We start from the raw sequence: 56,239 nt of genomic DNA, 5'->3' as shown, positions 1-56,239 counted from the left end.
CCAGAGGCCGAGCCGCAGGTTGCCGAGTCGGCCGAGGCCGAAGCGCCTGCGGTGGCGGAGCCGGTCGAGCCGGAACCGGCCGCCGTCGCCGAGCCGGAGGTCCGGGTCGGGGAGATCGCATCGCTCTCGCGCGCGGAGGCGGCGGGCGGACGCTATATTCAGGTGGGCGCCTTCGTCGGAATGCCGCGGGTCGATCGCGCGGCCGCCCGGCTTTTCGAGCTCGGCTTTGGTGCGGCCGTGGTCGAGGAGCGCGCGAGGGGACGGAAGATAAATACCGTACTCGCCGGGCCGTTCGATGACCCCGACGCGCTTGCCGCCGCGCTGCAGATGGTGCGCAGGGCGGGCTTCAGCGACGCCTTCCCGCGCCCCTAGTTGGCACAGATCCCCTGAAGCGCGACCCAGTCGCTGTCCGACAGTATCGGACCGGGCGGGACAATCTTGCGGAACGGGTCGGCCTCGATCAGGCCGAGCACGCTCTCGCCGCTCGGGTCGAGCATGTAGGCGTAGGGCGTGGCGGGCAGGCCCGCGGCCGCGAACCGCTTCAGGAGCCCTTGGTCCGCGACCGGCGCGGGAGCGCGGGCCAGGAGGCGCTCGCCGTAGCCGTCGAGCGCGCTTGCGGGCAGGTCGCCCGTGGTGAGAAGCGCCAGCGTCGCCCGCAGCCCGGCATGGTCAAGGACTTCGATCATCGGGTCGTCGGCAAGCAGCCGCTGACTTTCCGCGAGAATCGCGCCGGCGGCGGGTTCGGGCGTGTCCTGTGCCTCGATCAGCGGCCGGGCGACGAGAATCAGGCCGCCGGGCAGGTGCGCCGTGCGCCCGAGCGCCTCGGGCAGGACGATCACGTCACCCGAGGCGCCGACGAGCTGGTTGCGCAGGCGCTGCAGCGCGGCGCGGCCCTCGGGCGAGGCGCAGGCTGGTCCGGTGAGCCGCGTGAGGTCGGCGAGCGCGGCGCGGCCGATCTCCTGGCGCTTGGAGAAGGGGAGCGCCTCGGCGGTGTGGCGAATCAGTGCCTGCGGCATCCAGACGAGGCCGAGCGCGAGGACCGCGACGAGGAGTGCACCGAGGAGGATGCCGCGCAGCCGTCCGGGATGCGGGCGGCGCGCCTCGATCAGGCGGTGGACCTTGGAGATCGCGGCGATCATCGCCTCGTCGTCGATCTCGAGCTCCTCGCCGGCGTCGGGGCCGGGGCTGTAGATCGCCGGGCGGCGGCCGGGATTGCGGCGATGGGTCGCCGGCAACGACCAATGGGTGATCGCGCGGTCGCTGCGGGTCTCGGAAATCACCAGCGTCGCGTCGCCGAAGGATACGATGACCTCGCGCCGTTGCCCGTCGGCGGCGTCGCGCCACAGGCCGGTGCATTCCAGCCGCTGATATTCCTTGAGCGCCGTCATGGGCGGGGCGGGCCTGCTCGCTGCCTCGTTCGCGGTGAGGATAACCGATCGGCGGGGGGCGAACAATCGGGGAGGGCGCGCGTGTGAGTGGCGGCGGGGGGCTGTCTGCCCCCCGCGCCCCCCGAGGATAGTTCGGGCAAGATGAAGGCGCGGGGCGCGCTCAGAGGTCTTTCGCGCGGGCGCGGAGTTCGAATTTCTGGACCTTGCCGGTCGAGGTCTTGGGCAGGTCGCAGAAGACGATCTTCTTCGGGGTCTTGAAGCCGGCGAGCCGGGTGCGGACGAAGGCTATGAGGTCGGCCTCGGTCGCCTCGCGCCCCTCCTTCAGCTCGACGAAGGCGCAAGGCACCTCGCCCCATTTGTCGTCCGGTTTCGCCACCACCGCGCAGAGCGACACCGCGGGGTGGTGCATCAGCGCGCCCTCGACCTCGACCGAGGAGACGTTCTCGCCGCCCGAGATGATGATGTCCTTGGCGCGGTCGGTGATCTTGATGTAGCCGTCCTCGTGCTGGAAGGCGATGTCGCCGGAGCGGAAGAAGCCGCCCTTGAACGCCTCGGCCGTGGCCTTGGGGTTGCGGTAGTAGCCCTTCATCACCGCGTTGCCGCGGATCGCGATCTCGCCCACGGTCTGGCCGTCGCGCGGCACCGGATGGCCCTTCTCGTCGTGGACGGTGATGTCCTCCATCATCGGCATCAGGACCCCGGTGCGGGCCTTGATCGCCGCGCGCTCCTCCTGCGGCAGCGCGTCCCAGTCGCCGCGCCAGATGCATTCGGTGACATGGCCGTAGGTCTCGGTCAGGCCATAGACCTGGGTGACGCGGAAGCCCAAGGGCTCGATCGCGGCGAGGGTCGCGGCGGGAGGCGGCGCGCCGGCGGTGTAGACCTCGACCACGTGGTCGAAGCTGCGGCGGTCGCCGTCCTTCGCGTTGATGATCGAGTTGAGCACGATCGGCGCGCCGCCGAAATGGGTGACGCCCTCGTCGGCGATCGCGTCGTAGATGTTCTTCGCCGTGACGTCCCGGCAGCAGACGATGGTGCCGCCGACCGCGGGCATGGCCCAGGTGTGACACCAGCCGTTGCAGTGAAAGAGCGGCACGATGGTGAGGTAGACCGGATGGATGCCGACCTTCCAGCTCACCGCCGTGCCCATCGCGAGCAGGTAGGCGCCGCGGTGGTGGTAGACGACGCCCTTCGGCCGCCCGGTCGTGCCGGAGGTGTAGTTGAGCGCGAGGCTTTCCCATTCGTCCTCGGGCATCTTCCACGGCGCCGAGGCGTCGCCCGTGGCGAGAAGCGCCTCGTAGTCGGTGTAGCGGCCGCTTGCCGGATGGCCGGCGTGCGGGTCGGGAACCTCGATGATCTCGGGCGCCGGCCCCTCCATCAGCGCGACCGCCTCTTCGGCGAGCGGCAGGAACGCGGTATCGACGAGCGCGAGCTTCGCCTGGCCGTGGCCGAAGATGTAGCCGACCGTGTCGGCATCGAGCCGGGTGTTGATCGTGTTGAGGACCGCACCCGCGGCGGGCACGCCGAAATGCGCCTCGGCCTGGGCGGGCACGTTCGGCAGGAGCGTGGCGACGACGTCGCCCGGCGCGATGCCGCGCGCCGCGAGCGCCGAGGCGAGCCGGCTCACCCGGTCATGGTACTCGGCGTAGCTGCGCCGGGTCGCGCCATAGACCAGCGCGGTATGGCCCGCGAACACATCCGCCGCCCGCGCGAGGAAGGAGAGCGGCGTCAGCGGCACGAAATTCGCCGCATTGCGTTCCAGCCCGGTTTCGTCCGCCATCCAGCCCATTTGGTCCTCCCCGACCGGTTCCGTGTCGCTAACGGGCGCGATTATTGCCGATGGCTGCGATTGTTGGGAAGCGCGAACCGACATCCGGAGACATCATGGCGACCGCGACGATCATGCCCGAGACCAACCGCACAATGCTCGCCGCCGTCGCGATCCTCGGCTATGCGCTGGCGATCGGGTATACCGACAACTACGTGCAGGTGATCGCGCGCGAGGCCGGGCTCTGGCAGTTCCACGCGACCCGCACCGTGATGGCCTTCGCGATCGTGGCGCTGGTGGCGGTGCCGCTCGGTCTCAGGCTCCTGCCGAGGAAGCCCGGAGCTGTCGCCTTGCGCAGCGCGATCCACGGGGTCGCGATGTTCATCTATTTCGGCTGCCTCGCCTTCCTGCCGGTGGCGACCGTGGCGGCGGGGCTCTTCACCGCGCCGATCTTCACGCTGCTGATCTCGCGCTTCGCCTTCGGCATCCCGATCGGCCCGTTCCGGATCGCCGGCGTCGTGCTCGGCTTCGCCGGGGCGATTCTCGTGCTCGGGCCGGGGCAGGGCGGCGCGATCGGCCTGGCGACGGTGCTGCCGATCGCGGCGGGCGCGCTCTATGCGCTTGGCAATATCGCGACGCGGCAATGGTGCGAGGGCGAGAGTGCCGAGACGCTGCTTCTGGGCTTCTTCGCGATGCTCGGGTTCCTCGGCCTGATCGGCTGCGCGGTGCTGGCGCTCTGGCAACCCGCGGTGCCGGAGGGCGCGGACGGGTTCATCCTGCGCGGGCTGGTCTGGCCCTCGCCGGATTTCCTCTTCTGGACCTTCGTGCAGGCGGCCGGATCGCTGATCGGCGTCGGGCTGATGATCAAGGCCTACCAGATCGCCGAGGCGAGCCGGGTGGCGATCTTCGAATATGTGATCCTGCCGGCCTCGGCCTTCTGGGCCTTCGTGCTCTGGGGCGATGTCCTCGACCTGCGGGCGGTGGCCGGGATCGGCCTGATCTTCGCGGCGGGCCTTATCATCGCGCTCCGGGGGCGCTAACCTCCGGCGCCATGATCCTGTCGCGCGGCCGCCGCTACATCTTCATCCATATCCCGAAGACCGGCGGCACGGCGCTGGCGCTCGCGCTCGAGAGCCGGGCGATGAAGGACGACGTGCTCGTGGGCGATACGCCGAAGGCGAAGCAGCGCCGGCGCCGGCTGAAGGGCGTCGAGACCGCCGGGCGGCTCTGGAAGCACGCGACGCTCGCCGATATCGAGGGGCTGGCGAGCCCCGACGAGATCGCGGCGTTCTTCGTCGTCACGCTCGTGCGCAACCCCTGGGATCGGGTGGTGAGCTATTACCACTGGCTGAAGGCCCAGAGCTTCGACCATCCCGCCGTGACGCTCGCGCGGCGGCGCGATTTCAGCGGCTTTCTGAACGCCCCCGAAACGCGCGCGGCGCTCGCCGGCCACCCCTATGCGCGCTATGTCACGACCGGGGCGGGCCGCGAACGCTGCGACCTTTTCCTCCGTCTCGAGCATCTGGGCGAGGACATCCGCCCGTTCGAGACGCATCTCGGCTTCCGCCTCGCGCCGCTGGCCGTCGCCAATGCGTCCGACCGCGCCCGCGACTGGCGCCGCTACTACAGCGACGCGGATGCCGGCACGGTCGCGGATGTCTGCGCCGCCGACATCAAACGCTTCGGCTACACCTTCGAGCCGTCCTGATCTTCTTCATTTCGAAAATACCCCACGGGGGTCCGGGGGTGTGAAACCCCCGGCTTCGCCCTCTCAGGCGGCGCTGGCCTCCGAAGCGAAGCGCCCGTAGAAGCCCTCGCCCTTCGCCGCCATGTCCCGCAGCAGCTTCGGTGCTCCGAACCGCGCGCCATGCGCCGCCTCGAGCCCTTCGCAGATCGCGACCGCCCGCTCCGCCCCGATCATGTCCAGCCAGGAGAACGGCCCGCCCGACCAGGGCGCGAAGCCCCAGCCGAGGATCGCGCCGACATCGCCCTCGCGGATATCCTCGAGCACGCCCTCTTCCAGCGCCCGCACCGCCTCCAGCACCTGCGCCATCATCAGCCGGTGCTGGACCTGGGTCAGGTCCGGCTGCGCCCCGGCGACGGGCCAGCTCGCCGCGAGCCCCTCCCAGAGCCCGGTGCGGCCGCCCTTGTCGTCATAGGCATAGAACCCGGCACCCGCCTTGCGGCCCAAGCGCCCCTTGTCGGCCATCGCGAAGAGCACCTCGTCGACTGCGCTGTCGGGGTAGGCCGCGCCCATCGCCGCCTTCGTCGCCTTCGCGATCTTCACGCCGAGGTCGATCGAGGTCTCGTCGACAAGCTGCAAGGGCCCGAGCGGGAAGCCGAGGAGCTTGGCCGCGTTCTCGACCAGCGCCGGCTCCACCCCCTCGGCCACCATGCGGATGCCCTCGTTGATGTAGGGGATGATGCAGCGGTTGGCGTAGAAGAAGCGCGCGTCGTTGACGACGATCGGGGTCTTGCGGATCTGGCGCACGAAATCGAGCGCCTTGGCCACCGCGACGTCGCCGGTCTCCTTGCCCTTGATGATCTCCACCAGCATCATCTTGTCGACCGGCGAGAAGAAGTGGATGCCGATGAACTGCCCGGGCCGCGTCGAGGCCTTCGCGAGGTCCGTGATCGGCAGCGTCGAGGTGTTGGTGGCGAAGACCGCGCCTTCGGGGATCACCGCCTCGGCCTTGGCCGTCACCTCTGCCTTCACGCCCATGTCCTCGAACACCGCCTCGACGATGAGGTCGCAGCCGGCAAGCGCGGCGTAGTCGTTGGTGGCGGTGATCCGGCCGAGCACCTCGGCCTTCTTCTCCGCCGTGACCTTGCCCCGCTTCATGCCCTTGTCGAGAAGCCCGTCGGAATAGGCCTTGCCCCTGTCGGCGGATTCCTGGCTCGCGTCGATCAGCACCACCTCGATGCCGGCATTGGCCGAGACATAGGCGATGCCCGCGCCCATCATGCCGGCGCCGAGCACGCCGACCTTCGCCACCTTCTGGTCCGCGACGGCGGGCCGGTTCGCGCCCTTCTCCAAGGCCTCCTTGTTGAGGAACAGCGACCGGATCATGGCCGACGACGAGGGGTTCATCAGGATTTGCGTGAACCAGCGCGCCTCGATCTTCAGCGCGGTGTCGAAGGGCACCATCGCGCCCTCGTAGACCGCCGAAAGAAGCGCCTTGGCCGCCGGGTAGACGCCTTGCGTCTTGCCGAGCACCATCGCGCTCGCACCGACGAAGGTCATGAAGCCCGCCGGGTGGTAGGGGGCACCCCCCGGCATCTTCCAGCCCTTCTGGTCCCAGGGCTTGACGATCTCGGCGTCGGTCGCCACGAGCACCCATTCCTTGGCGCGCTTCAGGAGGTCTTCCGGCGCCACGACCTCGTCGATCAGCCCGGAGGCCTTGGCCTTCTTCGGATCGAGCATCTTGCCTTCCAGGAGCACCGGTGCCGCCGCCATCGCGCCGACCATGCGGGAAAATCGGGTGGTGCCGCCGCCGCCGGGGAAGAGGCCGACGAGGATCTCGGGCAGGCCGATCTTCGCCTTCGGATTGTCCGCCATGATCCGGCGGTGACAGGCGAGCGCCACCTCGGTGCCGATCCCCGCGCAGGTGCCGGGGATGGCGCAGACCACGGGCTTGCCGCCCTTGAGGGTCTTGGGATCCATCCCGGCGTGTTCGAGCTTTCGCAGGATATGGTGGCCCGACATGGTGAAATCGAAGAGCGCCTGCGCCGGATCGTCACCCGCCTCCTCGCGGATCGAGGCGAGTACGTTGAGGTCCATGCCTCCGGCGAAGTCCTTCTTTCCGGAGGTGATGATGATGCCCTTGACCTTGTCGTCGGACAGGGCCTTGTCGACCATCTCGTCGACCAGCCCGAAGGCCTCGCGGGTCATCACGTTCATCGACTTGCCGGGCACGTCCCAGGTGAGGGTGGCGACGCCGTCGGCGTCCACGGAATAGGTGAAGTCGCTCATGTTCTGTCTCCCTGGTAGGGCGTGCCGTCCTTGTGGGTGAAGGTCGCCTTGCCGTCCTTCAGCTCCACTTCCAGATCGACATCGGAATAGGTGGCTTTTTCGGGGTTCATGCGGGAGCCGATCACGAGGAACCGTGCCTCCCGGTCGGTCCGGTTGATGAAGTGATGGCCGTTCGGGTCGCCGGCCGGGAAGGCCGCGCAGTCGCCCACCCGCATCACCGTCTCGCCCGCGTCCTGCACGAGCGTGCATTCGCCTTCTGTAACCATCACGAACTCATCCTCGCGGTGGTGCCAGTGGCGCAAAGACGAGAGGGCGCCGGGCGCGAGGATCACCTCGTTCGCGCCGAACTGGGTCAGCCCGCCCGCGTCGCCGAGGCGGAGCGAGGAGCGCCCCGCCATCTGACAGGCATAGGGCTCGGGGTAGATGGAGCCGGTCTTGACCGGAACCTTCGACTTGTCGATCACGGGCATGGCTCAACTCCTGTCGGAAAGGCGGCCCCCCGCCCCCATCCCCTCCCCACGAGGGGGAGGGGAGGCGAGAGCGTCGGGGTGTGCGCTTCCCTCCCCCTCGTGGGGAGGGAGAGGGTGGGGGGTGGTCCGGGCGGTGACGGGCATCGGTCAGACCCGCTCGATGATGGTGGCCGCGCCCATGCCGGAGGCGATGCAGAGCGTGGCGAGACCGGTGCCTTTGCCGGAGCGTTCGAGCTCGTCCAGAAGCGTTCCGATGATGATCGCGCCGGTAGCGCCGAGGGGATGCCCCATCGCGATCGAGCCGCCGTTGACGTTGACCTTCGAGCTGTCCACGTCGAAGGCCTGCATGAAGCGCAGGACGACCGAGGCGAAGGCCTCGTTCACCTCGAAAAGGTCGATGTCGGAGACCTTCATGCCCGAGTCCTTCAGGATCTTTTCCGTCACCGGAACGGGGCCCGTCAGCATGATCGTCGGATCGGTGCCGATCTTCGCGGTCGCTCGGATCCGGGCGCGGGGTTTCAGCCCGTGCGCCGCGCCGAACTCCCCGTTGCCGATGAGGAGCGCGGCCGCGCCGTCGACGATGCCGGAGGAGTTGCCGGCATGGTGGATGTGGTTGATCCGCTCCAGATGGGGATATTTCATCAGCGCGATCTTGTCGAAGCCGGGCATGACCTCGCCCATGTCCCGGAAGCTCGCCTTGAGGGCGCCGAGGGTCTGCATGTCGGTGCCGGGGCGCATGTATTCGTCATGGTCGAGAATCGGCAGCCCGTTCTGGTCGCGGATCGTCACGATGGACTTCGCAAAACGCTTGTTTTCCCAAGCCTTTGCGGCGCGATTTTGAGATTCCACGGCAAGTGCGTCGGCCTCGTCGCGGGTGAAGCCGTATTCCGTCGCGATGATGTCGGCCGAGATGCCCTGCGGTACGAAATAGGTCTTCATCGCGAGGCTCGGATCGACGGCGATCGCCGCCCCGTCCGAGCCCATCGCGACGCGGCCCATCATCTCGACCCCGCCGGCGATGTAAGCTTGGCCGGCGCCGCCCTTCACCTGGTTGGCGGCGAGGTTCACCGCCTCCATGCCGGAGGCGCAGAAGCGGTTGATGGCGAGGCCGGGAATGCGCTCGTCGAGATCGGAGAGCAGGACGGCGGAGCGCGCGAGGCAGCCGCCCTGTTCGCCCACCTGCGTGACATTGCCCCAGATCACGTCCTCGACCGCGTGGCCGTCGAGCCCGTTGCGCTCCTTCACCGCGTTCAGGATCTTCGCCGAGAGCGCGACGGAAGTCACCTCGTGCAGGCTGCCATCGGCGCGGCCCTTGCCGCGGGGCGAGCGGACGGCGTCGTAGATAAAGGCTTCGGTCATAAAGTCCTCCGGTCAGTTCGGCGCCCGGTCGGCGGGATTGCCGGGCATCAGGTCATAGGGGTGCTTCCAGCCGGGCAGGGCGGAGATGTTGCCCAGCCAGCGGTCGATTTCGGGCCAATCCTTCCGCGCGAAGCCGAAGGGCTCGGGATAGTAGAGGTAGCCGCAGGCCGAGATGTCGGCGATGGTCGGGCCCGCGCCGACGATCCAGTCGCGCGACTTCAGATGGGTGTCGAGCGTTGCGCAGGCGGTTTTCAGGCGCGCCTGCAGGAAGGCGATGACCTCCTTCGGGCGCTTCGCCTCGGGCAGGAAATTCATCAGGAAGCGGGTGGTGCCGGCCTGGGAGGACATCTTGTGATTGTCCCAGAGCACCCAGCGCAGCACCTCTTCTGCCTCGCCCGCGGCGCCGCCGAGCCGGCCGGTCCGGGTCACGGCGTGGTACATGATCGCGCCGGACTGGCTGATCACCGTGGCCTCCTCCTCGAAGACCGGCACCTCGCCCATCACGTTGAGCTTTCGGAACTCCGGGCTGCGGGTCGCGCCGTTGAAGAAATCGACGAAGACCGGTTCCCAGTCATAGCCCGACAGTTCGAGCGTCAGCGCGGCCTTGTAGGCATTGCCGCTCTCGCCGAAGCAGTGGAGTTTCGCCGTCATGCCGCGCTCCCTTGGCTGGCGGCGGGAGTGGGGGCTTCGCGCCCCCACACCCCCGCGGGGTATTTCCGCAATGAAGAAGAACGGGTTGTTAACCAGAATCGGGCGACCCTTTCCGTGCGGTACAGGCTGGGGAGCCGATGACCGCCAATGGAGAAGTCGCCCCGGTTTTCCCGAGAAGCACCCGCATCGGTCGGGGCGGCGGGGAAGCCGGGGCGCGCCTTCTGCTTCTTCATTGTCCAAATACCCATTCCACCCTCTCCATCCCGCGCCTCACGCCTGCCGGTCCTCGAGCCCGGCCTTGAAGAGCCGCAGACGGTGGCCGAGCGTCTCGGGGTCCGTCACGCTGCCGAAATGCTCGAAGACGAAGGTCAGCGCCTCGTCGGTCGTCAGCCCGGTTTCCGCCGCGAAACGGGTGAGCCTGCGGTAGGCGTCGTTGGTCATCGCGGCGGGGAAGCGGCGGGTCAGGCGCAGGCGTTTCGGCATTCTCGTCTCCGGCGTGGGAGGCGCCCGCCCCCGGCGGGCGCCCGGTCGTGTACGAGGTCTTCGGCGAAAGCTTAGAACGCCTCCGCGGGCAGGGTCATCACAGGTTCGGCACCCGAGCGGATCCGCGCGAGATGGGTCGCGGTCAGCGGCAGCTGGCGTGCCATGTAGTAGCGCCCGGTCGCGAGCTTGGCCTCGTAGAAGGCGCCGTCGGAGGCGCCGTTCGCGAGCGCGGCCTGCGCTGCCTTGGCGGAGCGGGCCCACATCAGGCCGAGGCAGACATGGCCGAAGAGATGCATGAAGTCGTAGGAGCCGGACAGCGCCGCGTTGGGGTTCTTCATGCCCTCGGCCATGAAATACATGCCCGCGGCCTGAAGATCCTTGGAGGCGGCCTTCAGGGGTTCGAGGAAGTCGGCGGCCAGCGCCTCGTCGCCCTCGTTCTCCTTGATGAAGCCCTTCACCATCTCGAAGAAGGCCATCACCGGCTTGCCGCCATCGGCCGCGAGCTTGCGGCCGACGAGGTCGAGCGCCTGAACGCCGTTCGCGCCCTCGTAGATCATGGTGATCCGGGCGTCGCGGGCGAACTGCGACATGCCCTGTTCCTCGATATAGCCGTGGCCGCCGAAGACCTGCTGGGCGTTCACCGCCGCCTCGAAACCCTTGTCGGTCAGGAACCCCTTGATCACTGGCGTGAGGAGCGAGATCAACCCCTCGGCCGCCGCGTCGCCGGTCCGGTGGGCGCGGTCGAGAAGCGCCGCCCCCCAGAGGACGAAGGCCCGCGCGCCCTCGAGGAAGCTCCGCTGGTCCATCAGGTTGCGGCGGATGTCGGGATGGACGATCAGCGGGTCGGCCGGGCCTGAGGGGTTCTCGGCCCCGGTCACGGCGCGGCCCTGGAGCCGCTCCCTGGCATAGGCGACGGCCGCCTGGTAGGCGGGCTCGGCCACCGCGTAGCCCTGGATGCCGACCGCGAGCCGCGCCTCGTTCATCATCGTGAACATCGCCGACATGCCCCGGTGCAGATCGCCGAGAAGATAGCCCACGGCACCGTCGTAGTTCATCACGCAGGTGGCGTTGCCGTGGATGCCCATCTTCTCCTCGATCTTGCCGACCGAGACGCCGTTGCGCGCCCCGAGCGAGCCGTCCTCGTTCACGAGGAACTTCGGCACGATGAAGAGCGAGATGCCCCTGGTGCCCTCGCCGCCGCCCGGCGCCTTGGCGAGGACGAGATGCACGACGTTCTCGGCCATGTCGTGGTCGCCCGCCGAGATGAAGATCTTCTGACCGGTGATCAGGTAGCTGCCGTCGCCCTGCGGCTCGGCCTTCGTGCGGATCTGGCCGAGATCGGTGCCGCAATGCGGCTCGGTCAGGTTCATCGTGCCGGTCCAGTCGAGGCTGATCATCTTCGGCGCATAGGTCGCCTTCTGCGCCTCGGTGCCGTGGGCGAGGATCGTGCCGACCGCGCCGTGGGTCAGGCCCTGGTACATGTTGAAGGCCATGTTGGCGGAGACGAAGATCTCGCCCACCGCCGTATACATGATCGTCGGCAGGTTCTGCCCGCCGTATTCCTCGGGCAGGTCGAGCCCGTTCCAGCCGCCCGCCTTCATCGCCTCGAACGCCGCCTTGAAGCCCTCGGGCGTGTAGACGACGCCATTCTCAAGCCGGCAGCCCTCGCGGTCGCCGCTCGCGTTGAGAGGGGCCAGCACGTCGCGGGCGAGCCTGCCCGCCTCTTCGAGGATCGCCGAGGTGAAATCCGGCTCGAGCTCGCCGTAGCCCGGCACGTCGCTCGACGAGACCTCCAGAACCTCGTTCAGGACGAATTGCATGTCGCGGGTCGGTGCCGTGTAGCTCATGTCGGGTCTCTCTCAGGGTTGTTATTCGGTAATAGCGGCCTTCTCGGCCATTAGCCGGTCGCCCATCTCGATCATCTCGGCGAGTTCCGAGATGAGGACATCGAGGTCGTCGCGCTGGCGCCGCATCTCGGCGAGCCGCTCGCGCGATTTGGCCACGACCTCGCGGATCTGGAGCTGGTGCTGGGCGTCCATGTCGTACAGATCGAGAAGCTGGCGGATATCCTCGAGGCTGAAGCCGAAGCGCTTGCCGCGCAGGATCAGCTTGAGCCGGCCGCGGTCGCGCCGGGTAAAGAGCCGTTTCTGGCCGTCGCGGATCGGGTACAGAAGCTCCTTCGCCTCGTAGAAGCGAAGCGTCCGCGGGGTCACATCGAAGGTCTCGCACATTTCTCGAATGGTCATCAGTGCATCTGTCATCGGTCGCCGTCCCATGGTTGTCGTAACGTCATGGTACGGGAAATTGGTCAGTTGCCCACACCATACAAGTGAAGCTTACGCGCACGTCACTGTAACGTGGCGTCAGAAAAATCGTGACGTAATGTCGTTAATGATTGCCCCAGCGTCAGGGACATTTTCTTAGGCCGCCGAAGGCCCCGGAATCAGCGTTTCAGCGAGTTGGCGGTCTCGTCGCGCAGCGCCTTGAGATCGGCGATGGCCGCGTCCAGCTCGTCACGTTGGCGGGCAAGTTCGGCAAGCTGTCGGTCGGCGAGGTCGATCCAGACCTGGTACTGCTTGTCGGTGCCCTTCGCGTCGTAGAGCAGGAGCCACTGGCGGATTTCCTCGAGACTGAAGCCGAAGCGGCGGCCGCGCAGGATCAGCGTCATCCGCGCCACCTCGCGCGGGGTGTAGAAGCGCGACCGGCCGTCCTTTTGCGGCGCCAGAAGCTCGATGTATTCGTAGTAACGCAATGTGCGCGGCGTGACGTCGAAACGCGCGCACATCTCCTTGAAGCTCAGGCGCTCTTCCGGCATGGCGGTCCTCCTGGCGCGACCCTAGCCGCAGGAGAACCGCCATACAACTCGGATGAGATGTCCGGTCAGGTGACGGGCAAGCGTGCCAAGCCGCCCGGCGCGATGGCCAAAGCGACTAGGGCCGGCACCAGGAAAAGCCGGCGCGGGCGGAGCTGGCCGAGGCGCCAGAGGCCAGGGTGGAAGGGCTCACGTCCGGTCTGGAAATGGCATTGTGCAGTTCAGAATTACTCTGAAAAGGGGAAGATAGCACTTGCGGCGAAATTGGCGAGCGCCAATAAATCGGCCGGCGGGATGATGCGGGGAGCGAGGGCATGAATGAGCAAAAGCAGGCGCTTGCGCGGCAGTTCATCGAGGCGATCCCCTATTCGCGCGCGCTCGGCATGGTGCTCGACGAGATCGGCGACGGGGTGGCGGTGATCTCGATGCCCTATGACGCGCGCATCGTCGGCGACCCGGAGACAGGGGTGATCCACGGTGGCGCGGTCTCGGCCCTGATGGATACCTGCGGCGGGGCGGCGGTGATGAGCCATCCCTCCAATCCCGGCGGCACCGCGACGATCGACCTCAGGATCGACTACATGCGGCCCGCGAAGCCCGGCCAGCGCATCACCGCGCGGGCGGAATGCTACAACATCACCCGCACTGTCGCCTTCGTCCGCGCCACCGCCCATGACGAGGACCTGAGCCGCCCGGTCGCCACCGCGACCGGCGCCTTCACCGTCGAACGCGCGGAGGGAAGGGGATGACGAAGCGGCCGAAACCCGAACCCGTTCAGGTCGTGAAGGAACGCCGCGACGCGGCCCTGCGGGCGATCGTGCAAGGGGTGCCCTTCATCCAGTTCCTCGGCATCGAGTTCGAGCGCCGCGGCGACGAGCTGACCGCCGTTTTGCCCTTCGGCGACCGGCTGATCGGCAATCCGCTCTTGCCGGCACTTCACGGCGGGGCGACGGCGGCCTTTCTCGAGGTCGCCTCGATCATCGAACTGTCGTGGTCGCTGATCTGGGAGGAGATGGAGAGCGGCCGGCTCGACCCCAGGACGCTCGATCCCGGGCATCTGCCGCGGCTGCCGAAGACCATCGACTTCACCGTCGACTACCTGCGCACCGGCCTGCCGCGCGACGCCTATGCGCGGGCGCGGGTGAACCGCTCGGGGCGGCGCTACGCGAGCGTCCATGTCGAGGCCTGGCAGGACAACCGCTCGCGGCTCTTCGCGCAGGCGACCGGGCATTTCCTGATGCCGGGCCGCGGGGATGGATGAGATCACCCACCGGCGCGTCCTGAGGATCGCGCTGCCGATCGTGCTGTCGAACGCCACCGTTCCCTTGCTCGGCGCCGTCGATACCGGGGTGGTCGGCCAGTTGGGGGAGGCGGCGCCGATCGGCGCGGTCGGCGTGGGCGCCGTGGTGCTGGCCTCGATCTACTGGATCTTCGGCTTTCTCAGGATGGGAACCTCGGGCCTCGTCGCGCAGGCGCACGGGAGCAGGGATCCGGCCGAGACCGGAGCCCTGCTAATGCGGGCGCTGATGATCGGTCTTGCGGCCGGGCTGGTCTTCATCCTGCTGCAGGCGCCCCTGTTCCGCGCTGCCTTCGCGCTCGCACCGGCCTCGGAGGAGGTCGAGGCGCTGACCCGCTCCTATCTCGCGATCCGGATCTGGGGGGCGCCCGCGACGATCGCGCTTTATGCGGTCACCGGCTGGCTGATCGCGGTCGAGCGGACGCGCAGCGTGCTGGTGCTGCAGTTCTGGATGAACGGGCTCAACATCGGGCTCGATTTCCTCTTCGTGCTCGGCTTCGGATGGGGCGTCGAGGGCGTCGCGGTGGCGACGCTGATCGCGGAGTGGACCGGGCTCGGGCTCGGGCTCTGGCTCTGCCGGGGGGCGTTCGCGGGCGGCCAGTGGCGCGACTGGGCCCGGGTCTTCGACCGGGCGCGGCTCGCGCGGATGATGCGGGTCAACGGCGACATCATGGTGCGCTCGGTGCTGCTGCAGGCAGCGTTCACGAGCTTCGTCTTCCTCGGTGCCCGCCACGGCGACGTGACGCTCGCCGCGAACCAGGTGCTGCTGCAGTTCCTCGAGATCACGGCCTTCGGCCTCGACGGTTTCGCCTTTGCGGCGGAATCGCTGGTCGGCCAGGCGGTGGGGGCGCGCTCGGCGGTCTCGGTCAGGCGGGCGGCGGTGGTGACGAGCCAATGGGGGATCGGCGGGGCGCTGGCGCTGGGCGCCGGTTTCTGGCTCGCGGGGCCCGCGCTCATCGACCTGATGACGACTGCACCCGAGGTGCGCCTTGCCGCGCGCGACTTCCTGCCCTGGATCGCGCTGGCGCCGGTGATCGGCGTCGCAAGCTGGATGTTCGACGGCATCTTCATCGGCGCAACGCTCTCGCGCGAGATGCGCAATGCGATGCTGGTCTCGGTCGCGATCTATGGCGCGGCGCTCGCGGTCCTGCCGGGGGCCTTCGGCAATCACGGGCTCTGGGCGGCGCTGATGGTGCTCAACGTCGCGCGGGGGACGACGATGGCGCTGCTTTACCCGAGGGCCGAGCAGGTGGCGGCCTGAGCGCCGGAGTGGCCTGAGACCGGGATTCCTCCAGCCCCGGTGCTTGTGGAGTGACCACTCTCCTTTGTGGATCATCCCGGATCCACTTTGGCACATCTATGTCGTCGGGGGCGTCAAAATCGTCAAAGACGCGTCGCTCCCGAGAAGGCCAGATGGGGCGGTGTTACTACACATGAGCATCCCCTTCCGCCCCGTTATCGCTGTGAAGATTGCCGCGCCGGGGGGGTACTCTGGATTCGGAGAGGGGATGCTTGGCGCCTGCTTGACCGGGTGGTGCCAAGCAGCGGGGAGGCGAAATTTACGCGCCGGTTTCCCGCGGGCAGGGGTGCCCGGCCTCTTCCCCAGGATTCTGATCGGGCATACCTGTCTGTTTTTTTTACAGCGAACCGGGAACTACGCAACAAGCCCGCTCGCGCGTGCATTGCGGACGTTAATGGCGTGGTTGAAGATGTGGTTGGAAAGATGCCGGCCGGTCGAAAGTTATAGTTTTATGTCAATACCATAGATGCTGGCGGATGAGGTGTCCGCCCCTATAGGTTCCTGAGCATTCCGGACACGTCCAGTAACGGTTTGAAATTGCGTTAGTAATCGTCTTGTGGGTTCCGCTGGCATCCCCCATATTCCAGAAATGAATGGGGGATGGAATGGCGGATAACCCTAAGACTACCCTAAAGAGCGGGAAGCATCCCGAGAAGGCGCTTTCTGCGGCCTTCGTCCGCACCGTGACAGAGCCGGGCAAGTATGTCGACGGCCACGGCTTGTTCCTCAAGGTGGACGCTTCAGGCGCGCGGCGATGGGTGCAGCGCATTGTTATTCGTGGCAAGCGGACGGAGATGGGGCTTGGCTCTTACCCTCTGGTCTCATTGACGGAGGCGCGCGAGGCGGCATTCGCAAACCGCAAGCTGGCGCGCGTGGGTGGCGATCCGCTTGCCGAAAAGAGGCGAGAAAAGGCAGTCCCGTCCTTCGAGGAAGCCGCGCGAAAGGTCTACGATCTGCACAAGCCGTCATGGCGCAACGCAAAGCACGCCGCGCAGTTCATTTCGACGCTCGAAACCTATGCCTTCCCGCGCATGGGCAAGACGAAGGTTTCCGACGTGACGACCGCCGACGTTCTCGCCGTTCTCACGCCGATCTGGCTCGACAAGGCCGAGACCGCCCGGCGGGTGCGGCAGCGCATCGGAACCGTGATGAAATGGGCCGTGGCAAAGGGCTGGCGCAACGACAATCCCGCCGACGCGATTTCGCAGGCGCTTCCGAAGCAGGACAAGATAAAGGCGCACCGCAAGGCGCTTCACTATGCCGATGTTGCGGGCTGCATCGAAGCGGTAAAGGCGTCGGGTGCAGATCCGTCAACGAAGTTGGCGCTTGAATTCCTCGTTCTGACTGCGACCCGTTCGGGCGAGGCGCGCGGCGCGCGTTGGGACGAAATCGACACGAAGGCCGGTTCCTGGACCATCCCGGCAAGCCGCATGAAGGCGAAGCGCGATCATGTTGTGCCGCTCTCCAAACGGGCCATTGTCATCCTTGAAGAAGCGCAGAAGTTGGATGCCGGGACCGGGCTCGTTTTTCCCGGCACGAAGAAGGGCAAGCCGCTGTCGGACATGACGCTTTCGAAGCTGGTCAAGGAGCTTGGCTTTGACGCCGACGTGCACGGCTTCCGCACGTCCTTCCGGACCTGGGCGCAGGAGCGGACGAACTATCCCCGCGAAGTGGCCGAAGCGGCGCTGGCGCACACGATCAAGGACAAGGCCGAAGCTGCCTATGCACGCTCAAACCTTTTTGAAAAGCGCCGGAAGATGATGGATACTTGGTCCGGGTTCGTTGCCAAGTCCGACGCAACTATCCATCGGCTCGGTTGACGCTTCACCGATTCAAGCGACCGCTAAATCGCTCCGATTTCATCCCAGATATTCGTGCGATTGGAACGTGCGGCGCTATGGGTTGTGCCGCCAAGATCCACTTTTTTCTAGAATTGCGAGAAAACACGTGAAGCGACCCCCTGCTCCACAGTAGATTCGGACTCGAAGGGACGCTCCCAGAATCGCAGCTACCTTCTGGGAAAGTGAAATGGCCGTCCCCGGCTGCGCCAACAGCCAAAAGGACGGCCTGACAGGTTCGGAATGCTACTCCCTGACACCCGTCCTCTTTCTCGCAAACATGGATCGATTCCGCAATTTCAAATGCGGAGAGAGGAACAACATATGATCGAAAAGCACTACCGCCGCCGAGCCGTCGAAGAAATCACCGGCCTCAGCCGCAGCGCATTGTACGAACTCATGTACAGGGGCGAGTTCCCCCGCCCGGTCAAGCTGACCGCCCGCGCCGTCGCGTGGCCGGAAAGCAAGGTTGCGGAATGGCTTGCCCAGCGCAGCGCCGCATAAACCAACGCCCACACCCCTGAATCACGGGCGCGGGCGCTGGGCTTTGTAGTCAACGTATAGAGCCATACAGCATCGCGCCTTTCATAGAAAGGCTTTCGGATGAAAGTGAACGTCACCCTCTCGGGAGGCGATGGCCCCCGCACATTCCGACTCTGTGGTCGATTGGGTTGGACCCTGTATCAGCTTTTCAAGGCCGGTCAGCGCGGCGTGACGCCGCTCGAATGCCCGGCGCTCAGGTGGTCGAGCTACGTCCACAAGCTCCGTCAAAAGGGCGTCCCGATTGACACCGAGATGGAGGAGCACAGCGGGGCATACAGCGGCCGACACGCACGATACAGGCTCGCTTGCGACGTGTCCCTTATCGTCTCGAACCCGGAGGGCCACGAATGAGCAACGCATTGGACACGCGCCAGTCCCGTCTTGCGGCGCAGATTCGCCGCATCATGGCCAAGCATGGCCTGCCCGAGCCGAGCGCGCGGCTGGTCGCATTCTGGGCCTATGGCGGGAACTGCGAATGACGGCGCGCCTTGATCACCGGGAAACCGCCGACGGCTATCACGGCGTCATTGCCCGTCGCGACGGCGACCGCGTCATCCTTTGCCGGGATGGCATTCAGTGGATACTTCAGAAGCGCATGGCCCCCATCGGGGGCCGTGCTGCGCCGCGATGGCGGGCGCTGGGCTACTTCACCACCCGAGAGGCCCTCGTGCGGCTGTGGCATGCAAAAACCGGGGCCGCCTGTGAGGATCTGGACGCCCTGCCCGAGCGCATCAAGCGGGGGGCGCGGGCATGACGAAGAAACCCTACAAGCACGGCAAGCGCGGCACCGGCAGGCATGTGCAGTTGGCGGAGTATGTGCAGGCAAGCGAAGCCTGGGCGATGATGAAGCCGACGCCGCGCGCGCTCTACATCGAGCTTCGCCGCCGCTTCAACGGCGCGAACAACGGCGACATCTTCCTCTCGGTGCGGGACGCCGCGCGGGCGCTCAACGTGAGCAAGGACACGGCGCACGCCGCGTTCCGAGACCTGATCGCGCGCGGCTTCATCCGGTTGACGGAGGGCGGGCATCTTGGCCCGTCCGGAATCGGCAAGGCGGCGAAGTGGGCGTTGGAGGAGGAACCGACGCGGGATGGCAAACCCGCGACCAAATCGTTCATGCGCTGGCAGGCGGAAAAACAGAACCCCGTCCGAATATCCCGCACACCCCGTCCCGAAATTTCGGACGGTGATAGCGTCAACGGGGCTTCTGGCGGCTCAACGGTCCGAGATTTTCGCACGCTTTCGGCCAATTCGGCGGCGAGCCTGTCCGGATAATTGGGACATATCTACATCTAGCCATAGGCAGAGCGGGCGAGGTTCAATGCAAAGGCGAGGCACGCATGACAGGCGATGACTTGAAACGGGAACGGCTCGAACGTGGGTGGAGCCAGCGCGACCTGGCCCGCCGCGCCGGGCTGCATCATCGCTCGGTGCAGTATTGGGAAGGGCAAGCGGAAATCAATCCACTCGCCCATGCCGTCCAGGCAATCGTGCGGGCGTTCGGCTGGCGAATTTCCCCGCACCAGTACGCACGCGCGCGATATGGGGTCTTAGACCGCGAGGCGGAGCTTGCCGCCATAGACCATTATTTCGCGGGGGCGCTGCGGCGACGGCTGCGCCGGATGGTTAACCGCCGCCTCATCTGCGGAGCCAAGACGCGCAAAGGTACGCCGTGCCGAGCGAAGTCTGAGCCGGGCCGGAAGCGGTGCCGGTTTCACGGGGGCAAGAGCACGGGGCCGAGAACGCCAAAGGGCGTCGCCCGGATTGCCGAGGCACAGCGGCGGCGCTGGGCGCGGTGGCGGGCCGAGCGGGCAGCACCAAAATAATGGCCATGTTTCGAAACCTGTTGGTCCGCTTCGAGCCCATCAGGCCATTTCTGTCTGGCATCTTCGTCATCACGTTCGGTATAGGTGGCGCAATCGATTCATCGGCACCCTGCCCAGACCCCACAGGCTGGAACGCTACGATTGCAGGGGAGAAATCTGGCTCGTGGACGTTTCACAACTCTATGCCCCAACGTTCGACCGAGAGTTTGTTCCTATTTTTCGGCCTCGTGATCTTTCACAATTCTCAACAACCATTCAGGGGCGAAGTACCGCAAATCTGGACGTTTCGCCTCGGCGGCGGCAACAATTTTTTCGACAATGGTTCCTAAGTCCGTGGTTTCCAATTCCTTCAATGTATCTTCGTCCTGTGCCTTCAATGAGTCCAATTGATCGTAGAAGTAGGATTCTTGGCTCATCCAAGAGAACTTGTTGCCCATAATCTGTTGATTAAAACCTGTGTAGTACGGACCAGGCTCGATCAAAGCCACCTGAATATTTGCACCCAGTACATCCATCTCTGCTCGAAGAGCTTCCGCTGCCGCTTCAATCGCATGCTTCGTCATACAGTAAGGCCCCAAGAATGGGACTGACATTCTTCCCACAATTGAGCTGATGAATATGACCGAGCCGCGCCTTCTGGCAATCATTCCCTTAAGGGCCAATTGCGTCAACTCAATGCCCGCAAACACGTTTACTTCAAAATTCTCCCTGACTAGCTCGACATCAACTTCAGCGATTGAGCCAGAATATCCGATGCCCGCGTTGTTGATCAGTACGTCGATCTCTATGTCACGAATCTGTTCGCGGTCTTGCTCCGAAGTTACATCAAGTTTGAAACTCTCCAGTTCAAGCGCATTGGACGCGGCAAAATGTTTCAACTCCTCGGCTTGCATTTCGTCAAAAGTCGTCGCGAATACACGATGGCCATTCCTAGCCAAGGCGATCGACGCCGCTCGACCTAACCCCGTACCGGCGCCCGAAATTAGAACATTCTTTTTCAAGACACTTCCTCCGGAATTTTGTGGACCACGCATCGATTGTGTAAGCTGATCCAACGCCCCCGATACTCACCTCCGAATGCAACGCTGACCATTTCAATTTAGCATGTGTCCTCTCGGATGTCTTGTTTGTCCCGCAAAGCGGACGGGCACGGCTTGCAGACATGGCCAAAACAACCAGAGGAAATCAGTGGCGGGGTGACTATGGACGACCAGGGGTGGGTTCAGTCCCTGTGACCTGCTGGCTCGGGACCGTTGCGAGCTTTGGGCGGGCATAAACCGCAACATTTTTTCGCCGCGCCCAAGGCCATGCGGAATCGGAATGGCGGTCAAAATGGGGGATTGAGAATATCCATCCAGAGCCAAGCCATTGAATTTAATAGTTATATTTAGATGATATGGCGGATGAGGTGTGCGCGGAGAGTTTCGAACATACCTTTAATACCATTATTTTCCAGTCGCTTACAACGCCACCTCCGAGGCTGTGTTACTTGTATGTACCATTTGTGTAACCTCTCTCACGCCCCGTGGAGGGCGCACTTCGAAAAGCACGATGCTGTGATTTGATCATATTTTCCGTTTCCTGCTGTCCAATAGCCGCCTGAGGTGTTCAATGCAGCAGCTAACCGAAGAGAGAAACCCTCAGTACTTCCAGACAACCCGCTCGCCTTTGATGCCAGGACACACGGTCTCTGGGTGTTTCTCATGCACCCAATTCAACGGCTGACCGCTCGTCGCCTTGCAGATGGCTAAGGCTTCCTCTTCAGTGGCAGAAAAGACGTGGCCCCAACGGCTTGGGTGTCTATCGACGGTTCCGCTTGCTTCTAGCTTCCGCACACGCATAAAGATCAGTTTAGGGGGCGTGCATTACTAGAAGGTTAAACAGCATGAACGTGTCTCGTGTACTGCGAATTGCCACCCCGATGGCAATTGCAATTCTTCTCTCCGCCTGTGGCACGACCTACAACCTTCCAGGGATCGACGAAAGCGTCACAAGCCGCGCTAGTTCGATGTTCGCAGATGCGAAGGCTGCACCACCACGCAAACTCGCGAGCCCTTCAACCGGGGAACACAGATTTCGACGTGTTGCCCATCGCGTTGAGCCCGTGGCTCGACAACTCTGCGAACGCGAACTAGCGGCAGACAAAACAATCGACTGTAACGTCCGCCTTGAACTTGATCGCGAAATGCAGGAACGCAACGCCTACTTCACTTATGCGAAAGCGGGGAATAAGAGTCCTGTGATTCGCTTCTCGCTGCCGATTTTGCAGGACGCTGAAAGCGACGACGAGGTCGCCTTCATCATGGGTCATGAGTACGGCCACCTTATCGGGCAACACATCCAAAAGCAGCAGCAGCAAGCAATTGCTGGGGCGCTCCTGCTTGGAGCCGTTGCTGCCTACTCTAACGCCCAGGCTGCCTCAGCTGGTACCTACTATGACCCGAACGACGTGAGTAGGTCGGTGGAACTTGGTGCAGCGGTAGGGCAGCGCGCCTTTTCTCAAACCTATGAACTCGAAAGCGACATGCTAGGAACGCGGATTGCAACTTGGGCGGGTTATGATGCCGTCAAAGGAGCGAAGTTCTTTGCCCGTGACGAGGCAGCACGTTCAAAAGCCGGTCAGCTATCTTTCTGGGGAACCCACCCATCAGACGCGAAACGCCTCGCGGTTGTAATCGCGACTATGGAAGAGATTAAGGCCAAGCAGGCACTTACGCGCAAAGCAAAATAGCGATTTTTTGGGGGGGCGGCCTTTCGGTCGCCCTTTCCGCTTCGTGCACTCGTAGTATCTTCTTTTCGCGACGCACTGCATTTGAAATTCTAATGCGCCCACCGCCGCCAGAGAGTCGGCTGTCGCTTTCACGCTTCACTTCCGACGCCAATCCCAAGGCATCATGAACCTGCTCTTCCAGATTCCCCTCTGATTGAAACGTGCCGACTTTTCCTCGTCAACATAGTCCAATCCATAGCGTTGATAGGCAACCGCCCAACCATTCTCTACCATCCAGGCATTAAGATCTTCGCCACTCTGATAACACACGCCGACCAGCCGACCGTAGCGATCCGTGTTTCGGATTTCGCACCAGACAGGCAAACGCAGGATTCGATCCGCCAAGGCAAAGGCTACATCGCGTCCACAGCGCCACTCAGCACCATCTGGGAGTACGCAGCTTTGACGTGCTTCAATCGCATCGATGGCATGTAGGCGGATACGACCTCCATGGATTTCAATCGTGTCACCGTCAATGACAGTCGCAATGCCAGCAACGGCATCAGCGCTCACGGATGGCGCGCTAGAAAGGGAGACCACCAAAATCGCCATCAGCCCAAGGCAAGTAGCTACGGCATGATCTTTAAGCCAACGATAACCGGGAATGACGATCATAAGTGTTGTGTCTGCCCGCCCAACTCCAGGGGCGGGCAAAGTGGTTCAAGCAAAGGACCTAGTGGCAGTGATATGGCTCGGAGCCGGCATGGCAGCATTGCCCGGCAGGCGAATCCTTGCGGCAGCCACCACTGTGCTCGACAAGTTCACCTTGCTCGACATGCATGATTGGCGTGGCAAGTGCTTGCCCAGCAGACAGAATTGCAATGACCGGTAGTGTGAGCATTAGCTTCATTGTTGGTTACCCTTCTGAAAAGTGCACAACCTGCACGGTCGGAGTTTTTCCGTTTTCGCGCGAGCTTGCAAGTGGAGCATCATGGTTTGTTTTCAGATGGTTCGGCCACCGAGAGCCTGGCCTGCTGCGAAAATCTACACCGACCTACGTAACGTTTCTCGGCGGTTGTGCAGCCCTGACTGGAATGGAGAAGGCTTAACCCCAACTACTTGGGTGCCTTTCGACGGTTCCGCTTGCTTCCAACCTCAATACACGCATAAAGATCAATTCCACGAGTGTGCATTACTAAAGGGTTAACGCGGGCCAATGACCACCCTTGCCGACCTACTAAGCAGAATCTCCGGCGAACATAGGTCAGCCCTAGACTGGTTCAATGCACGCAAGGGAAATAAAGTCTCTTGGTCTGACATCAAAGCCCATGCTGAGAATGACGCCCGACTCGTCGCCCAGGCTAAGGGCATCTACAAGCCCCACTACACGCATTATGCGCTCAGTGTCCGGACCCTTGCGGACGGCCCTTACCCTGACAAGGAAGTCGAGTATCGCTCCGATGGGAGTTGGGTCACACAGTACTTCCAGGAGAACCCAGACTCTACTCTAAGAGACCGTGAGGCGACCAATCGTGGGCTCATGGCCTGCATGGAAGACAGCGTACCTGTTGGCTTCTTGATCAAGCGGAAGCCCAAGCCTGGGGTTACCTATGAAGTCCTGGGGCTTGGGCTCGTTACCGATTGGACTAACGGGTACTTCACGATAGAAGGCTTCGCGGACGACGGGGAGGCACACACTGGCGCTGGGCAGCATGACGCCGCACAGGCACGGGCTCGGGCTGCTACTAGCGCTAGTGATCCGGCAGAACACTTCGATGTTGCCGCCTCCGAGGACGACCTACGAGAGCAAGTCATCTCTCAGGTGGCTCGCAGACGTGGCCAAGCCCGGTTCAGAGCCGAGCTTCTGGAAGCTTACGAGGGCCGATGCTGTATCTCGGGATGTGACTTCACAGAGGCCTTGGAGGCAGCCCATATAGCGCCCTACCGCGGGCCGCAGTCGAACCATCCGCAAAACGGCCTTCTACTACGGGCCGACCTGCACACGCTGTTTGACCTCGGCCATTTGGCAATCAGCGAGAACTTTAGGGTGGTCCTTTCGTCGAAGGCTAAGGCGAGCGCAGGCTTCAGCCCGTTTGATGGGCAGCCCATAAGTGTACCGCAGCTAACAGCGCAGCAACCGTCGAGAGAGGCGCTTCGTAGGCACAGAGATTGGTCTGGGCTGTGAATAGAGTGGGTAGCGGCGAGCAAGAGCGGTCCGAACTGGACATTCCGGCCAGGCGCGGCGAATGGCGGCATTAATTTTACATGCTCAGACTTGGATGTATTCAATGCGGTTTTGCATCAAAGCCCTAAGCTCTTTGACAATCATTCGAACGAGTTAGATTAATTTTGACAACTCACACCCCAACTTAGAGATGACGCGGAAGATCAAATGGTGTTGCAAAGAGTTAATATCACTGAAGCGGACCGGAGGCATATTATTGCCCGCTCGGGCGGATGCTGCAACAAGTGTAAGATGCGGTTGTTCTTGGAAAACGCGTTCGGTGAGAAGGCACGTCTTGGAGATGATGCCCACATAGTTGCTGCATCGGCGGATGGACCGAGAGGTGAAAGTGGTCTTGACGCGCAACGCAGGGCCGCTCCAAATAATGTGATGCTACTCTGTAAAAACTGCCATGCTGAAGTAGATCAGCAACCGAAGCGGTTTCCCGTGGAGGTTCTGTTGCGGATGCAAGAAGAGCACTACAATTGGGTCGACGACTGCTTGGGTGATGTGGTTGGTGACCGTCCACCATTTCATTACTTGTCATACATCAACGTTCCCCGGGCGGATATGTATGCGGCCGCTAATTCAATTTTTCTGCCTCAACCACAGTTCGGCACGGCTCGGAGCATCAGAGACCTTGGCATGGGATCAGGCAGGCTCATGGCAGGTTATGTCAACGTGCTTAACCATGAAGACCTATATGCGAACGAACTGAGTGACGACACTGCGCTGGCCGACCTGCAAGTTGGCGAATACTGGTACTCACCCGAAGCTACCTTTCGCAGCAAAAAGGTCCTCGACACTTACACCGACGCCGTGCCAGAGGCCTGGAAAAAGCAGGAATGCATCATATATCGGAAATTCGATGGGTGGCGGCTGATTTGCATGATCGATCCGCGGTGGCTAACGACATCTACAGCTTCGGTAACATTAAGTTCTGGCACCTTCAAAACAATTGCTCTGGTGCACATAGCGTCCATCGACACTGATGCTATGGTTGCCTTGGCATCGCCAATTTTCCTTGGTGCTCCGGACAGAGGTTTTTTGTGATGGGTCGCCGTCATCAGCTGGCGACTGAGCACTTTAAAGCAATCGCAACTGCGGAAAAAAAAGAGTTGGCCGGACCTTCAATGGCATGGCGAAATCGACAATTGTGATGTTTGCTCACGGCCAATGAGAGACGAACCATTCATGATAGATGGTCCTTGTGCGGCGGGACGAGGCCCTTTGTGGGGCAATATCTGTGTTATTTGTGCACATAAATATTCGCCAGTAATAGGCTGGGGAAAGGCTCAGTTATATGAGAAAGACAGGGATGGCATCTGGAAATTGGTATCCGGCGGTCCACCAGCATAACTACTGTCTATAGCCCACGAACTTATGCGCCGAACTGGAAGTAAGGAAAGCAGACATTTGCTCTGCGGGCAGCGAACTTCCGCTTCCCGCCTTTGCCGAGCCATGGGGGCACGTAGCCCCCATCGTTCATCTCTCAGCACACCCGATAGATCGACCGCTCAGACACCCCAAGCTGCCTTGCAACCTCTCGCTTGCTCACCCCTTCAGCCAGAAGCCTCTTGACCTCCTCAGCCATGGCCCTAGCCGTCGGCTTCCGTCCCCTGTACTTGCCCTCTGCCTTCGCCTTGGCGATACCTTCCCGCTGCCGCTCAAGCATCATCTCTCGCTCGAACTGAGCCACGGCCCCCAGGACGTTGAGCATGAGCTTCCCAGTGGCGTTCGAAGTATCCAGGCCAAGGTCGAGGATTCTCAGCCCCACCCGCTTACCGTCAAGTGCCTCTACGATTTCTCCCAGGTGCCGCACAGAGCGCGCCAAGCGGTCGAGCTTGGTGACGATTAGGGTATCCCCCTCCCGACAGAACTCCATAGCGGCTCTGAGAGCCTCCCTGGGGCCGACAGAGCTTGTCTGCTCCTCCCATAGCCGCTCACAGCCTATGGCTCTCAGTGACTCTCTCTGAGCCTCCAGGCCCGCCTTCTGTTCGAGGGTCGAGGTTCTTGCGTATCCGATCAGCATTCTGTCGGTCTCCTGTCTGCCAATGATGTCTAAGAGGTCGGAGCCCTGGGTCTGCCAAAAGTCAGAACCCACTCCATTGTCGGCCTATTTTGACTCCCTCTGACCCTGACACACGGGCAAGCCCTATTGGCGGACGCTAAGTCTCTGTTACGAAACGTATTGCGTTGGAAGGGGGCGGGGGTCTGGAGAAGTGACTTCAAAAAACGGGGGTTATTATTGCTCTTATTATTGTTGGATTTTCGACGGGCCGTTGTCGCTCAAGGCGTGGCGAGCCGAGGGCTCGCAATGACCGGAATGCGGGACAAAACTGCCGGTCGGTGCTTCCCCTTGAAAGGCCGCTATGTGCAGTTCGCGACTTCGGCGGTCGTCGCCTAGCCGACGAGTAGCCGACTATCTAATTCTCGTCGAGCCAACGATAGCGCCGGGGTTAGGAATGTTTGCTTCGCAATCACAAAAATGATCTCGAACCATGCTTCACGTCTTGGGATCGGTTCCGTTTGCATCGATCTGTGATCGGAAGGATCGAGGGCTCAGTCCTACGGCCGCTCGGAATGCGCGTGAGAAGTTTGAGCGATCGGAGTAACCGAGCGCGGCCGCAATTTCATCCACAGAGTCGTCGCTCGAACGCAAACGATCCTTTGCTAAAGCAATCTTGGCCCGACGTAGCTCATCCGAAATGCTCGTCTTTTCCTTGGCAAGGCGCCGAGCCAAAGTCGCTCGGCTCATTGACACCAGGGCGGCCGCGTCATTGGCACTGAGACCGCCTTGGCCGATCTTATGCGCGATTATTGCTCGGAAGTCGGTGAGGAAGTTGCTCCCGTTTTCTGGCTGGTTGCATGCACCGACTGAGTTTCCCAACGCCTTGTGATCGACAGAATGGGCAAGCCACTTGGAGGGAAACTTCAAGCGGAAGCCCATCTCGTCGCCCTTGAGCCGTTTGAAATCTGAAAAACTGGCAGGGAGAACGTCTGGATTGCAGAGGATAATGCTTACCTGGCCGGCGTCGAACCGGGGGCCAAGGACGCTGCTTAGGATTGTCACGGCCAGGCCAACCATAAAACCGTCGTTCTGTGCCGGCAAAATCGTTGGGTGAAAAAGACGAGTTTCGCCGTAAGTTGCCTGACCTCCTCTGACTTCCAGATAGGTCGTCACCGAGCTTGCGACCTCGTTCGCCTGGCTGACAAAGGTCGAGAGAAAATCGGCCAGCGAGCCCCCTGCAGCGAGCGCAGTTTCAATCATTGGCCAGCCCTTGGGATCCAGACGCGCGCCGACAGACGCGCAGAATGTCAAATCCTCCACCGCATCGGCGCAAGCCTCGAGAAATTGGTGGACCACCATAATGTGCACGGACTCGTCGCCGTGTAGGACCGCGGCTTCGGTTAGACCGACTCTCTCGAACACGATTTCGGGGTCGACCCCACGTTCGCTGAGCGCAGCAACGAAGGGACGCAACAAGCTCAGCTTCGCGAGCGGAAGTCGTTTGGTCATGTCGGCTCCTGTGCCAACTGATCTTCGGAGGTTGCGCCATCTGTCGGTCAGTTCAAGGCGCTGCAAACAAAACAACGCTTCCAAGTGTCATTTCGTCGCAAGAATCTTTCGCGCCAACTCTAAATGACACCTCGGCTTCGTCAACTTCTGGCATGCTCAAAACAGGAGCGCTTCGCGTCAGCGATGCTGGCGAGGGAGACGAAAGCAGCATGACTGACGGCGCGTTTCGCTCGGAGCGAAGGACAAGCAAGGATAAAGACGAAAATGAGACCATCGACTAGTAGGATCTTTGCCGCAATTCTCACGGTGATGACGTCATCGCTTGCGGCCGCACAAGAAGGCCAGAACGGGCAAGTCCTCATAACGAACGTGAGCATCTTCGATGGCAGCAGCGATGCGCTGCTAGAGGGCCAGGATGTGCTCGTTGAAGGCAACCTGATCAAACAAATCGGGAGCGGCTTGGCAGCAGGGGACAACGCGATCGTGATCGATGGCACTGGTCGCACAATGACCCCAGGGTTCATCGATATGCACCAGCACCTTATGCTGGGCGGCCCCGCTGGGCTGTTTTCGACGGGCGAAGAGATCGATTTCGCCACTGCCGGGGCCATCGCTGCGCAGAACATGTATGCGCACCTCCTAATGAAAGGCATCACGACCGTGAGGGATATCGGGGGCAATTCCCTCGGGTTGGCCAAGGGCGTGAGAATGGGCTGGATGACGGGCCCGCGCATATACTCGGCCGGCCCGCCGATCGGGCCTCTTGGCGGCCATGGTGATGTTGGCGGTTGGAACCAGCACCTTGGTCCGGATGAATCGGTGTTAATGGGCAACCTCGCGCTGACCAGCACGGTAGACGAAGTCATCAAGCAAGCACGATGGAACTTTCGAAAAGGAGCGGCTTTCCTGAAAGTCATGCCAGGCGGCGGCGTATCAACAGAGTTTGACCCTCTTGAAGTCATCAGTCTTACGTTGGACGAAATGAAAGCTGCCGTTGCGATCGCCGAGGACCAGAAAACCTATGTCGCAGCCCATGCCTATCGTGATGACGCGGTCAACCGTGCGATTGATGCGGGCGTCAAAGTCATAGAGCATAACTTTCTGGTTTCGGAAGAAACCATCAAGAGAATGGCGGAAGAAGATATTATCCTTTCACTACAGGGATATATGGCAGGAGTTGCCTTTGCAAATCCGGAAAGTGTTCCGTGGTACACCCCTGAACAGATCCGCAAGGCAAAGTCGGTTCATACCGGTACCCTGCAAATGGTGAAATGGGCGCGCGAGCACGACGTGTTCATTGTTAGCGGTTCCGACATGTTCGCTGAGCAGTGGCCCATCACGAAGAAAAACATCACCATCGAGGTGGAGTTGTTCGAGTTCGCGCCGATTGAGGCGCTGCGCCATGCTACAGGGAATGCAGGGATCGTCCTTGAAATGTCTGGACCAGCGAGAAACCCCTATCGAGAGGGACCACTGGGCGTAATCAAAGAGGGTGCCTATGCGGATATCCTGTTGTGGGACGGTGATCCGACGAAGGATATCAAAATTATTGAAGATGAGGAAAAGTTGCAGCTCATCATGAAAGACGGTGAGCTGTACAAGAACACCACCGTATCACATACCGATCCAACCTACCGGCCAGCTCCTGAAATGCGAATAACACCAGGTAATGCGGGAAGAGGTCGGACTACATTATGATATTTCAGCGCGAACTCAGGGTGCAAGTGCACCCTGAGTCCGTAAAATAGATGTCCGCTTGCCGCACACGGCGACCAATGCTGCATGAGACACCGAGGTCTGGAGAGGGCTCGAAGCAGACGTTCGCATCAGCGATGCGTCCAGGACGCATTGCTCCAAACGCAAGGCGGGTTTACGCCTAAGTCGCCTTGCTCAGGAAACCTCAGGCAGTCAACCTACCAACCAGGGAGGAAACATCCGGTGACCATACAAGGAGTTTCCATTGGAACGCGCTGCAAGCCTTACTACCACATCCTTTCTTTCCGGCATTCTCCGTGCCGTCACCGCGCCTCTGATGGCGGTCGCTAGGTTCCTCATCATGATGGCCGAAGCGGGACCTCGAATGGATGCTCTCCGACGCCTGAACGCAATGAGCGACGAGGAACTAGAAGCGAAGGGGCTGACTCGGGCCGGAGAGGTGGAGCGTCTCTTCGGGAATAGGTTCTACGCCTGACAGGGGCCTCCCAGAGTCTCTGGGGTGACTCAGGAGCGGCCTTCTGTATTTGGGCTGCCACCCCCACGCCGAGGCGGCTGTATGCGCCTCAGTGACTCTCCCAGAGTCTCTGGGCGGGTGGGCAGATGTGGCGCTTTAATTGCCAGTAGTCCGGACCCAAATAGTGTGGGGCTGAGATACTCAGGGCCTTACGTTTCAAGGTAATGCCCTGAGTGTTCTTATATGGTCTTCTCTCTGTCCTGCCCAGAGAGTGTCATTAAGGGGGTTATCTATCTCGATTAGGTATACTCAGAGAGAGACATTAGCCCTGAACTCAAGGCCCAAGTTTCATTGCGCTGAGAGTACCAACTATGTCTGCATCCACCTCAATGAGGCATTCCTTGAGAACATCCTTAGCCCCACAGCTCCTTAGCCCATCGCCCCTTACTTAACCCGGATGAAGGGACGAGCACCGAACCGGCGTTCGTAGGCCAACCCCAGAATGTCTATGGCAAGCTCTCGGTCCCGCTCGGCGACAATAAGGCTATCATGGACAGGAAGCGCCCCCACCTGGAAGTGGTCTCCAAGTTCCAGCATGGCAGCGAGGAAGCATTCCGACTCCTCATATTGTAGGCGAGCCCAATCAAGGCTTCCCCGGCGGATGGAGCCGATAACGGGGTGACGCTTTAGCAGAGCCTCGATGACATCCTTGAGCTTGTAGGTCTTGCCCAGCTTTCTACCCCGCTTGGCTTCGTAATCCTTGCCTAGCTTCTGCGGCCACCGGGTCGGAATCTCCCCCTTTCCAGCGATGGCTGAGAACAGCCCTTTCACCACGTCCCGGTCGATGCCTTCGATGTCATAGGGGTCCTCGTCAATCGGAAGCTTCCTCCCGTTCAAAGCGCTGAGGATGAAGAGGTGGCTTGCTCTCACGTCGATCTCGACAGTCGGCTCACCCCGACAGGTGATCCATGCGCGCTCTTCCTTCGGAATCTGCTGCCAGTCCCCCTCAGAGCAGCAATAAAACCGACCACCCATATTGAAATCGAATCCTGGCCAATTGCCACGGTTGAAGAGGCGGTAGACCCTTGGAGCCTCCGCAAGGTCAAACCCGGCGTTGGCGAGGATACCGTTGAGCCGCCTGACGCGCTGGGCCTCCGCCTCGTAGCTCGGACCCTTTAGGCGAATGTTCCGAGGCTGCTTCCGCTTTCCCTTCGCGTCGTAACGCTCATCGCGCACCGTCACGGGGCGGATAAGTGCTTCCTCCTTGCAGAAGTGGTCTTGGATGGTGTCGGGTGTGAGTCCGCATTCCTCAGCAAGCGACAGGAGGGAGGGAAGAGCCCTGAACCGACGGGCTTTGACATAGTGTCCCACGTCAATTGGCTCGCCTTCCCAGACCTCTCTGGCTTGGATGTATCCGCTAGCTTGGATAAGCCCCATGACCGGCCAGAAGGCCACCAACAGATCGAAGCTCCGGGATGAGACCAAGGTGTCTCCCAAGGCTTCTCTGTCGCTTGATCTGTACATGAAGCCAGCGGCCTCGGAGTTACCTGCATTACGGAGAAGGTCTGCCGCAAACGCCCCTACAGCCCCCGTAAAGGCCCTCAGATCGTCCGCCCGACGCTGACGAGACCTGGGCTTTGCTTTGACCTCGTGCTCAATGGTCAGGCGCGTGAGTGCCTCAGTGAAGCGCTTGGCCTCGTCGGTCTTCGGCACATAGAGGAACTCGGCCATCTTGGCCTTGTTGAGATGGTCCTTGGTATACGTCTCGATGAGACGCGCGTGGCCACTGAGTGATAGGTCGTTCGCCATTTTTCGTCCTTTCCAGCACCCAAAGCGCTGGGCAGGCCTTGCTTGGCCCGCACAACGTCCAGGGATGAATGTCGATTGAATCGGTCCAAGAGAGGTTCAGGCTGCTTGCGTCGAAGCGACCTCTTGACTGCTTTGCCGTGCAGGCCTGACGACTTTCAGCATGTAGGTGTGCATCATTTCCAAGCTATGCCCTTTGCCATAACCCTCGCCAACGCCAAGGCGCTTCCAGCCCCCAATGCGGTCGATCAAGTCCGCTGGCGCAAGGACGTCCCTGAGCCGATCCCGCATCGTGTGCCGGAAGCTGTGAAGCCCTTGCCCGTCCTTTGCGAGCTTGTTTTCCTTCAGCCATTTATTCAGCGCCGAGGAGGCGGAATTGGCGTTGAAGGGCTTCGCTGCGTCCTTCGGATGTAGGACCGGAAAGAGGAAGTCGCCAGGCGTAGACATGGCCCGCTGAGCCGCCCAAAGAGCCTCACCCACCAGAGGCACAAGGCGCTCGGATTGTTTGGTCTTAAGGCGACGCTCCTCGGTGGAGCGAAGCTTCATGTGAGGAATGGGATCATCTAGGATCACGTCTTCCTTGCGCAGCCCAGCGACCTCAGCAAGACGCGCCATCGTGTCCGAAATCATTGCAATCGCCCAGCGCCGCTGGTCATCGACCTCACGGCAGCGTTGTTGGATCGCGTCAAGCTGGGGCATCGTGTAGACGTCCCGTGGCTTCCTAGGACCTTCATCCCGATTGGGAATGGTGACCTCGACAAAGGGGTTCGTAGCCTGAAGCTCAAACTCCCTTATGCCGGTATTGATGACCGGTCGGACCTGCGACAGATAGCGTTTGATGGTCTCTGCGCCGACGCCGGTAGCGACCAGCCTCCGAACAAACTCGTTCGCATGTTCGCGGCGAAGACCGTCTAGGGGCATGTCCCCCGTGATCTCAAGCAGCAGGTTCCATGCCCGGTCGAATTGCTGCTCACCCACCTTGTTCTTCGGTCCCTTGCCAAGCTCGAAATGCTTCTCCCTGGCGTCAGTCAGCGTCCGAGGAATGGGCGCTCCACGGAGGATTTCAATGGTGAGATGGTCCTGAGGCGAGACATGGGGCGGCTCGTCATCCGGCTCATAAGGCGCAACCAAGCTATCCACGAAGTCCGAAATGACATCGTGGTCAGGGAAGCGCTTGGCGTCACCCGGTTTCAAGCCGTAAGCCTCCAGCATCGCGATGGAAACCTTGGGATTGGCGTCATTGCCGTGACCCTGCCTGTGCGCCTTCCAAAGCGCATCAAGCCGCCTCGTATGGCTGTTCGCAAGCCGAGCCGCCTCGGCCTTGTCTGTTGTCTTGAGGCTGAAGAAAAGCTGGGGCTTCGGCTTACCTGTCCTGGAATCCTTGTGGAGGCTCCTAGCGTCCTCAGGAACCCGCCTTCGGTAATACCAAGTGTTGTCCTTGAGTTGGATGTGCTTGCACATAACCCTGAAGGCCCCGATTTCAAACAGCAGTGTCACCTTGTGTAACCCCATGTGTTACCTGCGGCAACCCCTGGAATTGGCACAAGTCTCTGATATTGCATTATTAATCAGAGAGTTGTGGCGGATGAGGTGGGATTCGAACCCACGGAACCTTTCGGTTCGCTGGTTTTCAAGACCAGTGCCTTAAACCACTCGGCCACTCATCCGTGTCAGTCATCGAGGCCGGAGCCCGATCGCCGTGATCGCGTCCCGCAGGCCCGACCGGAGGAGCTTCTACCCGTTTCCGGTTTCGCGGTCCAGCGGGTCCGGGAGGGTCCGTCCGCCAGATGGTGTCGGGCCGCGCAGTCACCTGTCCAGGCCTTGCCGGGGCGCCGCCTTGCCGGGGGCCGGGCGATTCTGATGGGCGGCCCACGCCGATTTCCGCCCGGACACATGGCTGGCCTTTTCTTGCCTGCGGCGAGCCGCTACAATCCGGCGCAAGCGCGGCAAAGGCGCATAGGGTTGGGCGTGAAGGTCGGGCGGTCTCCTTCGGGGTTCCTCCGGGCTTCTGTTTCTTGGCAGTCCAAGCGCGACGGGAGAGTTCGCGCGAAATCGGGGGCGAGGATGAATAGGCAGGCGATGGCGAGAGGCTGCGTGGTGATTGCGACCATGGTGGCACTTGCGGGGTGCCAGAACACTGGGCAGACCTCGGGCGCCGGACCGACATCGGGCGCAACAGGAAAAGCGGCGGCGGTCCAGCATGATGTCGAGTCGCCGGAGGTCTTCAACCTGACCGGCGACGGCTTGTGGGACGGACGTCCCTCGCTCGGTGGCGTCTGGGTGGCGCATGCGACCGTGACCGATCCCGAACGGGTGATGATCCGCAATACCGTCAACGGCAAGTCCGTCGTCGGGGCGCTGTTCCGGCGTGAGCGCGAGAATCCGGGGCCGAGCCTTCAGGTCTCTTCCGACGCGGCCGACGCGCTTGGCATGCTCGCCGGCCAGCCGGCCAAGCTGAGCGTGGTCGCGCTCCGCACCAAGGAAGTGCCGGCGGCGGCGCCGGCAGAGCCGGAAGCCGCGGTTCCCGCGAAGGCGGCCGAGCCGCCAGCCGCGAAGCCGGCAGCGGCCGGCGCCGCAACTTCTGCAACTGCGCCGGCTGCTGCTTCTGCTGCCGCCGCCGCTCCGGAGCCCAAGACCGGCGGTTTCTTCGGCCTGTTCCGCAAGAAGCCCGAGGCGCCCGCCGCCGCTGTGGAAACACCGGCCGCGGCGAGCAACAGCGGCTCTGGCATCGAGCAGTCCACGCTTGAGCCGGTCACGGCCGCCGCAGCCGCGGCGATCGACCGCGCCGAGAGCGAGGCCGCGGCCAAACCTGCCACGGCGGCCAAACCGGCAGCGGCCACCGCGCCGGCCGCGGGGGCGGCGCCGAAAAGCCCCTATGTCCAGGTCGCGATCCTCAGCACCGAGGCGAATGCCCAGAGTGCCGCGAGCCAGCTCAGGGCTGCCGGAATGACCGCGACCGCTCGCACCGGCACGAGCGGCGGCAAGCCGATCTGGCGCGTTCTCGTCGGCCCCGCGGCGAGTGTCGCCGAGCGCGACACGCTCATCGCGCGGGTCAAGAAGCTCGGCTATTCCGACGCCTACCCGGTGTCGAAATAAAGAAGGAGCATGATACCAGAATGACCCGTCTTGCCGCTTTCCTGATCCTCGGCCTTCTGGCCGCCCTGCCGGCCCGCGCGTTCGAAACGCTTGCGGGTGCTGCCTGGGTCTATGACATCACAACCGGAACCGTGCTTCTGGAAAAGAACGCGGACCAACCGCTTCCGCCCGCGTCGATGTCGAAGCTCATGACCATCAACATGCTGTTCGAGGCGTTGAAGGATGGGCGGGTCAGCATGGACACGGAGTTTGCCGTCTCGACGAAGGCCTGGAAAATGGGCGGGTCCAAGATGTTCGTGAAGCCCGACGACCGTCCCACCGTCGAAGAGCTGATCCACGGAATCATCATCAACTCGGGCAATGACGCCTGTGTCGTTGTCGCGGAAGGACTGGCAGGCTCGGAGGAAAACTTTGCCGCGCTGATGACGCAGCGCGGCAAGGATCTGGGCCTGACGCAATCGCACTTCACGAACTCCTCGGGGTGGCCGGACCCGAACCACAAGATGAGCGCGCGCGATCTGGGATTGATCGCCACCCGCCTGATCACGGAGTTCCCGGACCTCTATCCGTTCTTCGCCATGACGGACTACAACTACAAGGATCGGGTGCCGGCGAATTCGCGCAACAGAAACCCGCTGCTGCGGACAGGCGGCAGCGGCGACTGGACCGCGGACGGGCTGAAGACCGGCCATACGTCCGAGGCCGGTTACGGGCTCGTCGGCTCGGCCGTGCATGAGAGCGGCCGGCGCATCGTCTTCGTCATCACCGGGATGGCCAGCGAAGCCGAACGCGCGCAGGAGGCCGAGGCGATCACCAGCTGGGCGTTTCGGGAGTTCATCCAGAAGACGGTCGCCACGAAAGGTTCCCGGATCGCCGAGGCCGATGTCTGGCTCGGGTCCTCGTCGCGCGTGGGGCTCGTCGTCGGCAAGGACCTCTCCCTGCTCCTGCCCTCGCTCGCGCAGGACAAGCTGAGTGCGAGCGTCGTGTACACGGGGCCCATCGAGGCGCCGGTGGAAGCGGGACAGAAACTCGCCGACATGGTGATCGAGGTGCCGGGCATTCCGCCGATGACCGTCCCCCTGGTGGCCGAGAACGCGGTGGCGAAGGGCGGCTTCCCGACCCGGATCAAGACCGCTTTCGGGATCCTCGCCACCCGGGTCATGGCCGAGATCGGAAGCTGACGGGCGGGATGTTCATAACCTTCGAGGGGATCGACGGGTCGGGCAAGTCCACCCAGGCGCGGCTTCTGGCCGACCATCTGCGCGGTGCCGGACATGACGTGGTGCTGACCCGCGAACCGGGCGGCAGCCCCGGGGCGGAGGAGATCCGGCGGCTGGTGCTCGAGGGCGATCCCGACCGCTGGTCGGCCGAGACCGAGATCCTTCTCTTCACGGCGGCGCGGCGGGACCACATGGAGCGGACGATCCTGCCGGCGCTCGCGGCCGGCAAGATCGTCATCTCCGACCGCTTCGCCGATTCCACCCGGATGTATCAGGGGCTGTCGCGCGGCGACCTGCGGGCGACCGTCGACCGGCTCCATGCGATGATGATCGGGCGCGAGCCGGACCTGACCTTCGTAATCGACATGGACCCTGAGCTCGGGCTTGCGCGCGCCAAGGGCCGCAACGGGGCCGAGGAGCGGTTCGAGGATTTCGGCGCCGACCTCCAGCGCCAGATGCGGCAGGGCTTTCTCGCGCTCGCCGCCGAGTTTCCGGGCCGTTGCCTTGTTATCGACGGCAACCGCGCGCCCGAGGCGGTCGCGGCCGAGGTCGCCGCGATCGCGGCGAAGGCGCTGGCATGAGCGAAGCGGGGCATCCGGAACCCGACCGGATCGAGGGGGCGCCGCATCCGCGCGACACGCAGCGGCTGATCGGGCAGGAGGCTGCGGAAGCCGCGTTTCTCGACGCCTACGGCACCGGCCGGCTGCACCACGCCTGGCTTCTGACCGGGCCGCGCGGGGTCGGCAAGGCGACGCTCGCCTGGAGGATCGCGCGCTTCCTCCTTGCCACGCCGGAGGAGGCCGGGGGCGGGCTCTTCGGGGATCCCGCGCCAGTGCCGGACACGCTCGACATCGCTCCGGACCACCCGGTCGCGCGGCGGCTCCAGGCCGGGGCCGAGCCGCGGCTCTTCGCGCTGCGCCGCGCCTGGGACGAGGACAAGAAGCGGCTGAAGACGGTAATCACGGTCGACGAGGTGCGGCGGATGAAGAGCTTCCTGCAGCTCTCTGCGACCGATGGCGGCCGCCGCGCGGTGATCGTCGATCCGGCCGACGAGATGAACACCGCGGCCGCGAACGCGCTTCTGAAGATGCTGGAGGAGCCGCCCGCGGCGGTCACCTTCCTGCTGATCAGCCACCAGCCCTCGGGCCTTCTGCCGACGATCCGCTCGCGCTGTCGGGAGCTGCGGCTCGCGCCGCTGTCGCCGGAGGGTCTCGCCGAGGCGATGGCGGCGGCGGGGGCGGAGGCGGGCGACACGGGGGCGCTCGCGGCGCTGGCGGGGGGCTCGGTCGGCGAGGCGATCCGGCTCACCAACCTCGACGGGCTGGAGACCTACGCCGCCATCGTCGGGCTCTTTGCGACGCTGCCGCGGCTCGACCGGCCGCAGGCGCTGAGGCTCGCCGAAAGCGCGGCGCAGCGCGGGGCGGAGGAGCGGCTGGCGCTGTTTCTCACGCTCATGGAGCTGTTCCTGTCGCGCCTTGCCCGCGCCGGCGCGCTGGGGGCGACGGGTGCCGAGGCCGCGCCGGGCGAGGCGCAGCTCTTCGCCCGTCTCGCGCCGGACGCCGGTGCCGCGCGGGCCTGGGCCGAGCTGCACCAGAGCCTCGGCGCGCGGGCACGGCATGCGCGGGCGGTCAACCTCGACCCGGCGGCGCTGGTGCTCGACATGGTGCTGAAGATCGACGAGACCGCGCGGGAGCGGCTTGGCGGATAGAGGGCAGGGGGCCAGCCCCCACGCGGTGCGGGGCACCGCGTTTCCCCGGAATATTTCGGGCAAGATGAAGGGGAAGCGGCGGGACATGGGGCGCGGTATTGCGATTTTCTTCTGCGGCGAAACGCGCTAATGGCAGGCCATGACCGATAGTCCGCGCCTTACCGACAGCCATTGCCATCTCGACTTCCCGGATTTCGGGGAGGAACTCCCCGAGATCGTCGCCCGCGCCCGCGCGGCGGGGGTCCACCGCATGGTGACGATCTGCACGCGGCTGAGAAACGAGCCCGCCGTCCGCGCCATCGCCGAGGCGCACGAGGGGGTCTTCTACGCCGCGGGCACCCATCCGATGAGTGCCGCCGATGAGCCGATGGCGACGGTCGAGGAACTGGTGGCGCTGGCGCGGCACCCGAAGTTCGTCGGCATCGGCGAGACCGGGCTCGATTACCACTACACCGCCGAGAGCGCCGAGGTGCAGCGGCAGTCACTCCGCATCCATATCGCGGCGGCGCGCGAGACCGGGCTGCCGCTCATCATCCATGCCCGCGCGGCGGACGAGGACATGGCGCGAATCCTGGCCGAAGAGCACCGGGCGGGGGCCTATGCCTGCGTGATGCACTGCTATTCCTCGGGGCCGGAACTGGCGCGGGCCGCGCTCGATCTCGGCTTCTACCTCTCGATGTCCGGCATCGCCGCCTTCCCGAAAAGCGGGGAGCTGCGCGACATCTTCGCCGCCGCGCCCGTGGACCGGATCCTCGTCGAGACCGACGCCCCCTATCTCGCGCCGCCGCCGCATCGGGGCCGGCGCAACGAGCCGGCCTATGTCGCCCATACCGCGAAGGTGGGGGCGGAGGTCTATGGCCTCTCTCATGCCGAGTTCGCGGCGCGGACCGAGGCGAATTTCGAGCGGCTCTTCTCCAAGGCGGCGGCAGCCGCGAAGGTGGCGTGACATGGCGGTGATGCGCTTCACCATCCTCGGCTGCGGTTCCTCGGGCGGGGTGCCGCGGATCGGCAACAACTGGGGCGACTGCGATCCGGCCAACCCGAAGAACCGCCGCAGCCGCTGCTCGCTGCTCGTCGAGCGGATCGGGGACGGCGGCACGACGCGGGTCCTGATCGACACCTCGCCCGACATGCGAGAGCAGCTCCTGCGCACCGGGATCGATGCGCTCGACGCGGTCGTATACACGCATTCGCATTCCGATCATGTCAACGGGCTCGACGACCTGCGCCAGATCGTGTTCCTGACCCATCGCCGGGTGCCGGTCTGGGCCGACGGGCCGACGCAGTACGAGCTTTTGGCGCGCTTCGCCTATGCCTTCGTGCAGCCCGAGGGGTCCTCCTACCCGCCGATCTGCGATCTCCACACGATCCGGGGACCGGTCCGGATCGAGGGCGCGGGCGGGGTGATCGAGCTTGACCCGTTCGAGGTCGATCACGGCGATATCGACGCGCTCGGTTTCCGGATCGGCGGGCTCGCCTATCTGCCGGACGTGCTGAAGATCCCCGAACCGGTCTGGGAAAGCCACCTGAAGGATCTCGACGTCTGGATCGTCGATGCGCTCCGCCGCAAGCCGCATCCGACCCATGCCCATCTGGCGCTGACGCTGGAATGGATCGCGCGGGCAAAGCCGCGGCGCGGGATCCTCACCAACATGCATGTCGATATCGACCATGCCACGGTCGAGGCCGAGACCCCGGACCATGTCAGCGCCGCCTATGACGGGATGGTGCTGGAAGTCGAGGTCTGAGCCTCTTGCCGGGGCTGCCGATCCAGGCGCTGCTGGAGGTCACGCTGCCGGTCTTCCTGGTGATCGGCTTCGGCTATCTCGCGGTGCGGTTCCGGGCCTTCAGCGATGCCGGTGTCGACGGGCTGATGAAGTTCACCCAGAACTTCGCGATCCCCTGCCTGCTCTTTCGAGCGATCTCGACACTCGACCTTGGCCAGACCTTCGAATGGCCGCTGCTTCTTTCGTTCTACGCGGGCGCGACGGCGGGGTTCGTGGCAGGCATCCTCGGTGCGCGGATGATCTTCAACCGGCCCTGGCCGGACAGCATCGCCATCGGTTTCTGCTGCCTCTTCTCGAACTCGGTTCTCCTGGGCCTGCCGATCACCGAGCGTGCCTATGGCGCCGGGGCGCTCGCCGCCAACTACGCGATCATCGCGGTGCATTCGCCGTTCTGCTATGCGCTCGGCATCACCACGATGGAGATCGTGCGCCACGGCGGGCGCGGCATCTTCACGATGATAAAGGCCGTGCTGACGGCGATGTTCCGCAACGCGCTGGTGATCGGCATCGCGCTCGGGTTCGCGGTCAATCTCACGGGAACCCAGCTGCCCGGCGTCTTCACCGAGGCGGTGGACCTGATGGTGCGGGCGGCCCTTCCGGCGGCGCTCTTCGGGCTTGGCGGCGTCCTGGTGCGCTACCGGCCGGAGGGGGACCTCCTGACGGTTCTCTTCATCTGCGCGGTGGCGCTCGGCCTTCATCCGGCGATCACCTGGAGCCTCGGCTCGGCCTTCGGGCTCGAGCCTGCGCCGTTCCGGTCGGCGGTGCTGACGGCGGCGATGGCGCCGGGGATCAACTCCTACATCTTCGCCAACATGTACGGCGTGGCCAAGCGCGTCGCGGCGACGGCGGTGCTGGTTGCTACGGCCTTGTCGATCCTCACGGTGTCGGTCTGGCTGACGATCCTCGGCTGAGGCTTCGCGCCGAACCGTGCCCGGAGCGGTTTCAGTCCGGATGGTGGTCGCGCACCGCGCAACTGGATTCCAAAGCGATGGCGAGCCAGAAGATCCCGCTTTCGAGGCCCGCCTGATCAAGGAATGTCTCCTGAAGCTTGTAGGCATCCCACTCCATCGCCTGATCGCAGTACCAGTGGCGCGCGTGGGCCTGGCGATGGTGGACGAGTTCGTGCAGCAGGATGCTGCGGTCGTAGACCTTGTCCGCGAACCACGGGCGCTGCAGGTAGATCGTGGCGGTTTCGGCATCATAGGCGCCGCGGGTCGCGGGGCCGTGATGCGCGGTCTCGGCGCTGATCGCCGCCATCTTGCCCGCCGGGACCATGACGATGCGCGGTGGCGGCCCCTCGGCGCGGGGATAGGTCCCGAAGTGGTCGATCCAGGCTTCGAGGACGGGAGCCGCCTTCTCGATGGCGGCAAGTTCGGTGTGGGTCCTGGCACCGACAACGGTGATTTCGGACTGAGCGGGCAGCGCCGCCGCGACAAGCGCCGCCGTGACGACGAGCGCCGCAAGATACGGGAATCGCATGGGTCTTCCTCCGTCGTAGGGAACCGGGGGAAGATGGCGCGCCGGTCTCAAACCGGCGTCAGTGCGCGGTCAAGCCGCTCTCAAAGAACGCCTGAAACCGGCTTTCCTGACAGATTTTCGTGACGGGCGGTGTGCGGGGAGGCGGCCGCGCCGGTACTACTCGGCCGATCGCTCCGGTTGCTGCGTTGCGGCCCGCTCCGGCAATCCGGCCTTGCGCAAGTCGTCCAGATATCGTCGCTCGTCCGCCGGATCGCGGTACTTGCCGCGGAAATTGAGCCACACCGCCTCGATCGAATAGTCGGGATAGGTGTCGAGCAGGCTGCCGATCTCGTGCCGCGCGGCGTCGAGGTCGCCGCGGCAGACATGAATTATCGCGAGATCGCGGCGGGCGAGCGGCGGCATTCTTGATATTTCGTTCATCGCCCGCAGGGCGCCGTCGCAGTCGCCGCGCAGCCAGCGGATCCAGCCGAGATTCCATTCGTACCAGTCCGGGTGAAACGGATCGAGGCGGCTCGCCCTGAGTACCAGATCCTCGGCCTCTTCGGTCCGCCCGGCATATCCGAGCGGCTCCGACAGGGAGGCCATGACCATCGTCGCGTTCGGATTGAGCTCAAGCGCGGTCTCGTAGCGGGCGATCGCGGCGTCAAGCTCTCCGGCCTGAACGTGCACATAGGCCATCGCTTCATGGGAGGCGTAATCGTTGGGGGCGAGATCGAGCGCCTTCCGCGCCGTATCCCGCGCCGCCTTAAGCGCCTCGTCGCGGCTGAGGTCCGACCACCCCCAGCGGTAGCCGTTGAGATGGACATAGGTCAGCCCGACATAGGCCAGGGAAAAGGTGGGATCGGCCCGCAGGGCGGCAAGGTTCGCCTGCCGCGCCTTCTCGGTTCCCTCGCGCGTGAACTCATGGAAGTACTGACGCGCCTCCAGTTGCAACTGATAGGCGTTCAGCGTGGCGGGGTCCGCGCGTTTGGCCTCCTCTCCGGTGCGTATCTTGAGCTTGGTGACGACGGTTGCCGCGACAGTATTCGTGATCTCGTCCTGCACGGCAAAGAGGTCGAGAATGTCACCGTCATAGCGTTCCGCCCAGACGTGACTGCCCTCCAGCGCGTCGATGAGCTGGGCGGTGATGCGCAGCCGGTCGCCGTCCTTCTGCTGGCTGCCCTCCAGAATGTAGCGCACGCCCAGGTCGCGCGAGATCCGGCGCACATCGGTGGCGGTTCCGCGATAGTGGAAGCTGGAGTTGCGGGCGATCACGAAGAGCTCGGGAAAGCGCGAGAGGTGATGGATGATACCCTCGCTGATCGCGTCGCTGAGATAGCCCTGATCCGCGCCCGCGCTCAGGTCGTCGAAGGCGAGAACGGCGATGGAGGGCTTGTCGGGAAGCGGATAGGCCATGGTCGCGGCATCGACCGGTTGGAACTCCGGGCGAGTCTGCACGATGTAGGCCCCCGCCGCGAGCAGGGCCACAAGTGCGGCGCCGGCGGCGCGGATCCAGAGAGCGGGTCTCGGGCCCGGAGCGGGTCGTTCGGGCGTTGGCTTGCTGGACGGCGTCCGCGGCGCGGAGCGTTGCTCGAGGATGCGCTGGTAAAGCCCGGTCGTCTCCGCCTCCGGTTCGGTCCCAAGCTCGTCAGCAAGGCTTTCGCGCAACCGCTCGTATTCGTCGCTGGCGGGTCCAATCTGACCGGCGGCCGCGTGGTGGGACATGAGGCTGCGCGCAGCCGTCTCGCTGTAGGGATCGAGCTCCTGCAGCCTGTGGGCGGTCGCGACGATCTCCTCCTCGTGGCCCTGCGCCGTTTGCAGCGCCAGAAGCCGGGTCAGCGCGTCGATGGCTTCCAGACGCAGGCGCCGCTCCTCGGCAAGCTGCCAGTCCCCGAACGCCGGCGTCGGCGCCGGAAAGCCGTCCAGAAACGGGCCCGCATAGAGCTCCCGCGCCGCCAGGAGGTCGTCGTGGTCGCTGCTTCGGGCGCGCCGGGAAAACTCCGGCGCGTCGACCTCGATATCGGCGGTCGAGAGGCAGATCGTCTCTGGGTTAACCGAAATAACGTCCGCATGGTCTCCGAGTGCCTTGCGCAAGGCGTAAATCGCCTGACTCAGGGATGCGTTCGCCTGTTTCTGGGCGCTGTCGCCCCAGAGCAGGCCGCTGGCCGCTTCGCGCCCCACTGGCGTGCCCTGTTGGAGCGCAAGCCAGGCGACAAGGGCGCGCACCTTGCGGGGCAGGGGCAGCGGATCCTTGCCGCCGATCCCCACCTTGAGCGTGCCCAGCAACTGTATTTGAAGCCTTGCCATCCTCCCAGAACGCGCATCCCGTCGTGTGGTCCAGTCTAGCACACATGCGGCGGCAATATCGGCCCCCCGGATGGCCACGCTCGCGGACCGGCCCGCCAAAGCGGTTTGTGCCCTTCCGCTCGGAACGCGGCCACTGTCCGGTCAAACGAAAAGGCCGGCCCGAAGGCCGGCCTTTCCTTTCGGTTCCGACCGCCTCAGGTCGGGCTCATGCCGCGCAGGCGTTCCGAGCGTCTGCGCAGGAGCTCGAGCGTGGCCAGTAGGAGGACCGAGAAGGTGACGAGCACCGTCGCCACCGCGAGGATCGTCGGCGAGATCTGCTCGCGAAGCCCGATGAACATCTGCCAGGGCAGCGTTTTCTGTGCCGCCGAGCCGACGAAGAGGACGACGACGACCTCGTCGAAGGAGGTGATGAAGGCGAAGAGACCGCCCGAGATCACGCCCGGCAGGATGAGCGGCATCTGCACCTTGAAGAAGGTGCGGACCGGCCCGGCGCCCATGTTCGCCGCCGCCCGCGTGAGCGACCGGTCGAAGCCGACGAGGGTCGCGGTGACGGTGATGATGACGAAGGGAATGCCGAGGACCGAATGGGCGAGGATCACCTTGACGTAGCCGATGAAGTCCTTCGACATGCCGAGATTGCCTTCCATCCAGTTGCCGAGCTTGGAGTAGAAGAAGAACATTCCGGTGGCCGAGATGATCAGGGGCACGATCATCGGCGAGATCAGGACCGCCATGATCGCGCGGCGGCCGGGCACGTGGCTCTGGCTGAGGCCGATCGCGGCGAGCGTGCCGAGCGAGACCGAGATGATCGTCGCGAGGGGCGCGATGATGAAGGAGTTCTTCAAGGGCCGCGTCCAGTCCGGATTGCTGAAGAAGTCGCGGTAGTGCTTCAGCGAATAACCCTCGGGGTCGAAGGCCAGCATCTTCGGCGTGAAGGTGAAGAAGTCCTGGGCGTTGAAGCTCAGCGGCAGCACGACGACGATCGGCGCGATCAGGAAGAAGAAGATCAGCCCGCAGATGAACTTGAAGCTGTTGCTCCAAAGGACGTCGCCGGCGGTCGCGTAGGACGGGACCGAGCGGCGGTAGTCGCCGGTCGAGAGCCAGTAGGCGAACCAGCTCAGGACGAGGCCGATGATCGCCCCGGCGACGAGGCCGGAGGTGCCGGCCATCGCGAAGCCGGCGATGCCGGCCACGGCGGCGGTGCCGAGCCGCCCGGTGCGGCGGTCCGGCACGAAGCTCGCGAGCACATAGCCGAGCGCGGCGGAGAGCACTGCGCCGGCCAGGGCGCCGATCAGCGGCTGGCCGTGGGCGGTGCCGACGATGTAGCCGAAGCCGAGGCCGGCGGCCGCCATCAGGGGCAGGGTGAAGCCGGTGAGGCTCGGGGTCGGGATTTCGGAATGAAGGCTGCTCATGTCGGTTACCCCAGCTTCACGTTATCGATGCCGACGATCTTGTCGTAGACGTAGTAGAGCAGCAGCACCGCTCCGAGCAGGATCGAGCCGAGCGCCGCGGCAAGTCCCCAGTTCAGCGAGGACGAGATGTGGAAGGCGATCCGGTTCGAGATGAAGACGCCCTGGGTGCCGCCCACCAGTTCCGGCGTGATGTAGTAGCCGATGGCGAGGATGAAGCACAGGATCGCGCCCGCGCCGATGCCCGGCACTGACTGCGGGAAGTAGACCCGCCAGAACGCCGTCCAGTTGGTCGCGCCGAGCGACTTGGCCGCGCGTAGGTACGAGGGCGGAATGGTCCGCATCACCGAGTAGAGCGGCAGGATCATGAACGGCAGCAGGATGTGCGTCATCGCGACGATCGTGCCGAACTGGTTGTTGATCATCACCAGCCGGTTCGCGTCATCGACGAGGCCGAGCCAGACGAGGATGTCGTTGATCACGCCCTGCTGTTGCAGCAGCACCTTCCAGGCCGAGGTCCGCACCAGAAGCGAAGTCCAGAACGGCAGGAGGACGAGGATCATCAGCACGTTCGCCGTCGAGGCGCGCAGGTTGGCGAGAAGCCAGGCCACCGGATAGCCGAGCAGGAGGCAGCAGAAGGTGATGAGCATCGACATCCACATCGTACGCCAGAACAGCTTGAGGTAGATGCGCTGCTGCTCGGGCCGGGTCTGGACCCCGTCGACGCCCTTTTCGAGGTCGACCGCGTTCAGGAAGTAGCCCGGCGTGTAGTTGCCGCTGTAAAGGCGGATCGTCTCCCAGTTGCTGACCTTGTCCCAGTCCTTGTCGATGCCGACGAAGGTCTCCTTGTAGGAGAAGGGCTCGAAGCTGGCGACGGCCGTGGCGGCGGGGGCGAGAAGCCCCGCGCTCGGGCCGCCCACGGCGGCGAGCGCCTCGGGCGAGGCCGTGGCGAGGTCCTGCGCCAGCGCGGTGAAGAGGGCGGGCCACGGCTTGGTGTCTGGCACGCCCTTGCGGCCGGTGTTCTGGGTGTCGCGGGCGAAGATCCGGTAGGCCTCCGCGGTCAGCGGCAGCGCGTCGGCCGCCTCGCTGCGCGGGGCGAAGCGCGGCTCGCGCCCGCCGTCTTCCTTGGCGGCGGCCCATTCTGCCTGTTTCTCGAGCCAGGCGTCCGAGCCCATGAGCGCGGCCCAGGTCTCGCCGTCCTTCCACGCCTTGTCGGCGTCGGTGAAGCGGTCCATGAACTCCTTGCCGATGTCGTCCGCGCCGCGACCGGTCTTGCGGAAGAGCGAGGAGATGCCCGGATCTTCGTAGTTCAGTCGCGAGCCGAGCTTGGTATGGATCTTCTGTTCGGCCGCGACCTGGAAGTCCACCCCGAGGGCGGCGAAGACCGGCTCGTCCGGCGAGGCGCCGGATTTCGGATCCCAGTCCTTCAGGGCGCGCACCGTGTTGGGCAGCGTCTCGGCGACGATCTGGTTCTCGACCGAGCGGAACAGCATGTCCGCAATCGGCGCGATGAAGGTCACCAGCACGAAGATGAGAAGCGGCGCGATCAGCATCAGCGCCCGAAGCTTCTGGCGCCGGAGCGCGCGGGCGAGGCTCGTCTTCAGCGGCGTGCCGTCTGCGGCCCGCATCGGGCCGGTCTGGGTTGTGTCGCTCATGTCTCCCCCGTCAGAGCTTCTGGTTCTTCAAAGTCACAAACGAATGGGGTGGAAGGGGCCCGGAGGCCCCTTCCGAAGGCGTTCGGCGATTATTGCGCCAGCCAGGCCTGGAACTTGGCGTCCAGGTCGTCGCGGTTGTCAGCCCACCAGCCGTAGTCGTAGACGTGGACGTTGGTCGCGTTGGCCGGGTCGGTCGGCATGTGCGGCGCCATGTCGATGCCGAGATCGGCGTGCTGGCCGACGAGCGGCGCCGAAGAGGCGCGGGCCGGGCCGTAGGAGATGTACTTGGCCTGGTCGGCCAGACGCTGGGTGTCGGTCGCGAACTTCAGGAAGTCCATGACGGCGGCTTCCTTCTCTTCGGACAGGCCCGCCGGGACGATCCAGCCGTCGAGGTCATAGGACTGCATGTCCCACAGCATCGCGATCGGCTGGTTCTGCTCGGCGATCGCCGAGAAGAGACGGCCGTTGAAGGTCGAGCCCATCACGACTTCGCCGTCGGCGAGGAGCTGCGGCGTCTCGGCGCCGGCGGTCCACCACACGACGCTGTCCTTGATCGTGTCGAGCTTGGCGAAGGCCTGGGCCTGGCCTTCATCGGTGCCGAGGACGTTGTAGATCTCTTCCTTGGCGACGCCGTCGCAGTAGAGCGCCCATTCCATGTTGTCGATCGGACGCTTCTGCAGCGAGCGCTTGCCCGGGAACTTCTCGAGGTCGAAGACATCGCAGACCGAGGTCGGCGCCGTGTCGCCGACGAGGTCGGTGCGGTAGCCGAAGGTGGTCGAATAAACGATCTGCGGGACGAAGCAGTCGTTGTTCAGCGTGGCGCCGAAGTCGTCGGTGGCCGAGGTGCCGTCCGGCGCAGCGGCGAGTTCGGTGTCGAAGTCGATCTCGCGGGCGAGGCCCTCGTCGCAGAGACGGATCGAGTCGGAGACGGTCACGTCCACCAGGTCCCAGGTGATGTTGCCGGCTTCGTTCATCGCGCGGAGCTTGGCCACGGCCTCGGCCGAGCTTTCGTCCCAGATGATGTTCACGTCCGGATTCTCGGCCATGTAGGGCTCGGCGTAGGCCTTGAGCTGCGAGGTCTGGTAGGCACCGCCCCAGGACACCAGCGTCAGGTCGAGGGCAGACGCTGCGCCGGCCACGAAGGTCAGCGCGGTCGTCGCCAGAAGGGTCTTCGTCACGTTCATTGCATACTCCCTATATGCTCCCGAATGGTTGATCTGGCCCCCGCTCCGGGACAAGCTGTCAGGCCAAACTGATTGCGGGCGCGGCGGCATGCGCCCCGCGCCCGGAAGTTCAGGCGTCGAGCGCCCGGCAATCGGTCGGCAACCAGCCGATCTCGATCTGGCTGCCCGGCTCGAGCCGCACCTGGTCTGGCGCGTTGCGGGTCTTGACGATGAATTCTTCGTTGCCCGCGACCTTGAGCCGGGTGCGGAAGATGTCGCCCATGTAGATGAATTCGAGTACTTCGGCCTTGAGCGTGTGGGCGCCGGGCTGGAGCCGGGCCTTGTTGAACTCGACCCGCTCGGGCCGGATCGAGACGCGGGTGCGCTCGCCCGGCTTGGAGACGTTGACGGGCTTCGCGTCGATCAGTTCGCCGTCGTCGAGCTGGATCAGCGCGACGTCGCCCTTGATCTCCTTCACGGTGCCGAGCAGCGTGTTGTTCTCGCCGATGAACTGGGCGACGAAGCTGTTTTCCGGCTCTTCGTAGAGCACCGCGGGCGGGGCGAGCTGCTGGATCCGGCCGTCGTCGAAGACCGCGATGTTGTCGGACATCGTCAGCGCCTCGGTCTGGTCATGGGTGACGTAGACCGTGGTGATGCCAAGCTCATGCGCGAGGCGGGTGATCTCGAACTGCATGTGCTCGCGCAGCTGCTTGTCGAGCGCGCCGAGCGGTTCGTCCATTAGGACCAGTTCGGGTTCGAACACCAGCGCGCGGGCCAGCGCGATCCGCTGCTGCTGGCCGCCCGAGAGCTGTGCCGGGCGGCGGCCGCCGAAAGCGCCCATCTGCACCATGTCGAGCGCGCGCTTGACCTTCGTCTCGCGCTCGGACTTGCCCATGCCGCGCACTTCGAGCGGGAACGAGAGGTTCTCGGCCACGGTCATGTGCGGGAAGAGGGCGTAGTTCTGGAACACCATCCCGATGCCGCGCTTGTGCGGCGGGATGTTGTTGATCGGACGGCCGCCGAGCTTGATCTCGCCGTGGGTCGCGGTCTCGAACCCGGCGAGCATCATCAGGCAGGTGGTCTTGCCGGACCCCGACGGCCCGAGCATCGTCAGGAATTCACCCTTTCCGACCGAGAGGTTCAGGTCTTTGACGACGAGCGTCTCGCCGTCATAGCTTTTCTGTACGTGCTCAAACGAAACAAATGCGGGCGAACCGCTTGCTTTGGCGCTGGTCAATGTCGGGCTCCCCGTTGGTGTATTGGTGTCTTCTTTACCCGTGTCGTGACTAAATCGGAACCGATCCCCATTTTCAACATGTTGTTTCAGTCCGGTGTCTGGAACCGTGTTTCCCTTGCGGCATGGGTAAAGTTTGTTCGTATTGCGACGGAATGGTTCCAAGAAGCGACGTGATTGCGTCAACCCGTCGCGGATTCGATTCGCTGCAATGCCGGTGCCGCATCATCCGCCGGTCATGTAGGGCATGAGCACAACCTCGCTGTCCGGTCCGATCTCGGTGAACCAGGCCTCGCGGTAGATCACGCCGTCGAGCGACAGCGAGATGCCGCGCGCGATCTGGGGTTTGAGGCCGGGATATTCGGCCGCGAGCCGGTCGAGGAGCTGCTTGAAATTCGCCGCCTCGACCTCGACCTCGGCGAGCCCGCCGGTTGCCTGCCGGAGCGAGCCCCAGAGCAGGACCTTGACCATCAGGAGCCCCCGAGCGCCTTGAGGATGCGCGGTGGCGACATCGGCAGTTCGCTCATGCGCAACCCGATCGCGTGCGAGACCGCGTTCGACAGCGCCGCGAGCGGCGGGACGATGCCGGTCTCGCCGACGCCGCGCACGCCGTAGGGATGGCCGGGGTTCGGGATTTCGAGGATCACCGTCTCGATCATCGGCAGGTCCGAGGCCACGGGCACCCGGTAGTCGAGGAAGGTCGGGTTCTGAAGCCGCCCGTCCGGCCCATAGATATACTCCTCGTTCAGCGCCCAGCCGATGCCCTGCACCGCGCCGCCCTGCATCTGGCCCTCGACATAGTCGGGATGCACCGCCTTGCCGGCATCCTGGAAGACCGTGTAGCGCAGCACCTTGGTGGCGCCGGTCTCGCGGTCCACCTCGACATCGCAGAGGTGAACCCCGAACGACACCCCGGCGCCATCGGCGTTGACCTCGTAATGGCCGGCGATGGGGCCGCCGGTCTCGGCGGAGACGGCGGCGATCTCGGCCAGCGTCATCGGCGGGAACTTCCCGGCATTGGGGCCGGCGGGTACTGCCGCGCCGTCCTTCCACTGGACGGCTTCCTCGTCGATCCCCCAGATCTTCGCCGCGCGGGCGCACATCTTCCTGACCGCGTCGCGCGCGGCCTTGATCGTGGCGAGGCCCACCGCGAAGGTCACGCGGCTGCCGTCGGTCACGTCGTTGTAGCCCAAGGACGAGGTGTCGGCGACGATGGTGCGGATGTTGTCATAGGGAATGCCCAGTTCCTCGGCAGCCATCAGGCTGATCGAGGCGCGCGATCCGCCGATGTCGGGGTTGCCTTCGGTGATGCCGACGGTGCCGTCGGTGTTCACGTTGAGGCTCACGCAGGTATTGCCGCCGAAGTTGAACCAGAAGCCGCAGGAGAGGCCGCGGCCCTGGTTCGGGCCGAGCGGCGCCTTGTAGTGCGGGTGCGCCTTGGCGGCTTCCAGCGTCGCGACAAGCCCGATATCGGGGAAGGTCGGCCCGTAGGAGGATTTCGTGCCCTTCCGCGCGGCGTTCTTCAGGCGCACATCGAGCGGGTCGAGGCCGAAATGCTGGCAGAGTTCGTCGACGACGCTTTCGACCGCGTAGATCGCGACCGGCGCGCCCGGCGCGCGGTAGGCGGCTTCTTTCGGGCGGTTGGTCATCACCGACCAGCCATAGGTGCGCACGGCGTCGAGGTCATAGGCCGCGAAGGCCGCCTGGGTGCCGAACTCGGTCGTGCCGCAGGGGAAGGCGCCGCCCTGATAGCGCAGGGTCGCTTGCGCTGCCGTGATCCGGCCGTCCTTCGTCATGCCGATCTTGACGTCGGAGGACGAGGACACCGTCGGCCCGGTCGCCCGAAAGACCTCGTCACGGCTCATCACGAGCTTGACCGGCCGCCCGGCCTTCTTCGAGAGCATCAGCGCGACGGGCTCGATGAAGACCGTGGTCTTGCCGCCGAATCCGCCGCCGATCTCGGAGGCGGTGACGCGGAGCTGGCTCGCCTCCATCCCGAGGATCTCGGCGCAGAGCGTGCGGACGTAGAAATGGCCCTGTGTGCAGCACCAGAGGTCGGCTTTGCCGTCCGAGGTGACCGAGGCGAGGCAGGCATGGGGCTCGATGTAGCCCTGATGGGTGGCGGCGGTCTTGAACGACCGCTCGACGATCTTGTCGGCCTTGGCGAAGCCCGCGTCGAGGTCTCCGTGGCCGAACTCGAAATGCGCGGTCACGTTGTCGGAGAAGCCCTTTGGCACGTTCTCCTGCACCCGGCCTTCCTGCACCACCGGCGCGCCGGGCTGCATCGCCGCGTCGACATCGGTGACATGCGGCAGGATCTCGTAATCCACCTTGATGAGCTTAAGCGCCGCCCGCGCGGTCGCCTGATCCACGGCGGCGACCGCAGCGACGGCATGGCCGTCATAGAGCGCGCGGCCGCGCGCCATGCAGTTGTCCTGCACGTCGCGGGTGAAGTCGTCTTCCGGCACGGCGAAGTCCGCGGCCGTGACCACGGCCTTCACGCCTTTCAGCGCGAGCGCCGCCGAGGCGTCGATCGAGCGGATCCGGGCATGTGCATGGGGCGAGCGCAGGATGCGGCCCCAGAGCATGCCGGGCGCGGTGGCGTCGGCCCCGTACATCGCGCGGCCGGTGACCTTGTCGACCCCGTCGGGGCGGCGGACCCTCGTGCCGACCTGCGTGAACTCGCGCTTGCGGTATTCGTCCAAGGACATCTCAGGCCCCCCTCATCTCGGCCGCGGCCGCCTGGACGGCGCGGATGATCTTGTCGTAGCCGGTGCAGCGGCAGAGGTTACCGGCAAGCCAGTAGCGCAGTTCCTCGTCCGTCGGGTCCGGGTTCTTCTCGAGAAGCGCCTTGGCGGCGACGAGGATGCCGGGCGTGCACACCCCGCATTGCAGCGCCGCGCCGTCGATGAAATGGCGCTGCAGGGGATGCAGGTCGTCGCCGTCGGCCATGCCCTCGATGGTCGCGATCTCGGCCCCCTCGGCCTCGGCGCCGAGGACGAGGCAGGAGCAGACGAGGCGGCCGTTGACGGTCACCGAACAGGCGCCGCAATCGCCGGTGCCGCAGCCTTCCTTGGCGCCGGTGAGGCTGAGCCGGTTCCTCAGCACGTCGAGGAGCGTCTCGTCCGGCGCGCAGAGGAACTCGTGGGCGTCGCCGTTGATCGTGGTGGAGACATGGATCTTCGTCATCTGGAACCTCCGGCGCGGGCGTAAGCGATGAGCGCGGCGCGCTTGGCGAGCGTGCCGGCGGTCTTCGTGCGGAAGGCGACGGTGCCGCGCTTGTCGTCGATCGGCTTGCAGACCGCCTCGCAGGCCCGTGCCATCTTGGCGAGGGTTTCGTCATCGAGCCTGGTGCCGACGAGGAGTGCGGCCGCCGCGTCGGCCGCGACCACGGTCGGCGCCACCGCGCCAAGGGCGATGCGCGCGGCCTTCACGGTGCCGCCCGCGTCCAGCTCCAGCGAGACGGCGGCGGAGGCGACGGCGATATCCATCTCGGTGCGCGGGATGAAGCGCAGGTAGGCGTCGGAGGCGCGCTCGGGCCGGGCCGGCAGGAAGATCGAGGTGATGATCTCGCCCTTCTTCAGCGTGGTCTTGCCGGGGCCGGAGGGGATCTCGGCGACCGGGCAGTCGCGCTCGCCCTGAGGCCCGGCGATCCGCGCGACCGCATTCGCCGCGATGAGCGAGGGCACCGCGTCGCCCGCCGGCGAGCCGTTGCAGAGATTGCCGGCCATGGTGCAGCGGCCCTGCACCTGGGTCGAGCCGATGAGCTGCAGGCCCTCGGTCACGCCGGGCCAGAGGGCGCAGAGCGCCGTATGCTCACCGATCTCGGCGCCCGAGACCGCGGCGCCGATGCGGAAACCGCCGGCCTCCGCCGTGATCTCGCGGATCCCGGGGATCTTCTTGATGTCGACGACGAGGTCGGGTTCGACGAGCCCCGAGCGGAGCTGGACGAGCACGTCCGTCCCGCCCGCCAGGACCCGCGTGAGACCGGTTTCCGCCGCCAAAGCGGCAGCGGCCTCGGCGGCGGTTGTCGCAGCCAGATATCGCATATTCCCTTTCCTCCCGACCGTCGTTGCGGCGCGTGGACCGGTCCGTCACCCGAAGGTGCGGACCGGTCCCGAGACGTCACAATACCGCACGAGGCGAAAAGGGGAAGGGCGTCAGACGTCCTTCAGGAAGCGCAGGCCGTCGTAGATCGCCGCATGGGTGTTGCGGGCGGCGACCGCGTCGCCGATCCGGAAGAGCCGGAAGCCGCCCTTCGGGCCGCCGTTCACCGTCTGCGGCTTGCCGACGATGAGCGCGTCGTAGTCGACCTCGCCGAGGTTCACCGACAGGGGCTTCAGCTCGAAATAGAGCTCGTCCATCGGCAGCGTGCCATGGTTCACCACGATCTGGTCGAAGTGTCTCTCCTTGGCGAGCGGCATGTAGTCCGACCCGATCACCGCCTTGAGCTGGTTGCCGTCCTTCGCGACCGAGGTCAGGCGGAAGGTCACGGTGAAGGTCACGTCCCTGTCCTGAAGCGAGCGCATGTAGGGCACGAGGTTCATCGCCATAACGTCCGGGGCGAAGCTGCGGTCCGGCGTCATGATCTCGACCTTTGCGCCGGCCTTCGCGGCAACCTCGGCGGCCTGAAGCCCGGAGTGGTCGCCCGCATCGTCATAGACGAGGACGTTCGAACCCGGCTTCACATCGCCCGAGATGATGTCCCAGGAGGAGACCACGAGATCGTTGCCGGCCTCCAGGACATCGGTCTGCGGCAGGCCGCCGGTGGCGATCACGACCACATCGGGATTGAGCGCGGTGATGTCGGCGGCTTCGGCCCAGGTGTCGAAGCGGAACTCGACGTCGCGGGCGGCGCATTGCGCCATGCGCCAGTCGATGATGCCGATCATCTCCTTGCGGCGCGGGTTCTGGGCTGTGAGCCGGATCTGCCCGCCCGGTTTCGAGGCGGCCTCGAAAACGGTGACGCTATGGCCGCGCTCGGCGGCGACACGGGCGGCTTCGAGCCCGGCGGGGCCGGCGCCGACGATCACCACCTTCTTCTTCTCCGCCGCCGTCGGGATCGTGTGCGGCATCGTCAGTTCGCGGCCCGTCGCGGCGTTGTGCATGCACAGCGCGTCGCCCGCCTGGTAGATCCGGTCGAGGCAGTAGGTCGCGCCGACGCAGGGGCGGATATCGTCCTCGCGGCCCTCGAGAATTTTCTTCACGATATGCGGATCGGCCATGTGCGCCCGGGTCATGCCGACCATGTCGAGCTTGCCGGCGGCGACCGCATGGCGCGCGGTGGCGACATCGGGAATTCGCGCGGCGTGGAAGGTGGGCAGCCCGACCTCGGCCCGGATGCGGCCGGCGAAGTCGAGATGCGGCGCCGATTTCATGCCCTGGACCGGGATCATGTCGGTCATCGCCGGATCGGTATGGATGCGGCCGCGCACGATGTTGAGGAAATCGACATTGCCCGAGGCCTTGAAGAGGTGGCCGATGGCCACGCCCTCTTCCTCGGTGATGCCGCCGTTCTCCTGCTCGTCGGCGGTGTAGCGCAGGCCGATCAGCAGTTTCGGACCGACCCGCTCGCGGATCGCCGCGACGACGTCGAGCGCGAAGCGGGCGCGGTTTTCAAGGCTGCCGCCGTAGGGCGCCTCAAGCTCGTTCGTGAGCGAGGACATGAACTGGTCCATCAGGTGGCCGAAGCATTCGAGCTCGATCCCGTCGAGGCCGGCTTCCGCCATGCGCTCGGCGGCGTCGGCATAGTCGCGGATGATGCGGGCGATATCCCAGTCCTCGATCTTCTTGGGGAAGGCGCGGTGGGCCGGTTCGCGCTGGTGCGAGGGGGTGACGGCGGGCAGCCAGTCGCCCTTGTTCCAGTGCGTGCGGCGGCCGAGATGGGTGAGCTGGATCATCACCGCCGCGCCGTGGTCGTGGCATTCGTCGGTGAGCTTCTTCATCCAGCCCACGACCTCGTCCTTGTAGGCGAGGATGTTGTTGAAGACCGGCGGACTGTCTTTCGACACGGCGGCGGAGCCTGCGGTCATGGTCATGCCGATCCCGGCCTTCGCGCGTTCGACGTGGTAGGCGCGGTAGCGGTCCTTGGGCATCCCGGCCTCGGGATAGGCTGGCTCGTGGCTCGTCGTCATGATCCGGTTCCGGATCGTCAGGTGCTTGAGCTGATAGGGCTGGAGGAGGGGGTCGTTCGAGGCCATGGCGGGTTCCTGTCCGAAGGCGCCCGGGTCGTGTCCGGGCGGTTGCGGAATCGGTTCTACGACGGATTTGCCGGCGATGGAGGGCAAAAACCGACACATGTGTCGATTTTTTTCGACCCGCGCTGCCGCGATCTGGTTATGAAGCGGCATGGAAGACATGGAATCGCTTGGGCGCGGCTGGCGCGGAACCGAGGCGGGCTGGATCGAGGCCGCCTATCAGCTCCTGATCGAAGGCGGGGTGGAGGCGGTGAAGATCCTGCCGCTCGCCCGGCGCCTCAGGCTGTCGCGCACGAGTTTCTACTGGCATTTCAGCGACCGCGAGGCGCTTCTGGCGGCGCTGGTGAAGCGGTGGCAGGAGAAGAACACCGGCAACCTCGTGCGCCAGACCGAGATCGCGACGGCGACGATCAACGAGGCGGTTCTGAACCTCTTCGACTGCTGGGTGACGCCGGAGTTGTTCGATGCCGCGCTCGATGTCGCGATGCGGAACTGGGCGCGCACCGATTACGACCTCGGGCTGTCATTCGAGGCGGCGGACGACACGCGCCTCGCGGCGATCCGGGCGATGTTCCAGCGCCACGGCTACAGCGCCGAGGAGGCCGATATCCGCGCCAACACGGTCTACCTGACGCAGGTGGGCTACCTCGCGCTCGGCACCGCCGAGACGCTCGAGACGCGGCTTCGGCGCATCCCGACCTATCTTCTGACCTTCACCGGCCGTCCCGGATCGGCGGCGGAGCTCGCGGCGTTCAACGCCCGGCACCGCGCCCGGATCGAAAGCTGATCCTCAGCCGCGGATCGCCGTGAGCATCCGGTGGACATTCTCGGGATCGGCGTCGGGCGTGATGCCGTGGCCGAGGTTGAAGA

At 64.3% G+C, this 56,239-nt stretch carries 53 protein-coding genes and 1 tRNA gene (2 of these 54 only partly in view); 25 read left to right on the top strand and 29 right to left on the bottom strand.

Translation table 11 applies throughout. The annotated features are described in order from the left end of the window. Positions 1–372: the 3' portion of an SPOR domain-containing protein gene (locus R5H32_RS03585; protein ID WP_318337305.1), read on the top strand. 309 nt of this gene lie to the left of the window's left edge; only the last 372 of its 681 coding nucleotides appear in the window; its start codon lies beyond the left edge, outside the window; it ends in the stop codon at positions 370–372. Here R5H32_RS03585 and R5H32_RS03580 read toward each other — a convergent pair. Together R5H32_RS03580 and R5H32_RS03575 are read right to left on the bottom strand one after the other, a co-directional pair. After that, complete coding sequence (locus tag R5H32_RS03580; RefSeq protein WP_318337304.1) at positions 369–1,388, bottom strand: hypothetical protein; 1,020 nt, start codon at positions 1,386–1,388, stop codon at positions 369–371. The two genes, R5H32_RS03585 and R5H32_RS03580, sit on opposite strands and share 4 nt — an antisense overlap. Before the next feature lie 160 nt (positions 1,389–1,548). Further along, positions 1,549–3,174, bottom strand: coding sequence for an AMP-binding protein (locus R5H32_RS03575; RefSeq protein WP_318337303.1), 1,626 nt, complete (start codon positions 3,172–3,174; stop codon positions 1,549–1,551). A gap of 95 nt (positions 3,175–3,269) precedes the next feature. Between R5H32_RS03575 and R5H32_RS03570 the strand changes: the two genes are divergently transcribed. Both R5H32_RS03570 and R5H32_RS03565 read left to right on the top strand, forming a co-directional pair. Further along, positions 3,270–4,193, top strand: coding sequence for a DMT family transporter (locus R5H32_RS03570; RefSeq protein WP_318337302.1), 924 nt, complete (start codon positions 3,270–3,272; stop codon positions 4,191–4,193). 11 nt (positions 4,194–4,204) lie between these two features. Continuing rightward, positions 4,205–4,861, top strand: coding sequence for a sulfotransferase family 2 domain-containing protein (locus tag R5H32_RS03565; RefSeq protein ID WP_318337301.1), 657 nt, complete (start codon positions 4,205–4,207; stop codon positions 4,859–4,861). 63 nt (positions 4,862–4,924) lie between these two features. Here R5H32_RS03565 and R5H32_RS03560 read toward each other — a convergent pair whose 3' ends face one another. From R5H32_RS03560 to R5H32_RS03525, 8 genes are all read right to left on the bottom strand, one after another. Then, positions 4,925–7,126 (bottom strand): 3-hydroxyacyl-CoA dehydrogenase NAD-binding domain-containing protein, encoded by a 2,202-nt coding sequence (locus R5H32_RS03560; RefSeq protein WP_318337300.1) that lies wholly within the window; start codon positions 7,124–7,126, stop codon positions 4,925–4,927. Continuing rightward, positions 7,123–7,596, bottom strand: a complete 474-nt coding sequence (locus R5H32_RS03555; RefSeq protein ID WP_318337299.1) for a cupin domain-containing protein — start codon at positions 7,594–7,596, stop codon at positions 7,123–7,125. Before R5H32_RS03555 ends, R5H32_RS03560 begins: the two co-directional genes overlap by 4 nt. A gap of 147 nt (positions 7,597–7,743) precedes the next feature. Next, positions 7,744–8,955, bottom strand: coding sequence for an acetyl-CoA C-acetyltransferase (locus R5H32_RS03550; RefSeq protein WP_318337298.1), 1,212 nt, complete (start codon positions 8,953–8,955; stop codon positions 7,744–7,746). Positions 8,956–8,967: 12 nt separating this feature from the next. Further along, complete coding sequence (locus tag R5H32_RS03545; RefSeq protein ID WP_318337297.1) at positions 8,968–9,606, bottom strand: glutathione S-transferase; 639 nt, start codon at positions 9,604–9,606, stop codon at positions 8,968–8,970. A gap of 270 nt (positions 9,607–9,876) precedes the next feature. Beyond that, positions 9,877–10,089, bottom strand: a complete 213-nt coding sequence (locus tag R5H32_RS03540) for a hypothetical protein (RefSeq protein WP_318337296.1) — start codon at positions 10,087–10,089, stop codon at positions 9,877–9,879. 71 nt (positions 10,090–10,160) lie between these two features. Next, the gene (locus R5H32_RS03535) at positions 10,161–11,936 is read right to left on the bottom strand and encodes an acyl-CoA dehydrogenase C-terminal domain-containing protein (RefSeq protein WP_318337295.1); all 1,776 of its coding nucleotides are present in this window, start codon (positions 11,934–11,936) and stop codon (positions 10,161–10,163) included. 21 nt (positions 11,937–11,957) lie between these two features. Further along, positions 11,958–12,350 (bottom strand): MerR family DNA-binding transcriptional regulator, encoded by a 393-nt coding sequence (locus tag R5H32_RS03530; protein WP_318337294.1) that lies wholly within the window; start codon positions 12,348–12,350, stop codon positions 11,958–11,960. A gap of 182 nt (positions 12,351–12,532) precedes the next feature. Further along, positions 12,533–12,904, bottom strand: coding sequence for a MerR family DNA-binding transcriptional regulator (locus R5H32_RS03525; protein WP_318337293.1), 372 nt, complete (start codon positions 12,902–12,904; stop codon positions 12,533–12,535). A 311-nt stretch (positions 12,905–13,215) separates the two neighbouring features. Between R5H32_RS03525 and R5H32_RS03520 the strand changes: the two genes are divergently transcribed. The 10 genes from R5H32_RS03520 to R5H32_RS03480 all read left to right on the top strand — a co-directional run bounded on the left by R5H32_RS03520 (position 13,216) and on the right by R5H32_RS03480 (position 19,705). Further along, entirely contained in the window at positions 13,216–13,650 is a 435-nt protein-coding gene (locus tag R5H32_RS03520) for a PaaI family thioesterase (RefSeq protein ID WP_318337292.1), read from the top strand. Beyond that, a complete protein-coding gene (locus R5H32_RS03515) occupies positions 13,647–14,162 on the top strand; it encodes a PaaI family thioesterase (RefSeq protein ID WP_318337291.1) in 516 nt (171 codons plus the stop codon). Before R5H32_RS03520 ends, R5H32_RS03515 begins: the two co-directional genes overlap by 4 nt. After that, positions 14,155–15,459, top strand: a complete 1,305-nt coding sequence (locus R5H32_RS03510; RefSeq protein WP_318337290.1) for an MATE family efflux transporter — start codon at positions 14,155–14,157, stop codon at positions 15,457–15,459. Before R5H32_RS03515 ends, R5H32_RS03510 begins: the two co-directional genes overlap by 8 nt. 632 nt (positions 15,460–16,091) lie before the next feature. Then, positions 16,092–17,318: a tyrosine-type recombinase/integrase gene (locus R5H32_RS03505; protein WP_318337289.1), complete on the top strand. Its 1,227-nt coding sequence runs from the start codon at positions 16,092–16,094 to the stop codon at positions 17,316–17,318. A gap of 342 nt (positions 17,319–17,660) precedes the next feature. Further along, a complete protein-coding gene (locus tag R5H32_RS03500) occupies positions 17,661–17,840 on the top strand; it encodes a helix-turn-helix transcriptional regulator (RefSeq protein WP_318337288.1) in 180 nt (59 codons plus the stop codon). A 99-nt stretch (positions 17,841–17,939) separates the two neighbouring features. Continuing rightward, positions 17,940–18,230: a hypothetical protein gene (locus tag R5H32_RS20960; RefSeq protein ID WP_412098986.1), complete on the top strand. Its 291-nt coding sequence runs from the start codon at positions 17,940–17,942 to the stop codon at positions 18,228–18,230. After that, complete coding sequence (locus R5H32_RS03495; RefSeq protein WP_318337287.1) at positions 18,227–18,358, top strand: hypothetical protein; 132 nt, start codon at positions 18,227–18,229, stop codon at positions 18,356–18,358. Before R5H32_RS20960 ends, R5H32_RS03495 begins: the two co-directional genes overlap by 4 nt. Further along, positions 18,355–18,633 (top strand): hypothetical protein, encoded by a 279-nt coding sequence (locus R5H32_RS03490; RefSeq protein ID WP_318337286.1) that lies wholly within the window; start codon positions 18,355–18,357, stop codon positions 18,631–18,633. Before R5H32_RS03495 ends, R5H32_RS03490 begins: the two co-directional genes overlap by 4 nt. 86 nt (positions 18,634–18,719) lie before the next feature. Beyond that, a complete protein-coding gene (locus R5H32_RS03485) occupies positions 18,720–19,154 on the top strand; it encodes a hypothetical protein (RefSeq protein ID WP_318337285.1) in 435 nt (144 codons plus the stop codon). 65 nt (positions 19,155–19,219) lie between these two features. Further along, entirely contained in the window at positions 19,220–19,705 is a 486-nt protein-coding gene (locus tag R5H32_RS03480) for a helix-turn-helix transcriptional regulator (protein ID WP_318337284.1), read from the top strand. Positions 19,706–19,917: 212 nt separating this feature from the next. Here the strand turns inward: R5H32_RS03480 and R5H32_RS03475 are convergent, their stop codons facing one another. Further along, positions 19,918–20,706, bottom strand: a complete 789-nt coding sequence (locus R5H32_RS03475; protein ID WP_318337283.1) for an SDR family NAD(P)-dependent oxidoreductase — start codon at positions 20,704–20,706, stop codon at positions 19,918–19,920. Between the two features lie 884 nt (positions 20,707–21,590). Here R5H32_RS03475 and R5H32_RS03470 point away from each other — a divergent pair. Beyond that, complete coding sequence (locus R5H32_RS03470; RefSeq protein ID WP_318337282.1) at positions 21,591–22,436, top strand: M48 family metalloprotease; 846 nt, start codon at positions 21,591–21,593, stop codon at positions 22,434–22,436. 135 nt (positions 22,437–22,571) lie between these two features. Here the strand turns inward: R5H32_RS03470 and R5H32_RS03465 are convergent, their stop codons facing one another. Further along, a complete protein-coding gene (locus tag R5H32_RS03465; protein WP_318337281.1) occupies positions 22,572–23,090 on the bottom strand; it encodes a thermonuclease family protein in 519 nt (172 codons plus the stop codon). A 541-nt stretch (positions 23,091–23,631) separates the two neighbouring features. On the opposite strand from R5H32_RS03465, the gene R5H32_RS03460 reads away from it, so the two are divergent. Both R5H32_RS03460 and R5H32_RS03455 read left to right on the top strand, forming a co-directional pair. Continuing rightward, positions 23,632–24,600, top strand: coding sequence for an HNH endonuclease (locus tag R5H32_RS03460; protein WP_318337280.1), 969 nt, complete (start codon positions 23,632–23,634; stop codon positions 24,598–24,600). A gap of 429 nt (positions 24,601–25,029) precedes the next feature. Continuing rightward, positions 25,030–25,692, top strand: coding sequence for a hypothetical protein (locus R5H32_RS03455; protein WP_318337279.1), 663 nt, complete (start codon positions 25,030–25,032; stop codon positions 25,690–25,692). A gap of 439 nt (positions 25,693–26,131) precedes the next feature. On the opposite strand, the gene R5H32_RS03450 is transcribed toward R5H32_RS03455, so the two are convergent. Beyond that, complete coding sequence (locus tag R5H32_RS03450) at positions 26,132–26,671, bottom strand: recombinase family protein (protein WP_318337278.1); 540 nt, start codon at positions 26,669–26,671, stop codon at positions 26,132–26,134. A 474-nt stretch (positions 26,672–27,145) separates the two neighbouring features. Then, complete coding sequence (locus R5H32_RS03445) at positions 27,146–28,159, bottom strand: helix-turn-helix domain-containing protein (protein WP_318337277.1); 1,014 nt, start codon at positions 28,157–28,159, stop codon at positions 27,146–27,148. Between the two features lie 309 nt (positions 28,160–28,468). On the opposite strand from R5H32_RS03445, the gene R5H32_RS03440 reads away from it, so the two are divergent. Then, positions 28,469–29,857: an amidohydrolase family protein gene (locus R5H32_RS03440; protein ID WP_318337276.1), complete on the top strand. Its 1,389-nt coding sequence runs from the start codon at positions 28,469–28,471 to the stop codon at positions 29,855–29,857. Positions 29,858–30,773: 916 nt separating this feature from the next. Here R5H32_RS03440 and R5H32_RS03435 read toward each other — a convergent pair. The 3 genes from R5H32_RS03435 to R5H32_RS03425 all read right to left on the bottom strand — a co-directional run bounded on the left by R5H32_RS03435 (position 30,774) and on the right by R5H32_RS03425 (position 33,802). Further along, positions 30,774–32,138 (bottom strand): hypothetical protein, encoded by a 1,365-nt coding sequence (locus tag R5H32_RS03435; protein ID WP_318337275.1) that lies wholly within the window; start codon positions 32,136–32,138, stop codon positions 30,774–30,776. A 96-nt stretch (positions 32,139–32,234) separates the two neighbouring features. Further along, entirely contained in the window at positions 32,235–33,632 is a 1,398-nt protein-coding gene (locus R5H32_RS03430; RefSeq protein WP_318337274.1) for a DUF6538 domain-containing protein, read from the bottom strand. An 82-nt stretch (positions 33,633–33,714) separates the two neighbouring features. Continuing rightward, positions 33,715–33,802 (bottom strand) — tRNA-Ser (locus tag R5H32_RS03425). A 412-nt stretch (positions 33,803–34,214) separates the two neighbouring features. On the opposite strand from R5H32_RS03425, the gene R5H32_RS03420 reads away from it, so the two are divergent. The 7 genes from R5H32_RS03420 to R5H32_RS03390 all read left to right on the top strand — a co-directional run bounded on the left by R5H32_RS03420 (position 34,215) and on the right by R5H32_RS03390 (position 40,857). Beyond that, complete coding sequence (locus tag R5H32_RS03420) at positions 34,215–35,231, top strand: SPOR domain-containing protein (RefSeq protein ID WP_318337273.1); 1,017 nt, start codon at positions 34,215–34,217, stop codon at positions 35,229–35,231. A 20-nt stretch (positions 35,232–35,251) separates the two neighbouring features. Next, positions 35,252–36,412 (top strand): D-alanyl-D-alanine carboxypeptidase family protein, encoded by a 1,161-nt coding sequence (locus tag R5H32_RS03415; RefSeq protein WP_318337272.1) that lies wholly within the window; start codon positions 35,252–35,254, stop codon positions 36,410–36,412. Positions 36,413–36,420: 8 nt separating this feature from the next. Beyond that, positions 36,421–37,032, top strand: coding sequence for a dTMP kinase (gene tmk, locus R5H32_RS03410; protein WP_318337271.1), 612 nt, complete (start codon positions 36,421–36,423; stop codon positions 37,030–37,032). Beyond that, positions 37,029–38,159 (top strand): DNA polymerase III subunit delta', encoded by a 1,131-nt coding sequence (locus tag R5H32_RS03405; protein ID WP_318337270.1) that lies wholly within the window; start codon positions 37,029–37,031, stop codon positions 38,157–38,159. The genes tmk and R5H32_RS03405 overlap by 4 nt, the downstream gene beginning before the upstream one ends. A gap of 139 nt (positions 38,160–38,298) precedes the next feature. Then, positions 38,299–39,105 (top strand): TatD family hydrolase, encoded by an 807-nt coding sequence (locus R5H32_RS03400; protein ID WP_318337269.1) that lies wholly within the window; start codon positions 38,299–38,301, stop codon positions 39,103–39,105. A gap of 1 nt (position 39,106) precedes the next feature. Beyond that, positions 39,107–39,907 carry an MBL fold metallo-hydrolase gene (locus tag R5H32_RS03395; protein WP_318337268.1) on the top strand — a complete coding sequence of 267 codons (801 nt, stop codon included), beginning with the start codon at positions 39,107–39,109 and terminating at the stop codon, positions 39,905–39,907. Positions 39,908–39,927: 20 nt separating this feature from the next. Then, complete coding sequence (locus tag R5H32_RS03390) at positions 39,928–40,857, top strand: AEC family transporter (RefSeq protein WP_318337340.1); 930 nt, start codon at positions 39,928–39,930, stop codon at positions 40,855–40,857. 31 nt (positions 40,858–40,888) lie between these two features. Here R5H32_RS03390 and R5H32_RS03385 read toward each other — a convergent pair whose 3' ends face one another. The 11 genes from R5H32_RS03385 to R5H32_RS03335 all read right to left on the bottom strand — a co-directional run bounded on the left by R5H32_RS03385 (position 40,889) and on the right by R5H32_RS03335 (position 55,372). After that, entirely contained in the window at positions 40,889–41,425 is a 537-nt protein-coding gene (locus R5H32_RS03385) for a DUF6647 family protein (protein ID WP_318337267.1), read from the bottom strand. Positions 41,426–41,581: 156 nt separating this feature from the next. Then, positions 41,582–43,711, bottom strand: a complete 2,130-nt coding sequence (locus tag R5H32_RS03380; protein WP_318337266.1) for a BTAD domain-containing putative transcriptional regulator — start codon at positions 43,709–43,711, stop codon at positions 41,582–41,584. Positions 43,712–43,905: 194 nt separating this feature from the next. After that, positions 43,906–45,123, bottom strand: a complete 1,218-nt coding sequence (locus R5H32_RS03375) for an ABC transporter permease (protein WP_318337265.1) — start codon at positions 45,121–45,123, stop codon at positions 43,906–43,908. 5 nt (positions 45,124–45,128) lie between these two features. Continuing rightward, positions 45,129–46,775 carry an ABC transporter permease gene (locus R5H32_RS03370; protein ID WP_318337264.1) on the bottom strand — a complete coding sequence of 549 codons (1,647 nt, stop codon included), beginning with the start codon at positions 46,773–46,775 and terminating at the stop codon, positions 45,129–45,131. 89 nt (positions 46,776–46,864) lie between these two features. Next, positions 46,865–47,959, bottom strand: a complete 1,095-nt coding sequence (locus tag R5H32_RS03365) for an extracellular solute-binding protein (protein ID WP_318337263.1) — start codon at positions 47,957–47,959, stop codon at positions 46,865–46,867. Positions 47,960–48,068: 109 nt separating this feature from the next. After that, entirely contained in the window at positions 48,069–49,175 is a 1,107-nt protein-coding gene (locus tag R5H32_RS03360; protein ID WP_318337262.1) for an ABC transporter ATP-binding protein, read from the bottom strand. Positions 49,176–49,397: 222 nt separating this feature from the next. Then, positions 49,398–49,643, bottom strand: a complete 246-nt coding sequence (locus R5H32_RS03355) for a MoaD/ThiS family protein (RefSeq protein WP_318337261.1) — start codon at positions 49,641–49,643, stop codon at positions 49,398–49,400. Next, entirely contained in the window at positions 49,643–51,883 is a 2,241-nt protein-coding gene (locus R5H32_RS03350; RefSeq protein ID WP_318337260.1) for a xanthine dehydrogenase family protein molybdopterin-binding subunit, read from the bottom strand. Before R5H32_RS03350 ends, R5H32_RS03355 begins: the two co-directional genes overlap by 1 nt. 1 nt (position 51,884) lies before the next feature. Further along, positions 51,885–52,361, bottom strand: a complete 477-nt coding sequence (locus R5H32_RS03345) for a (2Fe-2S)-binding protein (RefSeq protein WP_318337259.1) — start codon at positions 52,359–52,361, stop codon at positions 51,885–51,887. Next, the gene (locus R5H32_RS03340; protein WP_318337258.1) at positions 52,358–53,221 is read right to left on the bottom strand and encodes a xanthine dehydrogenase family protein subunit M; all 864 of its coding nucleotides are present in this window, start codon (positions 53,219–53,221) and stop codon (positions 52,358–52,360) included. The genes R5H32_RS03345 and R5H32_RS03340 overlap by 4 nt, the downstream gene beginning before the upstream one ends. Positions 53,222–53,332: 111 nt before the next feature. Beyond that, positions 53,333–55,372, bottom strand: a complete 2,040-nt coding sequence (locus R5H32_RS03335; RefSeq protein ID WP_318337257.1) for an NADH:flavin oxidoreductase — start codon at positions 55,370–55,372, stop codon at positions 53,333–53,335. A gap of 157 nt (positions 55,373–55,529) precedes the next feature. Between R5H32_RS03335 and R5H32_RS03330 the strand changes: the two genes are divergently transcribed. Then, positions 55,530–56,156 (top strand): TetR/AcrR family transcriptional regulator, encoded by a 627-nt coding sequence (locus R5H32_RS03330; protein WP_318337256.1) that lies wholly within the window; start codon positions 55,530–55,532, stop codon positions 56,154–56,156. Positions 56,157–56,159: 3 nt separating this feature from the next. Here the strand turns inward: R5H32_RS03330 and hemE are convergent, their stop codons facing one another. Further along, positions 56,160–56,239, bottom strand: the final stretch of a protein-coding gene (gene hemE, locus R5H32_RS03325) for a uroporphyrinogen decarboxylase (RefSeq protein WP_318337255.1). Its footprint extends 946 nt past the window's final position; the window shows 80 of its 1,026 coding nt (coding positions 947–1,026); its start codon lies off the right edge, out of view; it ends in the stop codon at positions 56,160–56,162.

Origin of the sequence: Defluviimonas sp. D31, assembly GCF_033436765.1 — a bacterium.
In the GTDB taxonomy this organism is placed as follows: Bacteria; Pseudomonadota; Alphaproteobacteria; order Rhodobacterales; family Rhodobacteraceae; genus Albidovulum.
Note: the sequence above shows the minus strand (reverse complement) of the source record. Positions and strands in the feature narration are given on the sequence as shown.

Bases quoted from the DNA above. Each gene is read 5' to 3' on its own strand.
- R5H32_RS03580 (WP_318337304.1), bottom strand. From the start codon at position 1,388: ATGACGGCGCTCAAGGAATATCAGCGGCTGGAATGCACCGGCCTGTGG.
- R5H32_RS03575 (WP_318337303.1), bottom strand. From the start codon at position 3,174: ATGGGCTGGATGGCGGACGAAACCGGGCTGGAACGCAATGCGGCGAAT.
- R5H32_RS03570 (WP_318337302.1), top strand. From the start codon at position 3,270: ATGGCGACCGCGACGATCATGCCCGAGACCAACCGCACAATGCTCGCC.
- R5H32_RS03565 (WP_318337301.1), top strand. From the start codon at position 4,205: ATGATCCTGTCGCGCGGCCGCCGCTACATCTTCATCCATATCCCGAAG.
- R5H32_RS03560 (WP_318337300.1), bottom strand. From the start codon at position 7,126: ATGAGCGACTTCACCTATTCCGTGGACGCCGACGGCGTCGCCACCCTC.
- R5H32_RS03555 (WP_318337299.1), bottom strand. From the start codon at position 7,596: ATGCCCGTGATCGACAAGTCGAAGGTTCCGGTCAAGACCGGCTCCATC.
- R5H32_RS03550 (WP_318337298.1), bottom strand. From the start codon at position 8,955: ATGACCGAAGCCTTTATCTACGACGCCGTCCGCTCGCCCCGCGGCAAG.
- R5H32_RS03545 (WP_318337297.1), bottom strand. From the start codon at position 9,606: ATGACGGCGAAACTCCACTGCTTCGGCGAGAGCGGCAATGCCTACAAG.
- R5H32_RS03540 (WP_318337296.1), bottom strand. From the start codon at position 10,089: ATGCCGAAACGCCTGCGCCTGACCCGCCGCTTCCCCGCCGCGATGACC.
- R5H32_RS03535 (WP_318337295.1), bottom strand. From the start codon at position 11,936: ATGAGCTACACGGCACCGACCCGCGACATGCAATTCGTCCTGAACGAG.
- R5H32_RS03530 (WP_318337294.1), bottom strand. From the start codon at position 12,350: ATGACAGATGCACTGATGACCATTCGAGAAATGTGCGAGACCTTCGAT.
- R5H32_RS03525 (WP_318337293.1), bottom strand. From the start codon at position 12,904: ATGCCGGAAGAGCGCCTGAGCTTCAAGGAGATGTGCGCGCGTTTCGAC.
- R5H32_RS03520 (WP_318337292.1), top strand. From the start codon at position 13,216: ATGAATGAGCAAAAGCAGGCGCTTGCGCGGCAGTTCATCGAGGCGATC.
- R5H32_RS03515 (WP_318337291.1), top strand. From the start codon at position 13,647: ATGACGAAGCGGCCGAAACCCGAACCCGTTCAGGTCGTGAAGGAACGC.
- R5H32_RS03510 (WP_318337290.1), top strand. From the start codon at position 14,155: ATGGATGAGATCACCCACCGGCGCGTCCTGAGGATCGCGCTGCCGATC.
- R5H32_RS03505 (WP_318337289.1), top strand. From the start codon at position 16,092: ATGGGGGATGGAATGGCGGATAACCCTAAGACTACCCTAAAGAGCGGG.
- R5H32_RS03500 (WP_318337288.1), top strand. From the start codon at position 17,661: ATGATCGAAAAGCACTACCGCCGCCGAGCCGTCGAAGAAATCACCGGC.
- R5H32_RS20960 (WP_412098986.1), top strand. From the start codon at position 17,940: ATGAAAGTGAACGTCACCCTCTCGGGAGGCGATGGCCCCCGCACATTC.
- R5H32_RS03495 (WP_318337287.1), top strand. From the start codon at position 18,227: ATGAGCAACGCATTGGACACGCGCCAGTCCCGTCTTGCGGCGCAGATT.
- R5H32_RS03490 (WP_318337286.1), top strand. From the start codon at position 18,355: ATGACGGCGCGCCTTGATCACCGGGAAACCGCCGACGGCTATCACGGC.
- R5H32_RS03485 (WP_318337285.1), top strand. From the start codon at position 18,720: ATGATGAAGCCGACGCCGCGCGCGCTCTACATCGAGCTTCGCCGCCGC.
- R5H32_RS03480 (WP_318337284.1), top strand. From the start codon at position 19,220: ATGACAGGCGATGACTTGAAACGGGAACGGCTCGAACGTGGGTGGAGC.
- R5H32_RS03470 (WP_318337282.1), top strand. From the start codon at position 21,591: ATGAACGTGTCTCGTGTACTGCGAATTGCCACCCCGATGGCAATTGCA.
- R5H32_RS03465 (WP_318337281.1), bottom strand. From the start codon at position 23,090: ATGATCGTCATTCCCGGTTATCGTTGGCTTAAAGATCATGCCGTAGCT.
- R5H32_RS03460 (WP_318337280.1), top strand. From the start codon at position 23,632: ATGACCACCCTTGCCGACCTACTAAGCAGAATCTCCGGCGAACATAGG.
- R5H32_RS03455 (WP_318337279.1), top strand. From the start codon at position 25,030: ATGCTACTCTGTAAAAACTGCCATGCTGAAGTAGATCAGCAACCGAAG.
- R5H32_RS03450 (WP_318337278.1), bottom strand. From the start codon at position 26,671: ATGCTGATCGGATACGCAAGAACCTCGACCCTCGAACAGAAGGCGGGC.
- R5H32_RS03445 (WP_318337277.1), bottom strand. From the start codon at position 28,159: ATGACCAAACGACTTCCGCTCGCGAAGCTGAGCTTGTTGCGTCCCTTC.
- R5H32_RS03440 (WP_318337276.1), top strand. From the start codon at position 28,469: ATGACGTCATCGCTTGCGGCCGCACAAGAAGGCCAGAACGGGCAAGTC.
- R5H32_RS03435 (WP_318337275.1), bottom strand. From the start codon at position 32,138: ATGGCGAACGACCTATCACTCAGTGGCCACGCGCGTCTCATCGAGACG.
- R5H32_RS03420 (WP_318337273.1), top strand. From the start codon at position 34,215: ATGGCGAGAGGCTGCGTGGTGATTGCGACCATGGTGGCACTTGCGGGG.
- R5H32_RS03415 (WP_318337272.1), top strand. From the start codon at position 35,252: ATGACCCGTCTTGCCGCTTTCCTGATCCTCGGCCTTCTGGCCGCCCTG.
- tmk (WP_318337271.1), top strand. From the start codon at position 36,421: ATGTTCATAACCTTCGAGGGGATCGACGGGTCGGGCAAGTCCACCCAG.
- R5H32_RS03405 (WP_318337270.1), top strand. From the start codon at position 37,029: ATGAGCGAAGCGGGGCATCCGGAACCCGACCGGATCGAGGGGGCGCCG.
- R5H32_RS03400 (WP_318337269.1), top strand. From the start codon at position 38,299: ATGACCGATAGTCCGCGCCTTACCGACAGCCATTGCCATCTCGACTTC.
- R5H32_RS03395 (WP_318337268.1), top strand. From the start codon at position 39,107: ATGGCGGTGATGCGCTTCACCATCCTCGGCTGCGGTTCCTCGGGCGGG.
- R5H32_RS03385 (WP_318337267.1), bottom strand. From the start codon at position 41,425: ATGCGATTCCCGTATCTTGCGGCGCTCGTCGTCACGGCGGCGCTTGTC.
- R5H32_RS03380 (WP_318337266.1), bottom strand. From the start codon at position 43,711: ATGGCAAGGCTTCAAATACAGTTGCTGGGCACGCTCAAGGTGGGGATC.
- R5H32_RS03375 (WP_318337265.1), bottom strand. From the start codon at position 45,123: ATGAGCAGCCTTCATTCCGAAATCCCGACCCCGAGCCTCACCGGCTTC.
- R5H32_RS03370 (WP_318337264.1), bottom strand. From the start codon at position 46,775: ATGAGCGACACAACCCAGACCGGCCCGATGCGGGCCGCAGACGGCACG.
- R5H32_RS03365 (WP_318337263.1), bottom strand. From the start codon at position 47,959: ATGAACGTGACGAAGACCCTTCTGGCGACGACCGCGCTGACCTTCGTG.
- R5H32_RS03355 (WP_318337261.1), bottom strand. From the start codon at position 49,643: ATGGTCAAGGTCCTGCTCTGGGGCTCGCTCCGGCAGGCAACCGGCGGG.
- R5H32_RS03350 (WP_318337260.1), bottom strand. From the start codon at position 51,883: ATGTCCTTGGACGAATACCGCAAGCGCGAGTTCACGCAGGTCGGCACG.
- R5H32_RS03345 (WP_318337259.1), bottom strand. From the start codon at position 52,361: ATGACGAAGATCCATGTCTCCACCACGATCAACGGCGACGCCCACGAG.
- R5H32_RS03340 (WP_318337258.1), bottom strand. From the start codon at position 53,221: ATGCGATATCTGGCTGCGACAACCGCCGCCGAGGCCGCTGCCGCTTTG.
- R5H32_RS03335 (WP_318337257.1), bottom strand. From the start codon at position 55,372: ATGGCCTCGAACGACCCCCTCCTCCAGCCCTATCAGCTCAAGCACCTG.
- R5H32_RS03330 (WP_318337256.1), top strand. From the start codon at position 55,530: ATGGAATCGCTTGGGCGCGGCTGGCGCGGAACCGAGGCGGGCTGGATC.